The 56690-nt window shown below is 63.8% G+C and carries 54 protein-coding genes and 3 tRNA genes (2 of these 57 running past the window's edge); 47 read left to right on the top strand and 10 right to left on the bottom strand.

The window, feature by feature from the left end; genetic code table 11:
- The 3 genes from EUU22_RS05740 to EUU22_RS05730 all read right to left on the bottom strand — a co-directional run.
- On the bottom strand, positions 1-189 hold the 5' portion of the coding sequence (locus EUU22_RS05740) for a hypothetical protein (RefSeq protein ID WP_129331092.1). It extends 258 nt beyond the left edge of the window; only the first 189 of its 447 coding nucleotides appear in the window; its start codon is at positions 187-189; the stop codon falls past the left edge of the window.
- A gap of 107 nt (positions 190-296) precedes the next feature.
- Positions 297-370, bottom strand: a tRNA-Cys gene (locus tag EUU22_RS05735).
- A gap of 128 nt (positions 371-498) precedes the next feature.
- Positions 499-777, bottom strand: coding sequence for a PGPGW domain-containing protein (locus EUU22_RS05730; RefSeq protein WP_129331091.1), 279 nt, complete (start codon positions 775-777; stop codon positions 499-501).
- A gap of 161 nt (positions 778-938) precedes the next feature.
- On the opposite strand from EUU22_RS05730, the gene EUU22_RS05725 reads away from it, so the two are divergent.
- The 7 genes from EUU22_RS05725 (at position 939) to exoR (ending at position 10341) form a co-directional block, all read left to right on the top strand.
- A tRNA-Asn gene (locus tag EUU22_RS05725) sits at positions 939-1013 on the top strand.
- A gap of 219 nt (positions 1014-1232) precedes the next feature.
- On the top strand, positions 1233-1904 hold the full coding sequence (locus EUU22_RS05720; RefSeq protein WP_439329126.1) for a protein-L-isoaspartate O-methyltransferase family protein: 672 nt from the start codon (positions 1233-1235) through the stop codon (positions 1902-1904).
- A gap of 307 nt (positions 1905-2211) precedes the next feature.
- Positions 2212-3540: a TolC family outer membrane protein gene (locus EUU22_RS05715; RefSeq protein WP_129331481.1), complete on the top strand. Its 1329-nt coding sequence runs from the start codon at positions 2212-2214 to the stop codon at positions 3538-3540.
- 148 nt (positions 3541-3688) lie between these two features.
- Positions 3689-4453, top strand: a complete 765-nt coding sequence (locus EUU22_RS05710; protein ID WP_129331090.1) for a PopZ family protein — start codon at positions 3689-3691, stop codon at positions 4451-4453.
- A 151-nt stretch (positions 4454-4604) separates the two neighbouring features.
- Positions 4605-7448 carry a valine--tRNA ligase gene (locus EUU22_RS05705; RefSeq protein WP_129331089.1) on the top strand — a complete coding sequence of 948 codons (2844 nt, stop codon included), beginning with the start codon at positions 4605-4607 and terminating at the stop codon, positions 7446-7448.
- A 399-nt stretch (positions 7449-7847) separates the two neighbouring features.
- On the top strand, positions 7848-9005 hold the full coding sequence (locus tag EUU22_RS05700; RefSeq protein WP_129331088.1) for an OmpP1/FadL family transporter: 1158 nt from the start codon (positions 7848-7850) through the stop codon (positions 9003-9005).
- 538 nt (positions 9006-9543) lie between these two features.
- Positions 9544-10341 carry an exopolysaccharide production regulator ExoR gene (gene exoR, locus EUU22_RS05690; protein ID WP_129331086.1) on the top strand — a complete coding sequence of 266 codons (798 nt, stop codon included), beginning with the start codon at positions 9544-9546 and terminating at the stop codon, positions 10339-10341.
- 9 nt (positions 10342-10350) lie between these two features.
- Here exoR and xth read toward each other — a convergent pair whose 3' ends face one another.
- Together xth and erpA are read right to left on the bottom strand one after the other, a co-directional pair.
- Positions 10351-11145, bottom strand: a complete 795-nt coding sequence (xth, locus tag EUU22_RS05685; protein ID WP_129331085.1) for an exodeoxyribonuclease III — start codon at positions 11143-11145, stop codon at positions 10351-10353.
- 96 nt (positions 11146-11241) lie between these two features.
- The gene (gene erpA / locus EUU22_RS05680) at positions 11242-11574 is read right to left on the bottom strand and encodes an iron-sulfur cluster insertion protein ErpA (RefSeq protein ID WP_129331084.1); all 333 of its coding nucleotides are present in this window, start codon (positions 11572-11574) and stop codon (positions 11242-11244) included.
- A gap of 189 nt (positions 11575-11763) precedes the next feature.
- Here erpA and EUU22_RS05675 point away from each other — a divergent pair, with 189 nt between their 5' ends.
- The 14 genes from EUU22_RS05675 (at position 11764) to EUU22_RS05610 (ending at position 27820) form a co-directional block, all read left to right on the top strand.
- The gene (locus EUU22_RS05675; protein ID WP_129331083.1) at positions 11764-12981 is read left to right on the top strand and encodes a deoxyguanosinetriphosphate triphosphohydrolase; all 1218 of its coding nucleotides are present in this window, start codon (positions 11764-11766) and stop codon (positions 12979-12981) included.
- 64 nt (positions 12982-13045) lie between these two features.
- Complete coding sequence (argS, locus tag EUU22_RS05670) at positions 13046-14806, top strand: arginine--tRNA ligase (protein WP_129331082.1); 1761 nt, start codon at positions 13046-13048, stop codon at positions 14804-14806.
- 67 nt (positions 14807-14873) lie between these two features.
- On the top strand, positions 14874-17678 hold the full coding sequence (locus tag EUU22_RS05665) for an SPOR domain-containing protein (RefSeq protein ID WP_129331081.1): 2805 nt from the start codon (positions 14874-14876) through the stop codon (positions 17676-17678).
- A 118-nt stretch (positions 17679-17796) separates the two neighbouring features.
- Positions 17797-18813: a beta-N-acetylhexosaminidase gene (gene nagZ / locus EUU22_RS05660; protein ID WP_129331080.1), complete on the top strand. Its 1017-nt coding sequence runs from the start codon at positions 17797-17799 to the stop codon at positions 18811-18813.
- A gap of 71 nt (positions 18814-18884) precedes the next feature.
- Positions 18885-19682, top strand: a complete 798-nt coding sequence (locus EUU22_RS05655) for a segregation and condensation protein A (protein ID WP_245484929.1) — start codon at positions 18885-18887, stop codon at positions 19680-19682.
- A gap of 5 nt (positions 19683-19687) precedes the next feature.
- Positions 19688-20410, top strand: coding sequence for an SMC-Scp complex subunit ScpB (scpB, locus tag EUU22_RS05650; protein ID WP_129331078.1), 723 nt, complete (start codon positions 19688-19690; stop codon positions 20408-20410).
- Between the two features lie 94 nt (positions 20411-20504).
- A complete protein-coding gene (locus EUU22_RS05645) occupies positions 20505-21608 on the top strand; it encodes an ABC transporter ATP-binding protein (RefSeq protein WP_129331077.1) in 1104 nt (367 codons plus the stop codon).
- A gap of 41 nt (positions 21609-21649) precedes the next feature.
- Complete coding sequence (locus EUU22_RS05640) at positions 21650-21844, top strand: twin-arginine translocase TatA/TatE family subunit (RefSeq protein WP_129331076.1); 195 nt, start codon at positions 21650-21652, stop codon at positions 21842-21844.
- Between the two features lie 64 nt (positions 21845-21908).
- On the top strand, positions 21909-22526 hold the full coding sequence (gene tatB, locus EUU22_RS05635; protein WP_129331075.1) for a Sec-independent protein translocase protein TatB: 618 nt from the start codon (positions 21909-21911) through the stop codon (positions 22524-22526).
- Positions 22523-23341 carry a twin-arginine translocase subunit TatC gene (tatC, locus tag EUU22_RS05630; protein ID WP_129331074.1) on the top strand — a complete coding sequence of 273 codons (819 nt, stop codon included), beginning with the start codon at positions 22523-22525 and terminating at the stop codon, positions 23339-23341. The genes tatB and tatC overlap by 4 nt, the downstream gene beginning before the upstream one ends.
- A gap of 108 nt (positions 23342-23449) precedes the next feature.
- A complete protein-coding gene (gene serS, locus EUU22_RS05625) occupies positions 23450-24733 on the top strand; it encodes a serine--tRNA ligase (RefSeq protein WP_129331073.1) in 1284 nt (427 codons plus the stop codon).
- Positions 24734-24748: 15 nt separating this feature from the next.
- Positions 24749-25525: a 5'/3'-nucleotidase SurE gene (surE, locus tag EUU22_RS05620; RefSeq protein WP_129331072.1), complete on the top strand. Its 777-nt coding sequence runs from the start codon at positions 24749-24751 to the stop codon at positions 25523-25525.
- Positions 25526-25533: 8 nt separating this feature from the next.
- Positions 25534-26175: a protein-L-isoaspartate(D-aspartate) O-methyltransferase gene (locus tag EUU22_RS05615; RefSeq protein WP_439329125.1), complete on the top strand. Its 642-nt coding sequence runs from the start codon at positions 25534-25536 to the stop codon at positions 26173-26175.
- A gap of 130 nt (positions 26176-26305) precedes the next feature.
- Positions 26306-27820, top strand: a complete 1515-nt coding sequence (locus EUU22_RS05610) for a peptidoglycan DD-metalloendopeptidase family protein (RefSeq protein WP_129331070.1) — start codon at positions 26306-26308, stop codon at positions 27818-27820.
- A 58-nt stretch (positions 27821-27878) separates the two neighbouring features.
- On the opposite strand, the gene EUU22_RS05605 is transcribed toward EUU22_RS05610, so the two are convergent.
- Positions 27879-28751, bottom strand: a complete 873-nt coding sequence (locus EUU22_RS05605; RefSeq protein ID WP_129331069.1) for an ATP-binding protein — start codon at positions 28749-28751, stop codon at positions 27879-27881.
- 215 nt (positions 28752-28966) lie between these two features.
- Between EUU22_RS05605 and yajC the strand changes: the two genes are divergently transcribed.
- From yajC to EUU22_RS05580, 5 genes are all read left to right on the top strand, one after another.
- On the top strand, positions 28967-29317 hold the full coding sequence (yajC, locus tag EUU22_RS05600; RefSeq protein WP_129331068.1) for a preprotein translocase subunit YajC: 351 nt from the start codon (positions 28967-28969) through the stop codon (positions 29315-29317).
- 62 nt (positions 29318-29379) lie between these two features.
- Entirely contained in the window at positions 29380-31938 is a 2559-nt protein-coding gene (gene secDF, locus EUU22_RS05595; RefSeq protein ID WP_129331067.1) for a protein translocase subunit SecDF, read from the top strand.
- Positions 31939-31976: 38 nt separating this feature from the next.
- On the top strand, positions 31977-32345 hold the full coding sequence (locus tag EUU22_RS05590) for an Mth938-like domain-containing protein (RefSeq protein WP_129331066.1): 369 nt from the start codon (positions 31977-31979) through the stop codon (positions 32343-32345).
- Between the two features lie 9 nt (positions 32346-32354).
- Positions 32355-33212, top strand: a complete 858-nt coding sequence (locus tag EUU22_RS05585; RefSeq protein ID WP_439329124.1) for a phytoene/squalene synthase family protein — start codon at positions 32355-32357, stop codon at positions 33210-33212.
- Positions 33213-33330: 118 nt separating this feature from the next.
- Positions 33331-33789: a hypothetical protein gene (locus tag EUU22_RS05580; protein WP_129331064.1), complete on the top strand. Its 459-nt coding sequence runs from the start codon at positions 33331-33333 to the stop codon at positions 33787-33789.
- Positions 33790-33800: 11 nt separating this feature from the next.
- Here EUU22_RS05580 and trmFO read toward each other — a convergent pair whose 3' ends face one another.
- The 3 genes from trmFO to EUU22_RS05565 form a co-directional block, all read right to left on the bottom strand.
- Entirely contained in the window at positions 33801-35213 is a 1413-nt protein-coding gene (trmFO, locus tag EUU22_RS05575; RefSeq protein WP_129331063.1) for a methylenetetrahydrofolate--tRNA-(uracil(54)-C(5))-methyltransferase (FADH(2)-oxidizing) TrmFO, read from the bottom strand.
- A 128-nt stretch (positions 35214-35341) separates the two neighbouring features.
- Positions 35342-35485, bottom strand: a complete 144-nt coding sequence (locus EUU22_RS05570; protein WP_129331062.1) for a DUF1127 domain-containing protein — start codon at positions 35483-35485, stop codon at positions 35342-35344.
- Between the two features lie 274 nt (positions 35486-35759).
- Entirely contained in the window at positions 35760-35906 is a 147-nt protein-coding gene (locus EUU22_RS05565; protein WP_129331061.1) for a DUF1127 domain-containing protein, read from the bottom strand.
- A gap of 598 nt (positions 35907-36504) precedes the next feature.
- On the opposite strand from EUU22_RS05565, the gene EUU22_RS05560 reads away from it, so the two are divergent.
- The 4 genes from EUU22_RS05560 (at position 36505) to tig (ending at position 40063) form a co-directional block, all read left to right on the top strand.
- Positions 36505-37608: a DUF2157 domain-containing protein gene (locus tag EUU22_RS05560; RefSeq protein ID WP_129331060.1), complete on the top strand. Its 1104-nt coding sequence runs from the start codon at positions 36505-36507 to the stop codon at positions 37606-37608.
- On the top strand, positions 37605-38198 hold the full coding sequence (locus EUU22_RS05555; protein WP_129331059.1) for a GDYXXLXY domain-containing protein: 594 nt from the start codon (positions 37605-37607) through the stop codon (positions 38196-38198). The genes EUU22_RS05560 and EUU22_RS05555 overlap by 4 nt, the downstream gene beginning before the upstream one ends.
- Positions 38199-38311: 113 nt before the next feature.
- Positions 38312-38396 (top strand) — tRNA-Leu (locus tag EUU22_RS05550).
- A gap of 185 nt (positions 38397-38581) precedes the next feature.
- On the top strand, positions 38582-40063 hold the full coding sequence (tig, locus tag EUU22_RS05545) for a trigger factor (protein ID WP_129331058.1): 1482 nt from the start codon (positions 38582-38584) through the stop codon (positions 40061-40063).
- Between the two features lie 75 nt (positions 40064-40138).
- Here tig and ampC read toward each other — a convergent pair whose 3' ends face one another.
- Positions 40139-41317 carry a class C beta-lactamase gene (gene ampC, locus EUU22_RS05540; protein WP_129331057.1) on the bottom strand — a complete coding sequence of 393 codons (1179 nt, stop codon included), beginning with the start codon at positions 41315-41317 and terminating at the stop codon, positions 40139-40141.
- Positions 41318-41572: 255 nt separating this feature from the next.
- On the opposite strand from ampC, the gene EUU22_RS05535 reads away from it, so the two are divergent.
- The 17 genes from EUU22_RS05535 to hypF form a co-directional block, all read left to right on the top strand.
- Complete coding sequence (locus EUU22_RS05535; protein ID WP_129331056.1) at positions 41573-42430, top strand: LysR family transcriptional regulator; 858 nt, start codon at positions 41573-41575, stop codon at positions 42428-42430.
- A 97-nt stretch (positions 42431-42527) separates the two neighbouring features.
- Positions 42528-43523: an NADH-quinone oxidoreductase subunit B family protein gene (locus EUU22_RS05530; RefSeq protein ID WP_245484915.1), complete on the top strand. Its 996-nt coding sequence runs from the start codon at positions 42528-42530 to the stop codon at positions 43521-43523.
- A complete protein-coding gene (locus tag EUU22_RS05525) occupies positions 43520-44962 on the top strand; it encodes a nickel-dependent hydrogenase large subunit (RefSeq protein WP_129331054.1) in 1443 nt (480 codons plus the stop codon). The genes EUU22_RS05530 and EUU22_RS05525 overlap by 4 nt, the downstream gene beginning before the upstream one ends.
- A 331-nt stretch (positions 44963-45293) precedes the next feature.
- The gene (locus tag EUU22_RS05520) at positions 45294-46379 is read left to right on the top strand and encodes a hydrogenase small subunit (RefSeq protein ID WP_129331053.1); all 1086 of its coding nucleotides are present in this window, start codon (positions 45294-45296) and stop codon (positions 46377-46379) included.
- Positions 46380-46397: 18 nt separating this feature from the next.
- Complete coding sequence (locus EUU22_RS05515; RefSeq protein ID WP_129331052.1) at positions 46398-48188, top strand: nickel-dependent hydrogenase large subunit; 1791 nt, start codon at positions 46398-46400, stop codon at positions 48186-48188.
- Between the two features lie 12 nt (positions 48189-48200).
- Positions 48201-48923 carry a Ni/Fe-hydrogenase, b-type cytochrome subunit gene (cybH, locus tag EUU22_RS05510; protein WP_129331051.1) on the top strand — a complete coding sequence of 241 codons (723 nt, stop codon included), beginning with the start codon at positions 48201-48203 and terminating at the stop codon, positions 48921-48923.
- The gene (locus EUU22_RS05505) at positions 48924-49526 is read left to right on the top strand and encodes a HyaD/HybD family hydrogenase maturation endopeptidase (RefSeq protein WP_129331050.1); all 603 of its coding nucleotides are present in this window, start codon (positions 48924-48926) and stop codon (positions 49524-49526) included.
- Between the two features lie 10 nt (positions 49527-49536).
- Positions 49537-50118, top strand: a complete 582-nt coding sequence (locus tag EUU22_RS05500) for a HupE/UreJ family protein (protein ID WP_129331049.1) — start codon at positions 49537-49539, stop codon at positions 50116-50118.
- Between the two features lie 71 nt (positions 50119-50189).
- Entirely contained in the window at positions 50190-50480 is a 291-nt protein-coding gene (gene hypC, locus EUU22_RS05495; RefSeq protein ID WP_129331048.1) for a HypC/HybG/HupF family hydrogenase formation chaperone, read from the top strand.
- A gap of 190 nt (positions 50481-50670) precedes the next feature.
- Positions 50671-51120, top strand: a complete 450-nt coding sequence (locus tag EUU22_RS05490) for a thioredoxin domain-containing protein (protein ID WP_129331047.1) — start codon at positions 50671-50673, stop codon at positions 51118-51120.
- The gene (locus tag EUU22_RS05485; protein ID WP_129331046.1) at positions 51117-51965 is read left to right on the top strand and encodes a hydrogenase expression/formation protein; all 849 of its coding nucleotides are present in this window, start codon (positions 51117-51119) and stop codon (positions 51963-51965) included. The genes EUU22_RS05490 and EUU22_RS05485 overlap by 4 nt, the downstream gene beginning before the upstream one ends.
- A complete protein-coding gene (locus EUU22_RS05480; RefSeq protein ID WP_129331045.1) occupies positions 51962-52177 on the top strand; it encodes a rubredoxin in 216 nt (71 codons plus the stop codon). The genes EUU22_RS05485 and EUU22_RS05480 overlap by 4 nt, the downstream gene beginning before the upstream one ends.
- Entirely contained in the window at positions 52167-52688 is a 522-nt protein-coding gene (gene hybE, locus EUU22_RS05475; protein ID WP_129331044.1) for a [NiFe]-hydrogenase assembly chaperone HybE, read from the top strand. Before EUU22_RS05480 ends, hybE begins: the two co-directional genes overlap by 11 nt.
- A complete protein-coding gene (locus EUU22_RS05470; RefSeq protein ID WP_129331043.1) occupies positions 52685-53782 on the top strand; it encodes a nickel-dependent hydrogenase large subunit in 1098 nt (365 codons plus the stop codon). Before hybE ends, EUU22_RS05470 begins: the two co-directional genes overlap by 4 nt.
- Positions 53775-54116, top strand: a complete 342-nt coding sequence (hypA, locus tag EUU22_RS05465; RefSeq protein WP_129331042.1) for a hydrogenase maturation nickel metallochaperone HypA — start codon at positions 53775-53777, stop codon at positions 54114-54116. The genes EUU22_RS05470 and hypA overlap by 8 nt, the downstream gene beginning before the upstream one ends.
- The gene (gene hypB / locus EUU22_RS05460; protein ID WP_129331041.1) at positions 54116-55042 is read left to right on the top strand and encodes a hydrogenase nickel incorporation protein HypB; all 927 of its coding nucleotides are present in this window, start codon (positions 54116-54118) and stop codon (positions 55040-55042) included. The genes hypA and hypB overlap by 1 nt, the downstream gene beginning before the upstream one ends.
- Positions 55043-55044: 2 nt before the next feature.
- Positions 55045-56690 carry the 5' portion of a carbamoyltransferase HypF gene (hypF, locus tag EUU22_RS05455; RefSeq protein ID WP_129331040.1) on the top strand. 619 nt of this gene lie beyond the right edge of the window, so 1646 of the gene's 2265 nt are visible here — the first part of the coding sequence; the start codon lies at positions 55045-55047; the stop codon falls past the right edge of the window.

The raw sequence follows: 56690 nt of genomic DNA, 5'->3' as shown, positions 1-56690 counted from the left end.
CGGCCCGGCGATCGCGACAAACGCGCCGCCGGCCTCTTTGTTCCAGCTGGAACGGATTTTTTGATCCGCTCGGGAAACCCTAAATGGCAAACCCCGCTTCCCGGGGGAGGGAAGCGGGGAACGATGCCGTTTTTTGCCGTCGCGCCTCAGGGGGGTGCGCACGCCGGCACCGCCAAACGCATCGGGCACGGGAATGTTCCTCGGCGCGAACAGCTGGGAAGGGAAAGACGTGCAAAAAATGACGGACCTGATTTGGTCCGTTCAGGTACGGGAAAGATAAGGAGATTTGGAAGCGGTGGAGGCCTCGCCCGGAATCGAACCGGGGTGCAAGGATTTGCAGTCCTCTGCGTAACCACTCCGCCACGAGGCCGTCCGATGCTTTAAAAGCGAGTGGTGACGGGCGTTTAGAACGGATCAAAGACGAGCGCAAGGGGGAACCACCGCGCGGACATGTTTTTTTGTCGGGTGCCCTCGTCTCGGGAGAGAGCGAAGGGGACGTCAGCGCCCTGCGCGGTTGACCTGTGGATAGCGCTTGCGCCACCAGATCGCGGCCTTGCGCCTGCGCCGGCGTACGGCGGGCAGTTCCTGGGACAGGATCAGCAGCCCCAGCGGAATCATCCAGAAGCCCAGAACCGGGAGGAAACCCAGGATACCTCCGGCGACGAGGCCGGAGCCCACGGCAACGCGCCCGTTGCGCGAGCGGGGAAAGGGCAGTTCCAGCCGCCCGAGGATCAGGCGTCCTTTCTCCCTGTCGATGCGATATTTCTTTTCGGCCATTTGCTACCTATATAACCGAAAGGTGCCAAAACCTTGTCCTGCCTGGGGAAAAGATGGGTACTGAGGAGAATTGAACAAGGGGACGGCATTTTTTTGAAAAAACCGCTTGGCAAATCGAGCAAGCATTTGTATTAGCCCCCTCACGCCGCGGCGAGCGGTGATCCCTGGTAGCTCAGCGGTAGAGCATTCGACTGTTAATCGACAGGTCGCCGGTTCGAATCCGGCCCGGGGAGCCAGATTCTTCAGCAGAATTGCTGAATGCAAGGCCGGTTCGGTATCCGAACCGGCCTTTGTTTTTGCCTCCCATGCCGGCTCTCTCCTCCGCTTTGTCTGGGGTTTCGAGGTCAGTTCGTCGCGATTTCCCCTGATCCCGGAGGGGAAGCCTTGAAAGCGGGCCTTCCTGCAATTAAGACACGCCGAGAGACAGACACCCGGCCGCAAGTGGGACGACAATCATGATGGACTTCGAAGCTGCACGCACCAAGATGGTGGACAACCAGATACGCACGACCGATGTGACGTCGCATTCCGTGCTTTCGGCGTTCCTGACGGTACCGCGCGAGGCATTCGTACCGGCTGACCTGAAGCCGCTCGCCTATATCGACGAGGATCTGCAGGTCGCGCCCGCCCAGGACGGCAACCCGCCCCGCTACATCATGGAGCCGTCGCCGCTCGCCAAGCTCGTCCAGCTTGCCGCGATCACCAAGGACGACGTTGTCCTGGAAATCGGTTGTGGCGCAGGCTATGCAGCGGCGATTCTCTCGCAGGTTGGCGGCTCCGTGGTCGCCGTCGAGTGCGACGGGACGCTCGCGGCGAACGCGACTGCAACGCTTTCCGAACTCGGCTATGACAACGTGGCCGTGGTGACCGGCGAACTCGAAAAGGGCTATGCCGGCGAGGGCCCCTATGACGTCATCTTCATCAACGGCGCCGTCGAGGAAGTGCCCGAGACGCTGTTGTCCCAGCTCCACGAAGGCGGCCGACTGGTCGCTGTCGTCGGCTACGGCAACGCCGCCCGCGCGCGGCTCTATGTCCGCGCCCACGGCGTGTCCTCCTTCAGCGAGCATTTCAACACGTCGGTGAAACCGCTGCCGGGCTTCCGCAAGGCCGCAGAATTCGTCTTCTGAACCGGACCTGCGACATATTGGCCGGGGGACGGCGCAGCCGTCCCGAATTGCCTTTGATTGAACCGATGCCGCATGTTGTTTTTTGGCAACGTCGCATCGGTTTTCTTTTTGCGGCGGAGCGGTCCGGGTTGCAGCTTTGCGAGCGTCGGGTCATCTAGGTGAGGGAGTTTCCGCGACGGCTCGGAATCAAAGCCAAGGTTTTGGTCGAGGACGGCGTCGGATCGGCGGAAAAATTTGGAGTTGATGTCCCGTGTCGTTCATTCGAAAGACCGTATGTGCCGCTACTCTGGCATCCGTTCTGGCGCTGATGCCGGGAATGGCCGCCGCCGAGACGATCTTCGGCGCCATGGCAAAGGCCTATGAGAACAACCCGGATCTCAACGCCGTGCGGGCACGCCTGAGGGCGACCGACGAAAACGTCACCATCGCCAAGGCGGGCATGCGGCCCCAGGTCGCGGCAACGGCCTCGGCGACGCAATTGTCGGTCAGTCATATGAGCGGCATGCCGTCGGGCTACACCAATGACTACAATCAGACGGACGTCGGCCTCTCGATCACGCAGATGATCTTCGACGGATTTCAGACGCTGAACAATGTTCGCGCAGCGGAAGCAGGCGTCTTCGCCAGCCGCGAAAACCTGAAGGCCAACGAGATATCCATCCTGCTCGCCGCCGCACAGGCCTATGCGGACGTGGCCCGCGACCAGCAGATCGTGGTCATCCGCAAGCAGAACCTCGCCTTCCTGCAGGAGCAGCTTAACGCTGCCAACGCCCGTCTCGAAGTGGGCGAGGGTACGCGCACCGACGTCAGCCAAGCAGAGGCGCAGCTTGCCGGCGCGCAGGCGCTTCTCGCCGCGGCGATCGCCCAGTTGAAGCAGAGCGAGGCGACCTATGTGCAGGTCGTCGGCGAGAGCCCCTCCGGCATCAAGCAGCCCAATCCGGCGAGCAAGGCGCTGCCGTCGAGCCTAGATGCTGCGGCCGCCTCGGCGATCCGCGAGCATCCGTCGGTTCTCGCCGCCCTGCACGCGGTGGATGCCGCCGGTTATCAGGTGAAGTCGGCGGAGGGCATGCTGCTTCCCGGTGTCGTCATCGAGGGCAATGTCGGCCGTCATACGACGTCGAATACGAGCTCCAGCGATACGGATTATTCGAGCGCCTCGATCACCGCGCAGCTCAAGGTGCCGCTCTACCAGGGCGGTGCGGAATTCGGTCGCATCCGTCAGGCGAAGGAGACGCTGGGCGAGCAGCGCATCATGGTCGACTCGGCACGCGCGGCGGTACTCCAGCAGGTGACTTCGGCCTATGCGCAGATGCAGGCCGCGACCGCGGCGATCTCGGCCGCACGCAAGCAGTTGAGCGCCGCCAATCTCGCGCTCCAGGGCGTCATCGAGGAGCGGAATGTCGGGCAGAAGACGACGCTCGACGTCCTGAATGCCCAGGATACCGTGCTTCAGGCCAAGGAGAGCCTCGTTGGCTACCAGCGCAACGCGGTCGTCGCGAGCTATTCGGTTCTCGCCGCATCCGGCAAGCTGACGGTTCAGAGCCAGGGGCTGGAGGTCGCCGAATACCGGTCCGAGGTGCACTACGAGGCGGTCAAGGACAAGTGGATCGGCCTGCGAACCGTCGACGGCCGCTGAGACCTTTCCTCCTGAATAAACCTGTGCATCACGCCGAAGCGAGCCTGCGGCGTGATTTTTTTCACCTGAGGAGTATCCTAAGGTGAGAACGAATCAATGATCGGTCGCCGTGCCGACAATTGAATCTTCAGGGAAAACGGGGAAGAATATGGCTCAGCCAAGCGTAGCGCGTGAACCGTCGATGGAAGAGATCCTGGCATCGATCCGCCGGATCATCGAGAGCAGCGATCCGGAAAGCGCCAAGCTGGATTCCGCCTCCCTGCCGCCGGTCTACGAAGACGAGGACGGTGACGACGATCTTGCGCTGGCGATCGACGAAGCCGCACCCGTCATGTATCCCGCAAACGACCGGGGCGCCGCGTCCGTCCAGGCTGTCGAGCCGGCCGAAAAGCCGGCCCCGAAGAACATTTCCCTTGCCGATCTCGCCGCCCGCGTCCGCTCGTCCAACGAGCGCGTCGAACAGCATGTGCCCGAACCTGCAGTCGGCCGCCCCGTCGAGGCATCGCCCTCCGTCAGCCCGGTGATGACGAGCCGCATGGCCGAGCTTCGTTCGTCCGTCCCGCAGGTCGAGCCCGAGCGGGACGTTGTCGGGAATGCCGCCGGGCCGGCAGAAACGTTCGTTGCGGCAGATGTGCAGGCAGAGACCGTCGTCGAGATACAGCAGCCGGCCGGCCCGTCGGCGGAGAGCGAGAGCAAGGCGCTCGTCTCGGCGGAGACGCACGAGCAGGTCGCCCGTTCCTTCGGCGAACTCGCCGAGGCGATCGACGGCAGCCAGCGTCGCTCGCTCGACGAGATGGCGGAAGAGATGCTTCGCCCGATGCTGCAGGAATGGCTCGACGACAACCTGCCGACGCTCGTCGAACGGCTGGTGCGCGAGGAGATCGAACGGGTCGCGCGCGGCCCGCGCCGCTGATTTTCAGCAACGAAGACAGAGACAGGCCGCTTGGGGCCGCTCCGGCGTCCGGGGCGGCTTTCTTGTTGACACTGGCGGCCCCGTCCGGTTTACCGCTTAAATGACATCAATCGTGTTGATCCCTTCAACGCTTTCTGGGTTTGGTCAGGAAATGCTCGAAAAAACCTACGACGCCACGACAGTCGAACCGAAAATCGCCAAGGCCTGGGAGGACGCGGACGCATTCCGCGCCGGCGCCAATGCCCAGGCGGGCGAGGACAGCTTCACAATCGTCATACCGCCGCCGAACGTGACCGGTTCGCTGCACATGGGCCATGCGCTCAACAATACGCTGCAGGACATCATGATCCGCTTCGAGCGGATGCGCGGCAAGGACGTGCTGTGGCAGCCGGGCATGGACCATGCCGGTATCGCCACGCAGATGGTCGTCGAGCGCCAGTTGATGGAGCGTCAGCTCCCCGGCCGGCGCGAGATGGGTCGCGATGCCTTCGTCGAGAAGGTCTGGGAATGGAAGAACGAATCCGGTGGCCTGATCTTCAACCAGCTGCGTCGTCTCGGCGCCTCCTGTGACTGGTCGCGCGAACGCTTCACCATGGACGAGGGTCTGTCCGAGGCGGTCGTCGAGGTTTTCGTCAGCCTCTACAAGGAAGGGCTGATCTACAAGGACAAACGTCTCGTCAACTGGGATCCGAAGCTGCTGACGGCGATCTCCGACCTCGAGGTCGAGCAGATCGAAGTGAATGGCAATCTCTGGCACCTGCGCTATCCGCTGGAAGACGGCGTCACCTACCAGCATCCGGTCGCCTTCGATGAAGACGGCAACCCGACCGAATGGGAGACGCGTGACTATCTGGTCGTCGCGACGACCCGCCCCGAGACGATGCTCGGCGATACCGGTGTCGCCGTCCATCCGGACGATGCGCGTTACAAGGAGATCGTCGGCAAGCACGTGATCCTGCCGATCGTCGGACGTCGCATTCCGATCGTCGCCGACGAATATCCGGACCCGACCGCCGGCACCGGCGCGGTCAAGATGACGCCGGCGCATGACTTCAACGACTTCGAGGTCGGCAAGCGGGCCGGCCTGAGCATGGTCAACATCCTGAACGTCGACGCGACGGTCGGCATCGTCGGCAATGACGACTTCCTCGAAGGGCTGACGCCGACCCGCGAGCAGGAGATGGTCTGGTCCGAACTGGAAGGGCTCGACCGTTTCGCCGCCCGCAAGAAGATTGTCGAGATCCTCGAGGCTGAAGGATTGGTCGACAGGATCGAGCCGCACAAGCACATGGTGCCGCACGGTGACCGTGGCGGCGTGCCGATCGAGCCGCGGCTGACCGAACAGTGGTATGTCGACGCCAAGACGCTCGCCAAGCCGGCGATCGCCTCGGTTCGCGAAGGCCGCACGAAATTCGTCCCGAAGAACTGGGAAAAGACCTATTTCGAGTGGATGGAGAACATCCAGCCCTGGTGCGTCTCGCGCCAGCTGTGGTGGGGACATCAAATTCCCGCCTGGTATGGCCCGGATGGCCAGGTCTTCGTCGAGAAGACCGAAGAGGACGCTCTGCACGCCGCCATTCAGCACTATATCTCCCACGAGGGCCCATGGAAGGCGTGGGTCGAGGAGAAGCTCGAGAACTTTGCTCCGGGCGAGATCCTGACACGCGACGAGGACGTGCTCGACACGTGGTTCTCCTCCGCGCTCTGGCCGTTTTCGACGCTCGGCTGGCCGCAGAAGACCGAGGCGCTCGCCAAGTACTATCCGACGGACGTGCTGGTCACCGGCTTCGACATCATCTTCTTCTGGGTTTCCCGGATGATGATGATGGGAATGCACTTCATGAAGGACGAGACCGGAACGCCGGTCGAGCCATTCCATACCGTCTATGTGCATGCCCTGGTCCGCGACAAGAACGGCCAGAAGATGTCGAAGTCGAAGGGCAACGTCATTGATCCGCTGCAGCTGATCGATGAATACGGCGCCGACGCGCTGCGCTTCACGCTGGCCATCATGGCGGCGCAGGGGCGTGACGTGAAACTCGACCCCGCCCGCATCGCCGGCTATCGCAATTTCGGCACCAAGCTCTGGAACGCGACCCGCTTCGCCGAAATGAACGGCGCGGCGAACGATCCGCACTTCCTGCCGGAAACGACGACACTCGAGATCAACCGCTGGATCCTGACGGAACTGGCGCGGACTGAGCGCGACGTGACGGAGGGAATTGCCAACTACCGCTTCAACGACGCGGCGGGTGCTCTTTACCGTTTCGTCTGGAACCAGTTCTGTGACTGGTACCTCGAACTGCTGAAGCCGGTCTTCGCAGGCGAGGACGAGGTTGCCAAGAAGGAGGCGCAGGCCTGCGCGGCCTACGTGCTGGAGGAGACCTACAAGCTCCTGCATCCCTTCATGCCTTTCATCACGGAGGAGCTCTGGGCTCACACCGCGGGTGAAGGAAGGGAACGGGAAGCCCTGCTCTGCCACGCGGCCTGGCCGGCACCGGACTTTGCCGACGAAGGCGCTGCGAGCGACATCAACTGGCTGATCGATCTCGTCTCCGGCATCCGCTCGGCGCGCGCCGAGATGAACGTGCCGCCGGGAGCCGTTGCACCGCTCGTCGTCGTTGCGGCGAATGGCGTCACCCAGGAGCGCCTGCGGCGTCACGAGGCTTCGATCAAGCGGCTGGCGCGCGTTGAGAGCATCGCGCTCGCGTCCGAAGCTCCGAAGGGAGCCGCCCAGATCGTCGTCGGCGAAGCGACTGCCTGCCTGCCGCTCGGAAGCCTGATCGATATCGGCGCCGAGAGGGCCAGGCTGGAGAAGGCGATCGCCAAGGTCGACCAGGAAATGGCCAGAATCGCCTCGAAGCTGGCCAACGAGAAGTTCGTCGCCAACGCCAACCCGGACGTGGTCGCCGCCGAACGCGAACGCTATGGCGAACTGGAGATCCAGCGCGCGAGCCTCGGGACGGCCCTGAAGCGATTGGCCGAAGCTGGCTGAGTCGCGACTATCCTCCGCGGCGTCCAGATTTTGTGGGGTCTTGATGGAGCCGCATGCCGAAATGGCATGCGGCTTTCTCATTATCGATTTGATTCGGCAGGAAAATATGCCTCGAAGCGCGTCGGGGGATGTCTCAACGGATGTGGACCTCACAAATCTGTGAGTGTGCTTTATAGGCAACAGACAGTGTTCATGCTGGAAAAAAATACCCGTATGAGCCAAGTTATCTTGAAATTTTGAGAATTGTTTTCTTTGGTTTTTGATATCTTACGTGCACGTCAGGTTTTTACGTAAATTTCACGGTTTCCGGCGGCTGTGATCTCTCGAATGGCAACGTTGTGATATCGAAGCTCGTGATTACAATGCCTGCAGTCGTAATGCCTTGGAGTGGGGAGAGAGATGGCAAAGCAATTTTTTAAATCCGGCGTCGTATTCGCAGTCGGCTTCGGCGCCTTGGCGTCCGTGGCGAATGCCGGTGGCTTCAGCCGCGGCGAGGCCGACACGGACATCCTGTTCGAGGATGGCACGTACGTGGCGCGGGGCGGCGTCATTTATGTTTCTCCGCATCGCAAATTTGACACCATCGCCGGCGCTGCGGCCACCGACGACCGCTATAGCAACGACTATTGGATTCCGAGCTTCGCCGCGAAGTTCCAGATGTCTGAAAACTTGGGCTGCGCATTCACGTATACACAGCCCTTCGGTGCCGACGCGGATTATGGCCCGGAGGCTCAAACGGCAAGCCTTCTCAGCGGCGGCGCGGGCGCCAGCCACAAGGATTTCATCACCAACGAATATGGAGCGACCTGCGACGTGAGTGCGCAGGCTGGCAAGGGGCGCGTCCACTTCCTCGGCGGCGTCTTCCTGCAGGACTTTAAGTACACCGCGAACGCGTATCGCGGCGATTTGAAGCTCGAGGATAATGCAGCTTTCGGCTATCGTCTGGGCGTCGCCTACGACATTCCGGAATATGCAATGCGTGCGCAGCTGATGTATCGCTCCAAGGTCAAGCACGATGCCGACGAAGGTTCGTTCGATTGGGATCCGGCGATCGCGCCTTTCGGACTGCAGGACGCCTTCGGTAGCGGCACGCTGCCGCAGTCGCTGAAGCTCAGTCTGCAAACGGGTGTCGCGCCCGGCTGGCTGGTTTACGGCTCGGTCAAGTGGACAGACTGGAGTGTTCTGCAGACCCTCGACTACAGCGTCGGCAACCCGCTTGCGCCGGGTGGCTACACGCCCCAGCAGGACGTCTACAATTGGAAGGACGGTTGGACGCTTCAGGCCGGCGTCGCCCACAAGTTCAACGAGCAGTTCGCCGGCACGGTCAACGTCACATGGGACAGCGGCGTCGGCACCGGTGCAGACATCTACTCCGACACTTGGTCGGTCGCGGCCGGCGTCTCGGTCAAGGCCGGCCCTGGTGAGCTTCGCTTCGGTGGCGCGGTCAGCTACCTGACCGAAGGCAGCCAGTCCTTGGCGGACGGTGCGAGCTACAACGCTACGGCGGACGGAGACTGGGCCTACGCGGTCTCGGGGTCCTACCGGATCACCTTCTGAAGACACATTGCCTGATGCTGAAAAGCCCGGTTCGTCCGGGCTTTTCGTTGTGTATGGTTGTGGCGGTCTGCGGAATGTGATGAATCTGCAACATTTTCCCTATCGTTGCGGGGGTGCCTGAGATCCGGGGATTTTGTCCATTTCCCGCCACAAACTGAGCGCAGCGATGTCGTGACGAATGCTTGAGTTGGGTGTTGCGTAGTTCGTCGGTTGAGTAAGACATGAGCCTTGTAGCCGCAGAAAACCTTCTGAATCCTGCAGATGCGCCGAGAAGATCGGTATCCAGGGATTGCGCCTTGAGTTTTTTGGCGCCCGCGACCTCCACAGCCGCAGTCTTGCCCGAAATACAAACTACCTTGATGAAGGTCGCCGATGACCTCTCAGTGCCTGGCAAAGCAAAGCATGCCGGAGGAGGCGTGACGGTGAACGGTATGTTCACCAGTGTCGCGGACAATAGTTTCACGGACATGGTAAGTCGAGCCGGACGAGGCCTCGAAGGCTACCGTCGTCTGTGGTGATGTGGAAGAAATACGCAATCATGCAAACGCCAGACTGGAAATATCCGGGTAAGCTGCTGTTCTCCTCGCTGCTTTTCGTCCTGGCCGGGACGGCGGCGGGCCACGCCTTCGACATCAATGCCGGCGTGAGCAAGGAGTCTGGCCCCTTCGACCTCTTCAAATTCGGCTTCAAGGCCTACAAGAACGGCCAGAAGCAAGAGGCTGTCGAAGCCTATCGCTATGCCGCGGAGAAGGGGCATACCGGCTCGCGCTGGGCGCTGGCGAACATGTATGCGGACGGCGACGGAGTCGTCGAGGACGATTTTGAGGCGTTCAAGATCTACGCCGAGATCGCAAGCCAGGGTGTCGAGCCCGGTTCGGAGGACACCGGCTTCTTCGTCAACGCGCTGCTTGCGCTTGCGGGCTATTATCGCAAGGGCATTCCCGGCAGTCCGGTCAAGACCGATCTGACGCAGGCGCGCCAGCTTTATTTCCAGGTCGCCTCGACCTTCGGCATCCCCGAGGCACAGTTCCAGCTTGCCAGAATGATGCTTTCGGGTGAGGGCGGCAAGACCAGCACCCAGCAAGCCAAGAAGTGGCTCAATCTGGCGCGCAAGAGCGGCCATCCCGGTGCCATGGCGGTGTTCGGCAACCTGATTTTCCAGGAAGGCCAGAGTGTCCGCGGTCTCGCCTTCATGACCGCTGCGCTGGACAAGTGCAATCCGTCGGACTGTCTGTGGATGCAGGATCTGCAGGAGCAGGCCTTCTCTCTCGCCAGCGAAGACGACCGCCGTGTGGCGATCGCGCTCGCTCCGGAGATCTACCGCCAGCCGGAATAACGGCTGCCTTCAGGCTGCCTCGAAATCGAACCAGCCAGAGACCGGCACATGGTCGGAGGGTTTTTCCCACGTCCGCACGTGCTTTTCGATCTGCGCGGCGCGGAAGCGGTCGGTTGCCTCAGGCGAGAGCAGAAGATGGTCGATGCGGATGCCGTTGTTCTTCTGCCACGCACCGGCCTGATAATCCCAGAAGGAATAGAGTTTGGTCTCGTCGGTCGTCGCGCGCACCGCGTCGACGAAGCCGAGATGTTCGAGCCGGCGGAACGCCTCGCGCGTCTGCGGCAGGAAAAGTGCGTCGCCGGCCCAGACCAACGGGTCATGGCAGTCGTAAGGCTCGGGGATGACGTTGTAGTCGCCGGCGAGGATCAGCGGTTCCTCGAGTGCCAGCCGGCTTTCGGCGAACGTCTTCAGACGCTCCATCCAGGCGAGTTTGTAGGGATATTTTACCGGATCGTCGGGGGGATTGCCGTTCGGCAGGTATAGCGAGCAGACGCGCAGCGCCCCGCCCTTGACTGAGAAAACGCCTTCGATGAAGCGCGACTGTTCGTCGCCATCGCCATCGGGAAGCCCCCGATTGACCTCGTCCGGCTTCATCTTCGAGAGCAGGGCCACCCCGTTGAAGCCCTTCTGCCCGTATGTCTCGACATGGTAGCCGAGTGTTTCGATCTCCAGTCTGGGAAAGGTGGCGTCTTCGGACTTGATTTCCTGGAGACAGACGATGTCCGGCGCAGAGCTTTTCAGCCACTCGCAGAGATTTGCGATGCGCGCCTTCACCCCGTTGATGTTCCAAGTGGCGATCTTCATGGGCTGCTTCCCTTCGTCTTTACTTCTTCATAGACGACAGCGCGGAATTTGCCACCGGCTTTTCGCCGATGGCTCCATTCCGGATCACGCAGGCGTTCAGACGGAGAAGCTGGTTCCGCAGCCGCAACTGGCGACAGCGTTCGGATTCTTGATCTGGAAGGACTGGCCGAGGAGGTTGTCGACGAAGTCGATCTCCGAGCCGGTCATGTAGACGAGAGAAACGGGATCGATGACGACCGTGGCGCCGTCCTTGGTGATGACGAGATCGTCGGATTCCGGCGCGCCTTCCAGGTCGAACTTGTAGGAGAAGCCGGAGCAGCCTCCACCTTCGACGGAGACGCGCAGGGCGCGCTTGTCCTGTTCGGCGGCAACCACGGCTGCGATCCTCTTCGCCGCGGCGTCGGAAAGGGTGACGGTCGATTCGCTCATTTGTCCTCCTGACGGGTTCAAGGCCCGTGGAAAATCGGTGGTTGATCCCCGCAGTCGGCGGGAAGCTGGGTCCGTCCGCGCCATTTTGCCGGCAAATCGGCTCCCCGTGCGCTCTCATGCTTGCGGGATCATCTGCTATAGGTATGAAGGCGAGCAACGGGCGTCAATGGGGATGAGACGGAACGAACGATGACGATCGACAGGACTGCGTTGGGTTTCGGTACCGGTGAGCGGGCGGTCTATGCGGCCGACCCCTGGTCGTCCCGCGGGCGGCTGTTTGCCGAAGTGAGCAGCCCGACGCGCTCCGACTTTCAGCGCGACCGCGACCGCATCGTCCACACGACGGCCTTTCGACGGTTGAAGCACAAGACTCAGGTCTTCATCGGCACGGACAGCGATCACTACAGGACCAGATTGACCCATACGATCGAGGTCGCCCAGATCGCCCGTGCGCTGGCGAGAGCCCTCAAGCTGGACGAAGACCTCGCCGAGGGCGTGGCGCTGGTACACGACTTCGGCCATACGCCTTTCGGACACACGGGCGAGGACGCGCTTCACGACGTGCTGAAGCCCTATGGCGGCTTCGACCACAACGCGCAGTCTCTGAGGATCGTGACGAAACTCGAGCGCCGCTACGCCGAATTCGACGGGCTGAACCTCACCTGGGAGACGCTGGAGGGCCTGGTCAAACACAACGGGCCGCTCCTGACGCCGCAGGGCGAGGGGACGCGTGGGCCTGTCCCGAAGCCGATCCGCGACTATTGCGAGCTCCACGATCTCGAAATCGACACCTTCGCCAGCCTCGAGGCGCAAGTGGCGGCGATTGCCGACGATATCGCCTACAACACGCACGACATCGACGACGGATTGCGCTCCGGCTACCTGACCTTCGAAATGTTGGAGGACGTGCCTTTCCTCGCAGGATTGATGGCGGAGGTGCATGGTCTCTATCCGCGGCTGGAGGCGAGCCGTTTCACCCACGAGATCACACGCCGACAGATCACCCGGATGGTGGAGGACGTGATCTCTGTCGCGCAGGAACGTCTGCGGGAGATCAAGCCGGGCTGTGCTGCGGATGTTCGCCACGCCGACCGCGTGATCGCGACCTTCTCAGCGGGAATGGCCGAGACCGACCGGCAGATCAAGCGCCTGCTGTTCAGCCGCATCTACCGTCATCCCGACATCATGCGCATCCGCGCCGGCGCTGCCCAGATCGTCACCGATCTCTTCCACGCCTACATGCGAGATCCGTCGCTGATGAGCAGCCACTACTGGGTCGACCACATCGCCGGACTCGACCAGCCCGCCAAGGCCCGTCACGTGGGCGACTATCTGGCGGGGATGACCGACACCTATGCGGTCAACGCCCACCGCCGTCTGTTTGACCGGACTCCCGATTTACGCTAGGCAGCGGCCAGCAAATTCCCCTGTACATAACCGGAGCTTGAGAGTTCCGGCGTGGAAAACGAAGATGAATCTTTTCGCCGACTTCGAAACAAGAATTAAGAACGCGCTCGAAACCTTGGAAATCGTGAAGGAAAAGCGTTCCGCGCTTGATTTCGGACGAATTATCGTCGAGCCGCCCCGCGATGCAAGCCACGGCGACGCAGCGACCAATGCCGCGATGGTGCTTTCCAAGCCGCTGGCGGTGAATCCCCGCGCTCTTGCCGAGATCATCTGCGACAAGCTGAAGGAAGACGAAGACATTTCCGAGGTCTCCGTCGCAGGTCCCGGCTTCATCAATATCCGCCTGTCGACGACGTACTGGCAGCGACTGCTCTCGGCGGTGATCGCCGAGGGGACCGACTTCGGTCGCTCCGTTCTCGGCTCCGGTCGCAAGGTGAACGTCGAATACGTCTCGGCAAATCCGACAGGCCCGATGCATGTCGGCCACTGCCGTGGTGCGGTCGTGGGTGACGCGCTCGCCAATCTCCTGCAGTTCGCCGGCTACGAAGTCGCCAAGGAATACTATATCAACGACGCCGGCGCGCAGATCGACGTTCTGGCCCGCTCCGTATTCCTGCGCTATCGCGAGGCGCTCGGCGAGGACATCGGCGAGATCCCGGCCGGCCTCTATCCGGGGGATTACCTTGTTCCTGTCGGCAAGGCACTGGCGGAGGAATATGGCGTCCGGCTCCACAACATGCCGGAAGAGCAGTGGCTGCTGATCGTCAAGGACAAGGCGATCGACGCCATGATGGCGATGATCCGGGAGGATCTCGCCGAACTCAACGTCCACCATGACATCTTCTTCTCGGAGCGCACGCTGCACGCCAACGGCGCGGCAGCGATCCGCACGGCGATCAACGATCTCACCTTCAAGGGCCATGTCTACCGCGGAACCCTGCCGCCGCCGAAGGGGCAGTTGCCGGAGGACTGGGAGGACCGCGAGCAGACGCTCTTCCGCTCCACCGAAGTCGGTGACGACATCGACCGGCCGCTGATGAAGTCGGATGGCAGCTATACTTACTTCGCCGCCGACGTCGCCTACTTCAAGGACAAGTTCGATCGCGGTTACGACGAGATGATCTATGTGCTCGGCGCCGACCACGGCGGTTACGTCAAGCGCCTGGAAGCGGTGGCGCGGGCGGTTTCGGGCGGCAAGACCAAACTAACCGTTCTTCTTTGCCAACTGGTCAAGCTCTACCGCGACGGCGAGCCGGTGAAGATGTCCAAGCGGTCCGGGGACTTCGTGACGCTGCGCGACGTCGTCGAGGAAGTCGGCCGCGATTCCGTCCGCTTCATGATGCTTTACCGCAAGAACAGCGAGCCGCTGGACTTCGACTTTGCCAAGGTGACGGAACAGTCGAAGGACAATCCGGTCTTCTACGTGCAGTATGCTCACGCGCGCTGCATGTCGGTGTTCCGCCAGGCGAAGGAAGCATTCCCCGACCTCGACTTCGACGGGCTCGACCTGTCGGCCGCGGTGAAGGGGATGATCGAGGATCCGGCCGAACTGCAGCTGGTTGCGAAGCTTGCCGAATATCCGCGCGTGATCGAAGGTGCTGCACAGTCGCAGGAGCCTCATCGCGTCGCGTTTTACCTCTATGATCTCGCCAGTTCTTTCCATGCGCACTGGAATAAAGGCAAGGATCAGCCGGAATTACGATTTGTTAACGATAAAAACCGAGAATTGAGCATCGCCAGGCTTGGGCTGGTGCGTGCTGTCGCCTCTGTTCTGAAGTCCGGACTGACCATTACGGGCACTGATGCTCCGGTTGAAATGCGATAGTATTGTCACCATTTCCCCACAAAGCACTGGCATGGCGTGTAGTCGCGTTAGTGAGTGGAACTAGGTAATGGTACAGAAACAAGCCGCATTCAACAGTCGACTGGGCGGTGAAGACTTCGCTGACGATGATCCGTTGGCGGAGCTGGCCCGGATTGTCGGCTTCGAGCCGCCCGCCGCTCGCGACGTGCCGCGTGAACCGCAGATCGTCGAAGGCCCTGCCGTGCCGGTGTCACCGGTCGACCCGCCGTTCAGTCTGGAAGACGAGCTGCTGCGCGAGTTCGAAAACTACGAACGTGGTCAGCCGGCCGCTCCGCAGGTCGATACGCCGATGGCGCGGGTCGACGTCGCTCCGGATATCGGGGAGGCCGTCCCGGTTCTCGATGCGATCGAGGAGGGCGAGGAGCTCGAACTGAACACGGCCGGAGCAAACGAGGCCGTGTTGGCGGAGGCCGAAGAAAGCTTCCGGAACGCCGAGCAGGCCTTTGTCCCCGAAACGGCGGAGACGATGTCCTCCGACCTCGCCGATGAACTTGAGATGGCGGTGTCCGCCAGCCCCGTGGAGCCGGTCTGGCCGAGAGGCGAAACGGAGCCGCGCCTGAGGCTGCCGCTTGCCAACTTCCATGTCCCGCAGCCGTCAGCCCCGCGTGTGGAGCCCTCGTTCGCGGTCGAGCGAGAAGAGCCTGTCTCCGCTGCGGTGGGCGAGGCGCCGCGCCTGAGCCCGGTCGAAACATCGAACTGGATGTCCGGCACCGGGCTGCAGACGATCGAACGCGCTGCATCCGACGGTCACGCGACCGAGCAGCCGTCGCCTGTATCCGACTTCGACGTGTTTTCTGCCGGTACGTCGGGCTACGATGCGCCTGCCGTTGCAGTGCCTGAGCGCCCGCCGGTGTCCACGACACCTGCTGTGCGGGCGGAACCTGACTTCTCCTTCTCCTTTGCAGACGAGCTTGCCGCCGACGAGGACCAGTCCCGGCCCGTTCCGCAGGCCGCTACCGAACCGGCTGCGACGGCTGCCGCACCCGCGGCGACCATCGACGAAGATGTGTTCGATCCCTTCGCGGATGGCGCGTTCGAACTCGATCTCGATGACATCGAACTCGATTTCTCAGACCTCGAGATAGAGCCGGAAGCAGAGAAGCCTGTCGAGGTCGAGAGCCTTCGTGGCGAGTCTGCAACCGCCGTGGCGCCGCCCGCACCGGTTGAAGCCACAAGACCTGAGGTCGCTCCGGCAACGGTTGCGGCCGCCAACCCGGTCCCGGCCTTCGTTGCTGCACCTGCCAGCGTCATGCCGGCGATGCCGGAGGACGAGGAACTGCCCTTCGACCTTTCGGAAATCGCCGAGCAGGATGAGAATCCCGAAACGATCGCGGTTCTGGACGTGCCGGAGCTTCCGGTTCACGAACACAAGGAGCCTGTCGCCGCCCGCCACGATTACGAGCTCGACATCGATACGGAGCTGGCGTCGCTTCTGAGCGAGGCGGTCGTTCCCGCCGCCGCAGCGGCACCTGCTTCCGTGCTGCCGGCTGCGGCCCCGGCGGCTGCTGCTGCGCCGGCGATCGCTGACGATTTCGAGGCGTTCGAAAAGGCACTCGAACAGGACCTCAAACGCTCCTATGAGGGCGAGAAGGGTTTTGCCGGCGCCGTCAACCGCATTCCGCTTCAATCGGCCGCCGAAGAGGTCGATTACGACGAACCGCGGCCTTCCCGCGCCCGGCTCCTGGCTGCCTCCGCCGCCGGCGTGCTGGTGCTCCTGGCCGGCGGTGGTCTCTATGCCTGGATGACGGGATCGGAATCGTCCGTCCTCGGCTCGGGTGAGCCGGTCGTGATCGCCGCTGACAAGGAACCGGTCAAGGTGGTTCCGGAGGACAAGGGCGGCAAGACGGTGCCGAACCAGGACAAGGCTGTCTACGACAGGGTCGCCGGCGCCGCCGTCGACGATCCCAAGCAGCCGAGCCTGATCTCGTCGAGCGAGGAGCCGGTCGATGTCGTGCAGAAGACGCTGATTCCGGAGACTCTGCCGCTTGAGGGTGAAAACGAACCCGATGCCATGCCGACACCGGTCGGCGAAACGGAAGACCCGCGGCTGTTGCCGAGCGATCAGTCTGCGGACCAGCAGGCCGCAGGCAGCACCAGCGACCCCGTGACGATCGCGCCGCGCAAGGTGCGCACGATGATCGTCCGGCCGGATGGAACGCTGGTGGCGCAGGAAGTCGAGCAGCCGACGACGGAGGCGGCGACTCCGCAGGCCGCCGTTGCTCCGCAGACGCCGGCTGCTCCGGCGCTTGCTCCGCCGACGACGGAGCCCGTCGGGCAGGTTCCGGCTACGCCCGCCGCACCCTCGGATACGGCTGACCAGCCGCAGACTGTCGCCGAACTTGCGGCGTCGACCACCGCGCAGCCGGCCACCGGCGCCGCGACCCCTGCGGCGGAAACGGCCGCGGCACCCGCGGAACCTGCACCCGCGGAGACGACCGCCGCTCCGGCGGTCTCCGCTCCGGTCCCGACGGCACGCCCGGCAGAACAGCCGGTCAACGTGGTGAGCACGGTCACCGAACGCGGCAATGTGAAGCCGGTCGAAACCGCGGCGGCTTCTCCCGACGCTGCGGCCGCCCCGGCGGTGCCTGCCGGCGGTTACGTCATCCAGATCGCCTCGTTGCCTTCGCAAGCGGATGCCGAGAAGTCCTACAAGAACCTCTCGGCGAAGTTCGGGAGCGTGATCGGCGGTCGTGCCTACGAGATCAAGAAGGCGGAGATTGCCGGCAAGGGGACCTATTATCGGGTTCGTATCGCAGGCGGGAGCAAGGATGACGCCGTCGCCCTTTGCGAGCGTTACAGGGCGGCCGGGGGCACCTGCCTGGTGGCGAAGTAAGGTCAGAACCCGAAAAATCCATGATGAGATGGCGGAAACCCCGTGTTTCCGCCATTTTTCTTGTGCATGACCTTGCGTGGCGCTTCGGCTTTTCACCTGCGCCTCTTATGATTCGGGCATGAGCACCAACAAAGCGATGATCCTGGGCTGCAGCGGCCTGAAGCTGACCGCCGACGAAAAGGCCTTCTACCGGGACGAACAGCCCTGGGGCTTCATCGTCTTCGCCCGCAATCTGTCCGAGCCTTCGCAGATCGGGGATCTGGTTGCGGAGATGCGCGAAACGGTCGGCGGCCGTAACGCGCCGGTGCTGATCGACCAGGAAGGCGGCCGCGTCCAGCGCATCCGCGAGCCGATCGCCCCGCGTTATCCTTCCGCCGCCGTGCTCGGCGACATCTACCGTCGCGACCGTGGCCAGGGGCTGCGCGCCGCCTGGCTGATGTCGCGGCTTCATGCCTTCGATCTTCTCAGACTCGGCCTCAACGTGGATTGCCTGCCGGTGCTCGATGTACCGGTGGAGGGGGCGAGCAACGTCATCGGCGATCGCGCCTACGGAACCGATCCGGTGACCGTCGGGGAGATGGGCGAGGCGGCCGCGGCGGGGCTCAAGTCCGGCGGCGTACTGCCGGTCATGAAGCATATTCCCGGCCACGGCCGCGGCATGGCGGACTCCCACCATGAACTGCCGGTGGTGACGACGCCCCTTTCCGAGCTGGAAGCCCATGATTTCGCGCCGTTCAGGCGGCTCCGCAACGAGCTCATGGCGATGAGCGCCCACGTGGTCTACACGGCGGTCGATGCGGACCATCCGGCCTCGACCTCCCGCAAGGTGATCGACGAGGTCATCCGTGGCCGCATCGGCTTCGACGGCCTGCTGATCTCCGACGACTCCTCGATGAACGCGCTCAAAGGCACGCTCGGCGAACGCGCGGCGGCGATCGTCGCCGGCGGCGGCGACATTGTCCTTCACTGCAACGGTGTGATGGAGGAAATGCGCGCGGTCGCCGCGCAGGTTCCGCCGCTTGCCGGCAGGTCCCGTGAACGGGCCGCCGCTGTCGAAGCGGCTTTGGCGTCGGTGGGTGAGGCGGACGAGGTCGCACTGCGTGAAGAGTTCGAGAGTCTGAGGGCGTCGGCATGAACGGCCGCCCCGGACAGGACCCGGCCGACCGCCCGCGAACCGGAGGGCAGGGAGCGTCCGCCGCCACGCCGATGGACAAGCTCTGGCAGGAGGCCGACTCGGAACGCCTGTCCGGTGAACCGGCGCTGGTCATCGACGTGCAGGGCTTCGAAGGCCCACTCGACCTGCTGCTCTATCTCGCCCGCAACCAGAAGGTCGACCTCTCGCGGATTTCCGTTCTGGCGCTCGCCGAGCAGTATCTCGAATTCATCGAGACCGCCCGCCGCATCCGTATCGAGCTGGCCGCCGACTATCTGGTGATGGCGGCCTGGCTCGCCTATCTCAAATCCCGCCTCCTGATCCCGCAGCAGGCGAAGGACGACGGTCCCTCCGGCGAGGAGATGGCGGCAACGCTCGCCTTCCGGCTCAAGCGACTGGAGGCGATGCGCGAAGCGGCGACGCGCCTCATCAACCGCAACCGTCTCGGCCGCGACGTCTATGCGCGCGGTGCGCCTGAACATGTGCCGACGCGCGTCGAATCCGCCTACGAGGCGACACTCTACGACTTGTTGACCGCCTATGCGGCGTTGCGCCAGCGCCAGTCGATAACCCAGGTGACGATTGAACGGCGGCGCGTCTGGTCGCTTGCCGACGCCCGCGCCATATTGACGCGAATGATCGGCGAGATCGGCGACTGGACGACGCTCGACCAGTATCTCTTGCGCTATACGACGACGCCCGAGGAACGGGTGACGGCGATCGCGAGCGCCTTTGCGGCCTCGCTCGAGCTTGTCCGCGAGGGCCGGCTCGAAATCCGTCAGGAGGGCGCCTTTACGCCGATCTACATGCGTGGCGGCCCACGGGCCGCCGAACTCGCATCGTCGGAGTAAGCGCGATGGTGGAGGCCTTGCAGGAGGAGCGGTTGGATCTCGGCGACGACGAGGAATTCACGCCCGAACGCGACCGCGCCGAGCGGGAGGCCTTCAGGATCGCGGAAGCATTGGTGTTCGCGTCCGCCGAACCCGTCTCGGAGAAGTTTCTGGCGGATCGCCTGCCGCGTGGCACGAACGTGACGGCACTGATGCAGACGCTGAAGGTCGAATATGCCGGCCGCGGCGTGAACCTCGTGCAGATCGGCGACCACTGGGCTTTCCGCACCGCGGCCGATATCTCCTTTGTTATCCGCAAGGAGGAAAGCGAGGCGAAGAAGCTTTCCCGCGCCGCGCTCGAAGTCCTGGCGATCATTGCCTATCACCAGCCGGTGACGCGCGCCGAGATCGAGGAGATCCGCGGCGTCCAGACGTCGAAGGGAACGCTCGACGTGCTGATGGAGGCGGGTTGGGTCCGTTTCCGCGGACGGCGGCGTTCGCCGGGGCGGCCGGTAACGCTCGGCACCACGCGTGATTTTCTCGATCACTTCGGGCTCGAGGAGCTTCGCGATCTGCCCGGCCTCGAGGAGCTGAAGGGAGCGGGCCTGCTCTCCGGCCGCATACCCGCCAACTTCAACATCGCCATTCCTGCGATCGGCGACGACCTGACCGAGGACGAGGATCCGATCACGCAGCTTGATCTGGAGGAACTCGGCCTCTTGACTCCGGGTGGTGAACCGGACGAATAGGTTCATGTTTTGAACTACAACGGGTTGCGCCCGGATTTGCGGGCGGCCGTAAGGTCGCCGTAACGGCAAAGAGCGCAACCGCTCGGACGGTGGAATGAATTCGAACACGGCAATCGCACCGCGAGGCAGCGCCAGGCGCACGGCCGGTGTGACCTTCGCGGCCCGCCTGAGCTTCGAGGACATCCGTCACAGCTATCACGGCAAGGAAACCATTCGCGGCGTGACGCTCGCCGCCGAAGCGGGTGAGGTGCTCTGCCTGCTCGGTCCTTCCGGATCGGGCAAGACGACCCTGCTGCGCATTGCCGCAGGCATCGAGGTCCAGACCTCCGGCCGGCTGCTCCTCAACGAGCGCGAGGTGGCGGGGCCCTCGGGTTTCGTGCCGCCCGAGCAGCGCGGCATCGGCTTGATGTTTCAGGACTTCGCGCTGTTTCCCCATATGAGCGTGATCGATAACGTCCGTTTCGGCCTCACCGCGCTTCCGGCCGGCGAGGCGAGGGCCGAGGCGATGCTGGCACTCGAGCGCGTCGGTCTCGCCCACTATGCGGACAAGTACCCGCATGTCCTCTCCGGCGGCGAGCAGCAGCGTGTGGCGCTGGCCCGGGCGCTCGCACCGCGGCCGGGCGTGCTCTTGATGGACGAGCCGTTTTCCGGGCTCGATTCTCGCCTCAAGGACACGATACGTGCCGACACGCTGGCGATCCTGCGGGAGACGAGGGCGACCGCCGTCGTCGTCACCCACGACGCCGAGGAAGCCATGCGCATGGCCGATCGGATTGCCCTTCTGCGCGACGGAAAGCTGGTCCAGGTCGGTACCTCGGATGATCTTTACCGGCGGCCGAAGGACCTCTTCGCGGCGGCCTTCTTTTCGGAGATCAACGAGTTCTCCGGTGTCGTGAGGAACGGGGTGGTGGACACACCGCTCGGTGTCGCTTCTGCAGGCGCGATTCCGGAGGGACGCGATGTTTCCGTCGCGGTGCGCCTGTCGGGCGTGCATGTGCTGCCGGAAGGCGGCCCGATCCCGGCCCGCATCATGTCGCGGCGGTTTCTCGGCGTGGTCGAGATGCTGACGCTTGCAGTTCCCGGACGGGAGCAGCCGGTTCGCGCACGAATCCGCGCCGATCTCTTGCCGCAGGGCCTCAAGGACGTGACCGTGAGGGTCGATCCGCGAGACATTTTGGCATTTGAAAAAGATGCGTAAACATCCTACATCGATGGAACGTAAAACCGAGGGAGTTTGTAATGGGTTCTTTTAGCATGTGGCACTGGCTGATCGTTCTGGCGATCGTGCTGCTCTTGTTTGGCCGCGGCAAGATTCCGGAACTGATGGGCGATGTCGCCAAGGGCATAAAGAGCTTCAAGAAGGGCATGTCCGACGACGATACCCCGGAAACGCCGAGCAAGACCGTAGAGCACAAGGCTGACGAAACGAAATAAGGCCGGTTCCCGGCCTGGGTGCATGCGGTCCTTCCAAGGGTCGGTGGCTTCAGGAGCCTGATTTATGCTGGATATTGGCTGGACCGAACTGCTGGTCATCGCCGTTATCCTGATCGTCGTGGTGGGGCCGAAGGACTTGCCGCCGATGATCAGGGCGTTCGGAAAGATGACCGCGCGGTTGCGCAAGACTGCGGGCGAGTTTCGCGCGCAGTTCGATGAGGCCTTGCGGGAGGCTGAGCTCGACGAGTTGCGTCAGACGGTCAACGATGTCCGGAGCCTCAACCCGGCGAATGCGCTCCGCGATGCCGTCAACCCGCTGCGGCAGGCCGGCAACGAGATAAAGAGCGAATTGCAGAAGGCGACCACACCGGATGTGAAACCGGCGGAAGCGTCGCCGGAGACTGTCGCAAGCGAAAGCACCGTCACGCCCGTGGCTCCGCCAATGGCCGCGCCGGTGACGGGGGTCCCGCCGGAGCTTTCCGCGCCCGCGGTCTCCGCTGTGCAAGAGAAGGCAAAGCCGGCCGCGAAGAGGTTAGCCAAGCCCAAGGGCGAGCAAGCCGCCGCCGCACCGCCTGCAAAGGCGGCGCCGAAGCGCACCGTAGCGGCTTCGAAGAAAGTAGAGACGGCGGCGAAGCCGGCCGCTCGCAAGCCGCGTACCGCCAAGAAAGAGGATAGCCAATGAGCGGCGATCTCGAAGACAAGCCGCAGCCGCTCGTCGAACACCTCATTGAACTGCGCACGCGGTTGATCTGGTCGCTCGTAGCCTTCTTCGTCGCCTTCATCGGATGCTTCGCCTTCGCCAAGGACCTCTTCAATCTTCTGGTGGTTCCTTACAAATGGGCGGTGATCTGGGCCGGCCTCGACGTCTCCAAGGCGGAGCTCATCTATACGGCACCTCAGGAGTTCTTTTTCACCCAGGTGAAGGTCTCCATGTTCGGGGCGCTGGTGATCGCGTTTCCGGTGATCGCCGCGCAGATCTACAAGTTCGTTGCTCCCGGCCTCTACAAGAACGAGCGTCAGGCCTTTCTGCCGTTCCTGATTGCCTCGCCGATCCTCTTCCTGATCGGTGCCGCGCTCGTCTACTTCTTCTTCACGCCGATGGTGATGTGGTTCTTCCTCGCCATGCAGCAGGCGCCGGAGCAGAACGGCATCGCGATCTCCCTGATGCCGAAGGTGTCGGAGTATCTGAGCCTCATCATGACGCTCGTCTTCTCCTTCGGACTCGTCTTCCAGTTGCCGGTGGTGACGACGTTGCTTGCTCGCGTCGGCCTGCTCGAAAGTTCCTGGCTGGCGGCGAAGCGCAAGTATTTCGTGGTCGTCGCCTTCGTCATCGCCGCCGTTCTCACGCCGCCCGATCCGCTTTCCCAGATCGGCCTTGCGCTGCCCACGATCCTTCTCTACGAGGTAGCGATCTATGCTGCGCGACTCGTGGAGCGCAAGCGCGCCGCTACGGCTTTGGTCGAGGCGGGCGAGTCCGCGGACGCCGGCAAGGTTTGAGCTGCGCCGGCAGCGGCCCTTCCGTCGCCGGCTTCGGACATGCGGCGGCTGGTGCCGCCGCCGAACCGTTCTCGCCCGACGACCAAGACAACACGATCTGGAACGACAATGCTTGATATCAAATGGATCCGTGAAAACGCCGAGGCTCTCGACGCGGCGCTGGCAAAGCGCAGTGCGGAACCGCAGGCGGCACATCTGATTGCGCTTGACGAGAAACGCCGCTCCGTCGTCCAGAGCCTGCAGGACATGCAGTCGCGCCGCAATGCCGCCTCCAAGGAGATCGGTGCCGCGATGGCGCAGAAGAACATGGAACTTGCCGAGAAGCTGAAGGCTGAGGTGGCGCATCTGAAGGATGCGATGCCGGCTGCCGAAGATGCGGAGCGGCAGGTCTCGGCGGAACTCGCCGACGCGCTGTCGCGTATCCCGAACATTCCGCTCGACGACGTGCCGGTCGGCAAGGACGAGCATGACAACGTGGTGAAGCGCGTCGTCGGCGAAAAGCCCGGCTGGAACCATGCCGCGAAAGAGCACTACGAGATCGGCGAAGCACTGGGCTACATGGACTTCGAGCGCGCCGCCAAGCTTTCGGGTGCGCGCTTCACGGTTCTGACCGGCCAGCTTGCGAAACTCGAGCGGGCGCTTGGCCAGTTCATGCTCGATCTCCACACCACCGAGCACGGCTATACCGAGGTCTCCTCGCCGCTGATGGTGCGTGACGAGGCGATGTACGGCACAGGCCAGCTTCCGAAGTTCGCCGAAGACCTGTTCAAGACCACGGACGGGCGCTGGCTGATTCCGACCGCCGAAGTCACGCTCACCAATCTGGTCTCGGGCGAGATCCTCGAGCAGGAGAAGCTGCCGCTGCGCTTCACTGCGCTCACCCCGTCCTTCCGTTCGGAAGCGGGTTCCGCCGGACGTGACACCCGCGGGATGCTGCGCCAGCACCAGTTCTGGAAATGCGAACTCGTCTCGATAACCGATGCCGAGAGCTCGATTGCCGAGCACGAGCGCATGACGGCCTGCGCCGAGGAGGTGTTGAAGCGCCTCGGGCTGCACTTCCGAACCATGACCCTCTGCTCCGGCGACATGGGCTTCGGCGCGCGCAAGACCTACGACATAGAGGTCTGGCTGCCGGGGCAGAACACCTATCGCGAAATCTCCTCCTGCTCGGTCTGCGGCGACTTCCAGGCGCGCCGGATGAACGCCCGCTACCGTGGCAAGGACGACAAGGGAACGACCTTTGTCCACACGCTGAACGGTTCGGGCGTTGCCGTCGGGCGTTGCCTGATCGCGGTCATGGAAAACTACCTGAACGAAGACGGCTCGATCACGATCCCCGACGCATTGCTGCCTTACATGGGCGGGCTGAAGCGGATCGAGAAGGCCGCGTGACGGAACGAGGTTCGGATGCGCATTCTGCTCACCAATGACGATGGCATCCATGCCGAAGGACTTGCGGTTCTGGAGCGTATCGCCCATGCGCTGTCCGACGACGTCTGGATCGTCGCGCCGGAGACGGACCAGAGCGGCCTTGCGCATTCGTTGACGCTCTCCGAACCGCTGCGTCTGCGGAAGATCGCGGAGAAGCGGTATGCGCTGCGCGGCACGCCGACCGACTGCGTGATCATGGGCATCCGCGAGGTGATGGACGGCAAACCGGACCTCGTACTCTCGGGCGTCAATGCAGGGTCGAACCTTGCCGACGACGTAACCTATTCCGGCACCGTTGCCGGCGCCATCGAAGGCGCGCTTCAGGGCGTGCGCTCGATCGCGCTCAGCCAGAGCTACACCTATACGCCCGAGGAGCCGCGCTACATTCCGTGGGAAACGGCGGAAACGCTCGCGCCTGATCTCATCCGCAGGCTGATGACGGTCGAGATGACGCCGGACACACTGCTCAACGTCAATTTCCCGAACTGCGCGCCGAAAGACGTGCAGGGGATTTCGGTCACATCGCAGGGCAAGCTCGATTTCGGACTGACTGTCGAGCAGCGTTCGGACGGTCGCGGTTTTCCATATTACTGGCTGCGCTTCGGCGAGCGCCAGGGGCATTTCCGTGACGGCACGGATATCCACGCCGTCAAGAACCACAAGATTTCGGTCACGCCGCTCAAGCTCGACCTGACTGATTACGGCGCCCAGGACCGCGTCGCGCAGGCGCTTGGATACGGGGTGAGCGATTGAAGTCGGCCATGGTCGAAAAGGAAGGCTTTGCCGCGCTGGTTCTGCGCCTTCGCGCCGAGGGGATTTCCGATCTCGATCTCCTGACCGCCGTCGAACAGACCCCGCGCTCCGCATTCGTGCCGCCGCAGTTTGCCGACCAGGCCTATTCCAGCCGCACCATTCCGATCGAGTGCGGCGCGTTCATGGAGGGTGCCGATCTCGCACTGCGCCTGCTCGACCGGCTGAACGTCAAGCCGGGACAGCGGGTGCTGGACATCGGCACGGGCAGCGGCTTCATGGCGGCAGTGCTGGGCAGGCTCACCGAGCGCGTCGTCTCGATCGACCGTTACAAGACTTTGATCGGCAGCGCGCAACGCCGGCTCGAAAAGCTCGGCATTCGCAATGTTGTCCTGCGCCAGTCCGATGGCAGCAACGGCTTGCCCGGCGAAGGGACGTTCGATCGCATCCTTTCGACTGCGGCATTCCAGGCGATGCCGCGCTTCTATGCCGAGCAACTGGTTTCGGGCGGGGTCTTTCTGGCGCCGCTGATGGTGTCGGAGGAGGCCTGCGTGATGGTACGGCTGACGAAGACCGGCAGTCGTTTCGAGCGCGAGGACCTCTTCGAAGTGCCGTACCTGCCGCTCGTACCTAAGGTCGCCTCCTATCTCTGAGGGGCGTGAGCGCTGCTGAAACGGGCGCCGCTTCCAAATAGTTCACTGCGATTCCCGCCAGTTAACCGGGCGGTAACACTAACGCGCTTTAATCATCCCACATCCAGTTGAGTATTTTGTGGGTCGAGTTATGCGTGAGAATTCGTCGCTGAAAACCGAACTGCCTATCGTCCGGATCGCAGGTGCGATGCTGTTGGCGAGTGTCGCTGCCGGATGCAGTTCCGACGCGACCCGCTTCAGTTCCATCTTCTCCCAGGACACGATGACCACCGCCTCGATCCCGCAGCGGGGCGACGGTGGGGTCGGTATTGACGGGCATCCGACGCCGAGTGCCGACGTTACCGGAGCGCAGCCGTCCTACTCGCAGGACTACAATACCCGCCAGCAGGCGCTGAGCCAGCCCTATCCGGCGCAGCCTGCCGCCTCCGGCTCGGTCGCCCGCATGGCGAGTTCTCCGGCCGCCGTGCAACGTTCGGAACTTGCCGCCCCGACGGCTGATGCCGGACGGCAGCAGGCGATGGCGCAGCCTTTCCCGGCCGCACAGAAGACCGACGATCTCGCCACCGGCAGTAATCCGCCGGCCGGCAACTGGGCGACCGCAAACGAATCCCGCGTCACTCTCCGGCCCGGTGAGACGGTCGCCACGCTCTCCAAGCGCTTCGGTGTGCCGGAAGCTGCGATCCTGAAAGCGAACGGCCTCAGCCAGGCATCCGACGCCGCCCCCGGGCAGTTGATGATCATCCCGCGCCTCGGTGGAAATGCGGCACGTGCCTCCGCTGACGTTGCCTCGCTGCCCGTGAAGGGTAATACGCCGGCGCAACTGCCTCAGCAGGAGCAGAAGGTTGCTGTTCTGCCGAATGCGCCCGGCGGTCGGGAGAAGTCTCAGGTTCAGCAGGCAGGGGCCACCGGCAAGAACGTTGCGGGAGCCGGGCAGGGCGGCAGCTACGTCGTCAAGCCGGGCGATACGCTCACCAAGATCGCCAAGGCGACCGGCACGCCGATCGACGTCCTCAAGGCCGCGAACGGCCTCTCGTCGGCCAATATCCGCATCGGTCAGGCGCTGACGATCCCGGCTGCAGGAGCTACGCCGGTCGCGGCGACGAAGGTCGCCGCCGTCAAGCCGTCCGATGCGTCTCTGAAGACGGCTTCTATCCCGTCCGCTGGCGAGAAGAAGGCGACACCGGCCGCCTATCAACCGCCCGCCGCCACCCAGTCCGTCGGTGAGGTTGCCTCCGCAACGACCAAGGACGAGGCGCCGGAGACCACCGGAATTGGCAAATACCGCTGGCCGGTCACGGGAGCGGTCGTCGCCGGCTACGGCGCGAACGTCGACGGCAAGCGCAACGACGGGATCGATATCTCGGTCCCGGCCGGCACACCGGTCAAGGCCGCGGAAAACGGCGTGGTCATCTATGCCGGCAACGGTCTCAAGGAACTGGGCAACACGGTTCTCGTCCGCCATGACGACGGCACCGTCACGGTCTACGGCCACGCTGACGCGCTGAAGGTCCAGCGCGGGCAGAAGGTCCAGCGCGGCCAGCAGCTCGCCACGTCCGGCATGAGCGGCAGCGCCAAGCGCCCGTCACTGCACTTCGAGGTCCGCAAGGATGCGACCCCGGTCAACCCGATGACTTTCCTGGAATAGGTATTGCGCACCAGGAGAGCGTAGAAAAGGTCCGGTCCTCCGGACCTTTTTTCGTTTGTCAGCCGCGGTCCATGGTGATCCGCAGGCGGCCGGCGAGGTCCTGGATGTACTGCCAGGCCACCCGGCCGGAGCGGCCGCCCCGGGTGGTTGCCCATTCAAGGGCCTCGGCATGCAGCGTCTCGCGGTCGAGCGGCAGGCGGAAATGCTCCGCATATCCATCGATCATTGTCAGATAGTCGTCCTGGCTGCATTTGTGGAAACCGAGCCAGAGGCCGAAGCGGTCGGAAAGCGAGACCTTTTCTTCGACCGCCTCGGAGGGATTGATGGCGGTAGACTGCTCGTTCTCCATCATATGGCGCGGCAGCAGGTGGCGACGGTTGGACGTCGCGTAGAAGAGCACGTTGTCGGGCCGGCCTTCGATGCCGCCGTCGAGGGCAGCCTTCAGCGACTTGTAGGCGGTGTCGTCGTGATCGAAGGAGAGGTCATCGCAGAAGACGATCACCCGGTGGGGCGCCGTCTTGAGGATGTCGAGGAGGACGGGCAGCGAGGAAATGTCCTCGCGGTGCACCTCGACGAGCTTCAGCGAGACTCCGGTCGCGGCCTTCACGTCGGCGTGCACGGCCTTGACCAGCGACGACTTGCCCATGCCGCGGGCGCCCCAAAGCAGGACGTTGTTGGCGGGAAAGCCATCCGCGAAGCGTAGCGTGTTTTCATGCAGGATGTCGCGGACGTGATCGACGCCGCGGATGAGCGACAGCGCCACGCGATTGGGGCGCGGGACCGGTTGCAGATGGCCGCGTGGTGGCACCCAGACGAAACAGTCGGCGACTTCCCAGTCGTTCTCGGCAGGAGCGGGGCCGGCCAGCCGCTCCACGGCGACGGTCAGCCGGCGCAGTTCGTCCAGGATCAGGAGGTTGAGTTCCTCGGCCATGACTGTTTCCTCGCGAAGGTGAAGACGCCTGCGGCTTTGTCCGCTTTTTCCGGGCGGTAGCATGGCCTTTTGCAGCACGAAAGGGTAAGACGCCTTGAATCGGTACGCACGGCCGCTGTTTCTGTTGCAATCGCTTGGCTCGCCACTATATTCCGGCGACCTGAAGCGGCAGCAGCGGCTGCCGGCAAGCCTTGTTGTCTAGGGAGTTCTTTTCCATGTTCATTACGCAGGCATTCGCGCAGGACGCAGCAGCCCAGGGCGCAACCGGCTTCGGCTCCGGTCTCGAAATGCTCTTCCTTTTCGCGCCGCTGATGGTCGTCTGGTACTTCTTTCTGATCCGGCCGCAGCGCCAGCAGATGAAGAAGCGGGAGGAAACGCTTTCCTCGATCCGTCGCGGTGACCAGGTCGTGCTCGGCGGCGGCATCGTCGGCAAGGTCGCCAAGGTCATTGACGACAAGGAACTGGATGTCGAGATCGGCGATGGTGTGAAGGTCCGCGTCCTGCGCGCCTACGTCGCGGAAGTCCGCGTGAAGGGCGAGCCCGTCAAGGCCGACGCCGCTTCCTGATCGTTTGCGGGCGGCGCCTCGCGCCGAACCGTCGGCTGTCATAACCTGATTTCGAGAGTTTCATGCTGTATATCCCCCGCTGGAAGACGATCCTGATCTGGCTCACCATCGCTGTGAGTGTGGTGATCGCCACGCCCAATTTCTTCAGCGACGAGCAACTCGCGTCGTTTCCGTCGTGGGCCCCTTCGAAGAAGGTGACGCTCGGTCTCGATCTTCAGGGTGGCTCCCACATCATGCTGAAGATCGAGAAGGCCGACATCATCAAGGAACGGCTGGAGACGACCGTCGGCGATATCCGCAACAATCTTCGTGAGGCGGGCATCCGCTACACCGGCCTTTCCGGGGTCGGACAGCAGATTCAGGTACGCATCACCGACGCCGACAAGATCGAGGCTGCCAAGGAGGCGCTCGCGCCGTTGACCCAGGCGGTCAGCGTCGGCGGGCTGACCGGCGGCTCCGTGCAGGAGGTGACGATGACGGAAGGCGAGGGTGGCCTTTTGCGCTTGAACCTCACCGACGCCGGCATCACCTATCGCGCTTCTTCGGCGCTCACCCAGTCGATCGAGGTGGTTCGCCGCCGCGTCGATGAACTCGGCACCACCGAGCCGCTGATCCAGCGCCAGGGTGACGATCGCATCATCGTTCAGGTTCCGGGCCTCACCGACCCGCAGCGCCTGAAATCGCTGCTCAACCAGACCGCCAAGCTCACCTTCCACATGGTCGATACGAGCATGCCGGTCGAAGAGGCGATCAACGGCCGTCCGCCGGCTTCTTCCGAGGTCCTCTATTCGATGGATGATCCGGCCGTGCCCTATCTCGTCGAGAAGCGGGCGCTGGTCTCCGGTGAAAACCTCGTCGATGCCCAGGCCACCTTCAACCAGCAGACCAACGAACCGGTCGTTTCCTTCCGCTTCGACAGCAAGGGCGCGCAGCGCTTTGCGCAGGCGACGCAACAGAATGTCGGTCGTCCCTTCGCGATCGTTCTCGACGATCAGGTGATTTCCGCCCCCGTCATCCGCGAACCGATCGTCGGCGGCTCCGGCCAGATCTCCGGCGGCTTCTCGGTCGAAGGGGCAAACGACCTCGCCGTGCTGCTGCGCGCCGGCGCGCTGCCGGCGACCCTGACGGTCGTCGAAGAGCGTACCGTCGGCCCGGGCCTCGGCGCGGACTCGATCAGCGCCGGCCTGGTCGCCTCGGTGATCGGTGCGATTGCGGTCGTCCTGTTCATGCTTGCCTTCTACGGCACCTTCGGCGTGATGGCGAACATCGCGCTCGCCGCCAATATCACGATGATCTTCGCCGCCCTGACGACGCTCGGTTCGACGCTGACCCTGCCGGGTATCGCCGGTATCGTTCTGACGATGGGTATGGCGGTCGATTCGAACGTGCTCGTCTACGAGCGCATCCGCGAAGAGGTGAAAAGCGGCCGTTCGCTGGTGCAGGCGATCGACGTGGGCTTCAACAAGGCCTTCGCAACCATCGTCGACGCAAACCTGACGACTCTCATCGCCGCCGTCGTCCTGTTCTTCCTCGGTTCCGGCCCGGTTCGCGGCTTCGCGGTCACGCTTGCCGTCGGTATCGTCACCACGGTCTTCACCGCTTTTACGATGACGCAGTGGCTGATGGCCATGTGGTTCCGCTGGCGTCGACCGAAGCACCTGCCGAAGGGCGTGCGTACCGGCATGTTCGACACCCAGAACATCCGCTTCATGGCGGTCCGGAAGTTCACCTTCGTCGGCGCGGGCGCATTGATCGCTCTCTCCCTCGCTGGCTTCATCTTCATCGGCCTCAACCTCGGCATCGACTTCAAGGGTGGATCAGTGATCGAGCTCAAGGCGCGGCAGGGGACTGCCGACATCGCCGACATCCGCGAACGGTTGAGCGAACTGAACCTCGGCGAAATCCAGGCGCAAGGGTTCGGTGATCCGTCGAGCGTGCTCGTTCGCCTGCAGTCCCAGGAAGGCGGCGAAAACGCTGAACAGTCGGCGATCTCGCTCGTGCGTCAGGAGCTCCAGGACCAATACGAGTTCCGTCGCGTGGAAGTGGTCGGGCCGGCCGTCTCGAGCGACCTGACGGCGAATGCCACGATCGGCGTCGGCGTGTCTCTCCTGCTCATCCTGATCTATATTTGGTTCCGCTTCGAGTGGCAGTTTGCGGCTGGCGCCATCATCGCGACCCTGCATGACGTGATCTTTACCCTCGGCCTCTTCGTCCTCACCGGCATCGAGTTCAATCTGACGAGTATCGCGGCGATCCTGACGATCATCGGCTATTCGTTGAACGATACGGTAGTGGTCTATGACCGCATGCGCGAAAACCTGAGGCGTTACAAGAAGATGCCGCTCGACGTGCTGATCGACGCCTCGATCAACCAGACACTCTCGCGAACGGTGCTGACGGGGTCGACAACACTGATCGCGTTGCTGGCGCTCTATCTGTTCGGCGGCGAGGTCATTGCCTCCTTCACGCTCGCCATGCTGTTCGGCGTGCTGATCGGCACATTCTCCTCGGTCTATATTGCCGCGCCGGTGCTGATCGCCTTCAAGCTTCGTCCGGAAAGCTTCCAGGAAGAGGAAGGCAAGGCGCCTGAAGGCCTGCCGGCCGGCAAGGCGGGGGCCTGATCGCCGTGGCGGAGGCGCCGGGCAACCGGGGAATCGTGATGCGCGAGGCTCATTTCCCCGGCCGCGCGCCGATTGACGCCTACGGTAACGGCGGCTTCCGCTTCGCCGACATGTCGCATCGCGGCTCCCTGCTGTTGTTGCCTTCGGGCATATATGGCTGGGAGATGGCGGAGGGTGATCCGCTTGCCGTCGACGCTTTCCGGCGTGTGCTGGATGAGGCGGCTGGCATCGAGGTGCTGCTGGTCGGAACCGGGAAGGACCTGCGTCCGATCCCCGCTGACCTCAAGGCGGCGCTCCGGGAGCGCGGCATCGCAAGCGACCCGATGGGGACGGGCGCGGCAGTTCGCACCTACAATATCATGCTTGCCGAGCAACGGGCAGTGGCCGCCGCGCTAATTGCGGTCTGAGACGAGTTCTTGCGGGAAAAGGCGATGCCGGACAACGAAGCCATCTGCCTTGCCGGGCTGCGCGATACGGATCGGGACCGCTACCTCGCGGCGTTGCTCTCTCCGGCCGACAAGCGCGCCGGGTTGGTCGCTCTCTATGGCTTCAACGCCGAGATCGCCCGGATCCGCGATGTCGTGCGCGAACCTTTGCCGGGCGAGGTTCGGCTGCAATACTGGCGTGATCTCGTTTCAGGGGTTGAACATGGCGAGACGGCGGCCAATCCGCTCGGAGCCCTTCTCCTTGCGACCATCCGGCGCCATGACCTGCCGGTCGAGGCCCTGCTGCGGATGCTCGACGCCCGCGTCTTCGATCTCTACGACGATCCGATGGAGAGCCGCGGCATGTTCGAGGGCTACGCGGGTGACACGGCCTCCGCCCTCATACAGCTCGCAAGCCTGATACTCGCGCCCGACGAAGCGGCGAACTGCGCCGAACGCGCCGGTCACGCCGGTGTCGCGCAGGCGGTCGCAGGGGCGATCCTGCTCCTGCCGCGGACGAGCGCGCGGGGCCAGGTCTACATTCCCCTGGAAATATTGAAGGCTGTCGGTCTTGATCGCGAAGGCTTTCTAGCCGGCGAGGATCGTGCGCGGATATCTGCCGCCGTCGAGGCCTTTGCCGGACTCGGGCGCGAGCATCTTGCGAAAGTGCGCAGCGCCGGCCCATTGCCCGCCGCAGTTATGGCGGCTTATCTGCCGGTGGCGCTCGTCGGCAGCGTTCTCGATCGGGTCGCAGCAAGGCCCGCGCGCGTCTTTGCGGAAGAGGTGAGAGCGCCGCAATGGCGACGGCAACTGCTTCTCATGTGGGCGACGGTCCGGCGCCGCGTCTGAGGCCGGCCAAATTCGCGCAAGCCTCGGCTGCTACGACGCTTCCGGCCGTGCCGTCACGGCGGTGCCTGAACCGTTCGCATCATCGAAGGGTGGACGGGATGAGAAGAGGGAGGCGGATGTGACGCTTGTCACGTGGATGGTGATCTTTGGACTGCTGGCTCTTTTCGCCATCGGTGCCACGCGCATGGCGCGGCAGGCGACCAGCGATGAGTCCCATGACACCGGCTTGGCGATCCTGCAGTTCGGTCGCGCCTTTCCCAACGAAGCGATCCGCAACCTGCGTTCGACGGCAGACGGCAAGGCCGTCTTCGTTCGCCTGCACGACAACAAGACCGGCTTCATGCGCAACATGCGCAGCCACTTTGCATGTCACCTGATCGAGCCGGGGACCGTGAGGGTGCGTGATCTCCCGAATGGTCGGGGACTGTCGATCGAGTTTCTGGATGCGCCGTTCCACAACGGTGACTTCGTTTTCGCCTCCGCTGCCGAGGCGGCCGAGGTATCGCTCTGGCTGCTCGGCAATTACGTCAGCGCAAGCGACCGGCGGGACGCCGACGAGCCGCGCGCCAAAGGCTGACGCCAGCTAGCTCACTCGCTCTCGAGCCAGCGCCTGCAATCGGCGAGTGCCCGCGCGGCAATCAGCTGACGCTTCATGATCGTCTTGTCCTTGCCGCGGAAGCGCTTCACGCCTTCAGGCTTGGTGATGGAACCGGGCTCCAGCTCCGGGAACAGTCCAAAATTGATGTTCATCGGCTGGAAGGACCGCTTGCCGGGTTCCTCGTCGGTGACGATGTGGCCCCCGGTGATGTGGTTGAGGAGCGACCCCATGGCCGTCGTGGCGGGCGGCAGGCGGACCGGCTCGCCCTTTCGCTCGGCGGCAGCAAAGCGGCCGGCAAGCAGACCGATGGATGCACTCTCGACATAGCCCTCACAGCCGGTGATCTGGCCGGCGAAACGCAGGCCGCGGCGGCTCTTCAGCTGCAGGGTTTCGTCGAGCAGGACCGGTGAATTGATGTAGGTATTGCGATGCAGGCCGCCGAGGCGGGCGAACTCGGCGTTCTCGAGGCCCGGAATCATCCGGAAGATCTCGGCCTGAGCGCCGTAACGCAGTTTCGTCTGGAAGCCCACCATGTTGTAGAGCGTGCCAAGCGCATTGTCCTGGCGCAGCTGGACGACCGCGTAGGGCTTGACGGTCGGATTGTGGGCGTTGGTGAGGCCCATCGGCTTCATCGGCCCGTGCCGCAGCGTCTCGCGGCCGCGTTCCGCCATGACCTCGATCGGCAGGCAGCCGTCGAAATAGGGCGTGCCCTCCCATTCCTTGAAGCCGACGGTATCTCCAGCGATCAGGGCATCGACGAAAGCGTTGTACTGCGCCTCGTCGAGCGGGCAGTTGATGTAATCCTTGCCGGTTCCGCCGGGCCCGACCTTGTCGTAGCGCGACTGATACCAGCAGACGTTCATGTCAATCGAGTCGCGGTGGACGATCGGCGCGATGGCATCGAAGAAGGCGAGCGCGTCGGCGCCGGTCTCGAGGCGGATGGCTTCGGCGAGTGCCGGCGAGGTGAGCGGGCCGGTCGCGACGACCGTCGAGCCCCATTCCTCGGGCGGGAGGCCGGTGACTTCCTCGCGGACCACCGTGATCAGCGGATGGTTTTCGACAGCGGCGCTGACGGCGGCGGAAAAGCCTTCGCGGTCGACGGCGAGCGCTCCGCCAGCCGGTACCTGGTTCCGGTCGGCCGCCGCCATGATCAGCGATCCGGCGAGACGCATCTCGGCATGGATCACACCGACCGCATTGGAGGTTGCGTCGTCGGACCGGAAGGAATTCGAGCAGACGAGCTCTGCAAGTCCGTCGGTCTTGTGGGCATCGGTGCCGCGAACGCCGCGCATCTCGTGCAGAATGACCGGTACGCCGGCCTGCGCCGCCTGCCAGGCCGCTTCCGAACCGGCGAGGCCGCCGCCGACGATGTGGATGGGGGAGAGGGTCTCTGTCTTCGTCATGCGCGCTGCTTATCACGCTGCGCCGGCGGTTCCAATCGCCGCGAATCAAAAACGGCACCATGTGGTGCCGTTCGGCGTCTTCTTCATTTCGTGGCGCCCCGCGGCTGCGGAGCGGCCGGCATCAGTGCTCAGCGAAAGGAGCGAGCCGCGATGTTGCGGATGTCGTAGCGGGTGATGCCGATGTCGGAGAGCGCCTGGTTGGACAGGTTGCCGAGCTCGGAAATCGTGCGGCGGTAGCTCATCCAGCTCTTGGCATAACGGATCGGGTTCATGGTCGTTTCCTCGAAAGATCTTGTTTCCGCTGGCCTTGCGGTTTCTCCGCATCAGCGATTGAGCCTTTTATACGCTCGTAAAACAATATTGTGCAGTGCAAATAACGAGCGACTGCTATGCAAATGTGCAAAGCATGGTGAGAATTTAGGCGGAGCTCAGAAAACTGGCACCAAGCGCGGACGAAAATGGTCGTTCCGCCGCCCGCCGAACACAAAAAAAAGCCTCCCACGAGGGGAGGCTTTTCAGGTCTTCCGAATTGGAAGCGGCTGCAAATCAGCCGGCGATGGCGTCGCGAGCAACGCGACGGATGTCTTCGCGGCCAATGCCGAGGTCGCGCAGTTCACGGTCCGACATGCGGCCGAGTTCGTTGATGGTCTGACGGTACTTGCGCCAGTTGGTAAGCGAGCGAGCGAAGTTCATGATGGTCTCCTTGGACTTGGTGCGGCGGCCGTCTCGGCGCCGCTCTGATTTCATGAACTCAATATATGTTGCGCCGCAAAATCATGTAGAGCCAAGTTTGTATGTCACCTATGCATCAAATGCATGATGACGCCGTTTACTGATCGTTAACTGGTCATTTTTGCATCACGCAGAAGAGTGCGCGAAGGACGTAGCTCGGTCAGGGAACGGCATAAACAAATAACGCTCACCGGGGGAGGAGGTCCGGTGAGCGTCATTTTGGGTGACTGGCAACTGGGAGGAGGAGTGCTGCCAGTCTTATCGGCGCAACACTGGGAGGAGGAGTGTGTGGCACCGAATTTCATTGAGATCCCTTGGTCGCAACGGGGCGCCTCAAGCGCGATCTCTATGGTCTGAATATAGTACGCTGACTTCGCTTTGTGCAGTGCAATATTATCATGGAAGGCATGCAGTCTGCGCATGGCCGACGAAAGTGTCGCGGAATGCCCTCGAAAGGGCATTGTCATTTCCACTCTCGCAAATCAGAGTGCCACAGAATGCGACGCGGCGATATGCGGCAAGGCACCGCAGGTTGCCGGGCAAATCTCAGGGGGAGACGATGTATCGCGGAAGGCTGAAACGCGACTTCGATCTGTGGGTCGAAAAGGGGTTGCTGGCGCGTCCCTCCGCCGATGCGATGCTTGCCGAATACGACCAGCGCCGATCGGCCTTCAGCGTCGGCGGCGTGCTGACCATGCTGGCGGCGCTGCTGATCTCCGCCTCCATCCTGTTGCTGATCGCGGCGAACTGGGAGGAAATCCCCCGCGGCGCCAAGGTGATCTCCGTCGTCGCGCTCGTCTGGGTCTTCCATCTCTCCGCAGGCGTCGCCTTTGGCCGCGGTGCAGATCGTCTTGGCGGCGCAGCCCTGGTGCTCGGCGTGATGAGCTTCGGCGGCGCCATCGCGCTGATCGGGCAGCTCTACCATCTGTCGGGCGATACGGTGGACGCCATGCTGCTCTGGTTTTCGGGCGCGGTGGTCTCAGCTTTCCTCTTCCGCTCCGCAGCGGTGACCGTCGCGGCCGGCTTTCTCGCCTTCGCCGTCTCCTTCGCCATGGTCGACCAGTTCGACTGGGAATGGGACTGGCTCTACGGCTGGTCGCCGATCGTCTGCGCCGTCATCGTGCTGGCGCTGGTCTACCGAACCGGTGCGGATCGCGCCCGCCACCTTGCCTACCTCGTCGGTCTTTCCTGGCTCGGCTGGCTCTATGGCCTAAGCGAGGAGGTCTGGCCGGCCGTAGTCTATGCACTGCTGGGCACGCTGGCTTTCGTGGCGTTGACGGTGAAGGGTTCTCCTCTTGAGGCGATAGCCCGTCGGGCGGGAGCGGCGCCGGCCTTCTATGCCTGCGCCCTGGCAGTGCTCGGCCTTCTCGCGCTTCATTTCGAATATGATGCCGGAGGCCGGCTTGCCGTGCTCGCGGCGGCGACCATCGCCTTCGTGCTGCTCGCCCTCGCGCTCGACGGGCGTGACAACGGCGCGGTACGCTATCTTGCCTATACGGTCTTTGCCGGCGAGGTGCTCTATCTCTCCTTCGTGACGATCGATTCCATGCTCGGAACATCCGGCTTCTTCCTGCTTTCCGGCCTCGTGGTCGCTGTGCTCGCCTTCGTCGTCGTCCGCATGGAAAAACTCTTTGCCCGCAGAGCCGAGGAGGCCGGCCGATGAACACTGCAACCGGAACCGCAGGCGGCCGCTACTATCTTCTCGTTGCTGCAGGCGTGTCGGCCCTTTTTACCGCCGTTCTGCTGTACATGGTCGAGCATCGGGCGGCGATCCTGCGCTCCGGCACTGAGGTGGTCCTGAAGACTGTGCCGGTCGATCCGCGCGATCTTCTGCGCGGAGACTATGTCATCCTTTCCTACGAGGTTTCACGGATTCCCGCCTCCCTCGTCACCGGCGACTGGCCGTCGCCCGGAAGCTGGACGCGGATGAACGTTCGTCTGAAACCGGGGGCGGACGGCTACTGGACGGTCGCCGAGGCCGCCTTCGGCGATCTGCCGCCGGCGGAAGGGTCGGTGGTGCTGCGCACGCAGCGCTTCCGGCTCTATGCGCCTCCGGACGACAAGGAAGGCGAAATCAGCGTCGACTACGGCATCGAGCGTTATTATGTCCCGGAGGGCGAGGGCAGGCCGATCGAGGACGCGCGCAACGACGACGAGGTGTCGGTGGCGGCCCGTGTCGGCGCCGGCGGGCAGGCGCAGATTCGGGAACTCAGGGTGCGCGGCATCCCCGCCTACGAGGAGCCGCTCTACTGACGACGACCCCGGGGCCGGCCGTCATTTTTCCTTTGCGCGAACGGAAACGGGTGATATAGAGACGCGCGCTCCGGAGGGGCCATGCGCGAAGGCAGCATGCGGTTCTTTTGGGCGCGGGTATGGTGAAATTGGTAGACACGCCAGATTTAGGTTCTGGTGCCGCAAGGCGTGGGAGTTCAAGTCTCTCTACCCGCACCAGGATTACCGCGCGGGTTGCCGGGAGGGGCGAAACAGCCGTTCCTGTCACCCTTTGCGCCATTTTGCCTGGCAAAATGCTTGAAGATTGCGTACCAGCCACGCCCGGGAAAGAAGAATTCCGGCGTCGTGCTCAATGAAAACCACCGGCTGTCCGAGCACGGCCGCCACGACATGAAGGTAAAAACATGCAGGTTATCGAAACGCTCGCTGAAGGGCTGAAGCGCGAAATCAAGGTCGTCGTTCCGGCCAAGGACATGGAACAGCGGATGAACGAGCGCCTCGCCGAGGCCAAGGACAAGGTCCGTATCAACGGTTTCCGTCCGGGCAAGGTGCCGATGTCGCACCTGAAGAAGGTCTACGGCAAGTCGGTCATGGCCGAGCTCGTCAACGAGATCATCCGCGAGAAGCCGAGCGCGATCCTTTCCGAGCGCGGCGAGAAGTCTGCGACCCAGCCGGAAGTCACGATGACCGAGGACGAGGCCGAAGCCGACAAGATCCTAAACGCAGAAGCTGATTTCGAATTCACGCTCTCCTACGAAGTCATCCCGCCGATCGAGCTGAAGCCGGTTTCCGGCATCAAGGTCGTGCGTGAAGTCGTCGACATCGAAGAAGGCGAAGTCGAAGACCAGATTCGCAAGATCGGCGAAAGCGCCCGCAGCTACGAAACCAAGAAGGGCAAGGCCGCCGAAGGTGACCGCGTCACTATGGATTACGTCGGCAAGGTCGATGGCGTCGCCTTCGATGGCGGCACCGACACCGATGCCGAACTCGTTCTCGGCTCGAACCGCTTCATCCCCGGCTTCGAAGACCAGCTCGTCGGCGTCAAGGCCGGCGACGAGAAGGTCATCACCGTCACTTTCCCGGAAGACTATCCGGCCAAGAACCTCGCCGGCAAGGAAGCGACCTTCGATATCACCGTCAAGGAAGTCGCCGCTCCGGGTGAGATCACCCTCGACGACGAGCTCGCCAAGAAGCTCGGCATCGAATCGCTCGATCGCCTGAGGGAGATCGTCCGTGGCCAGATCGAAAGCCAGTTCGGCTCGGTCACGCGCCAGAAGGTCAAGCGCCAGATCCTCGACCAGCTCGACGAGATGTACAAGTTCGAAACCCCGACACGCCTCGTCGAAGCTGAATTCGACAACATCTGGCGCCAGATCAACACCGATCTCGCCCAGTCCGGCAAGACCTTCGAGGATGAAGACACCACCGAAGAGAAGGCACGCGACGAATATCGCACGCTCGCCGAGCGCCGCGTCCGCCTCGGCCTCGTCCTCTCCGAAATCGGCGAAAAGGCCGGCGTCGGAGTGACCGAGGAAGAAATGCAGCGCGCTCTCTACGCACAGCTGCAGCAGTTCCCCGGTCAGGAAAAGCAGATCCTCGACTTCTTCCGCAAGACGCCGGGCGCTTCCGCCTCGCTGCGCGCGCCGATTTTCGAAGAAAAGGTGGTTGACCACCTGCTCGGCGAGATCGACGTCACCGACAAGAAGGTGACGAAGGAAGAGCTGCTCGCCGACGACGAAGCCGAAGGCGCTGAAAAGCCGGCGAAGAAGGCAGCTCCGAAGAAGAAGGCTGCTGCCAAGGCTGACGATGCCGCCGAAGGCGAGGAAGCCGCTCCGAAGAAGAAGGCAGCACCGAAGAAGAAGGCTGCCGAAGGCGACGCCGAATAATCGGTTCCTGTATCAGGATCAGGAAGGGGCTGCCCATCGGGCGGCCCCTTTTTGCATGGGCGGGCGTCTCCGCCTTCAGTCGCTTGGTCCGTCGATCGCAGCCATGATGCGATAGGCGACGCGCACGCGATCCGGGATGGGATAGGCCTTGTTCGCGAGGATAACGACGCCCATCCGCCGCTCCGGAACGAAGGCGGCGTAGGCCCCGAAACCGCCGGTGGAGCCGGTCTTGTTGATCCAGGTGTCCTCGCGTGGCTTGGCCGGAGGGTCCAGCGCTTCAACTGCGTTGCTCTTATAGGAGATCTCCGGGGAGTTTCCTGCGAGCAGTCCGTCGAGTTCGACAGGATAGTCATACATCTCCCATCCGAGGCCTTGCACCATCCCTCCGACCCGGTAGTAGCCGGTATGCGTGGCGGTGATGGCGCGCCGCAGGGTCGCGTCGTCGAGGCCCCGACCGTCCATGTTCGCTTCGACGAAGCTGATCAGGTCGGAGGCGGATGTCTTCACACCGTAGGCTTCGGAATCCATCGCGCCGGGGGAGACGCGGACCGGCTTGCCGGCCTTCGAATAGCCGTGGGCATAATCGGGCATCCGCTTCTCCGGCACATGGATGTAGGTGTTGAAAAGTTTGAGCATGGGAAAGAGCTTGCGCTCCATGAGATCGTCGAAGGGCGCACCCATGCTCGCCGCAGCCGCATAGCCGAAAAGGCCGATGCTCGGATTGGAGTAGCGCCGGTGGGTTCCGGGCGCGTGATTCGGATGCCAGTCGCGGTAATAGGCGATCGCGTTCTTCTGCGTGACGTCGTCGGGAAACTGCAAGGGCAGGCCGCCCGCCGTGTAGGTTGCGAGATTGAGAAGGCTGACCTTGTCGAAGGCACTGCCGGCAAGGTCCGGCACATACTTGCCGGGGCTGTCGGAAAAGGAGAGCGCTCCTGTTTCGCGCGCATAGGAGGCCAGGGTCGCGGTAAAGGTCTTGCTGATAGACCCGATCTCGAAGAGCGTGGCGTCGTCGACCTTTTTCCCGCTCTCGACGGAGGCGACGCCGTAGTTGAAGACGTACCGGCGGCCCTGGACGGTCACTGCCACGGCCATTCCCGGCACCTTGTAGGTCTCCATGATCGGTACGATCGCCTCGTCGGCCGCGCGCCGGAGCCGACTTTCGATGTCATCCGCGGTGGCGACAGCGCACGTGCCGAGAATCGATACGGCAACGGTGGCGGGAGCGATCGATCTGGCGGCAAGAGAATTCCTCATGGCAACACATCTCCTTATATTCTGGATATTCTGGCTGTGGCCTCGCCGCGTATCGCAGCGGCCGGCCATGTCATGGGGATCTGCATCAAGGCTCTGCGTTCAACCTCCTGCGAGGCGTAGTTTTCCGCTCGTCGACGACGGAAGGTGAAGGAGCGTCCTCGGTATATGCGGATTGCACTGTGCGCCCAAACGACGTTAACTTGCGGGAGTCATTAGAAAAAGTATTGGCATCCAAAGGTCCGTCCGCATCTTCCCTTGAACGCGCTACGTGCCTTCGAGGCTTCTGCGCGGCACCTGAGCTTCACCAGGGCGGCAATCGAACTCTGCGTGACCCAGGCGGCCGTCAGCCATCAGGTGAAGAGCCTGGAGACGCAGCTGAAGGTCACGCTTTTCAAGCGGCTTCCCCGTGGACTGATGCTGACACAGGAGGGCGAGACGTTGCTACCGTCGCTGCGTGACGCCTTCGACCGGATCGCCGGAACACTCGAGGGGCTCGAGGGCGGCCACCGTCGCGAGGTACTCACCGTCGGAGCGGTCGGGACCTTCGCCGTCGGCTGGCTGTTGCCGCGGCTGGCCGGCTTCCGTGCCGAAAACCCGTTCATCGACCTGCGGCTTTCGACCAACAACAACCGCGTGGACATCGCGGCGGAGGGTCTCGACTACGCGATCCGCTTCGGGGAGGGTGCCTGGCACGGGGTGGACGCGATCCCCCTGCTGGAGGCACCGCTTTCGCCGCTCTGCATCCCGGATATCGCCGTACAGATGGAGACCCCCGCCGATCTCTTTAAGCACACGCTGCTGCGCTCCTACAGGGCGGACGAATGGACGCGCTGGTTCGAGGCAGCCGGATTGCGCCAGACCATGCCCGTCGCCGGGAGCATCGTCTTCGATTCCTCCCTTGCGATGATGGATGCGGCGCTGCAGGGGGCCGGCATCGCGCTCGCTCCGCCGTCGATGTTTTCCCGCCTGCTGCAATCGGAAACGATCCGGCGGCCCTTCGATGCCGGCGTGACGATCGGCAGCTACTGGCTCACGCGGCTGCAGTCGCGAACGGAGACGCCGGCGATGATGCGCTTCCGGGACTGGATCCTCGGCGCATCAGAGCAGCCCTGACACGACGACGTCGGCGCAGAGACCGTCGTCCCGTTGACCGGCCGCGGACGAGGTGTCAAACATGAAGGATCGCGAGAGAGCAGGGCGGCGCATCCGAATGACCAATCTCCTGTGGCTGCAGGCCGGAAGCTGCGGTGGCTGCACCATGTCGGTGCTCGACCACGGCGCACGCGGCTGGGTGCGGGAGCTGCAGAATTTCGGCATCGACCTCCTCTGGCATCCCTCACTCAGCGAAGAGAGCGGGGAGGAGGCGATCGCCATCCTCGGCGACGTTGCGGCCGGACGCACCCCGCTCGACTTCCTCTGCATTGAAGGCTCGATCCTGCGCGGGCCGAATGGCACCGGTCTCTACAACCGGCTTGCCGGTACCGGCCGCACGATGCTCTCCTGGGTCCGCGAGCTGGCGCCGCTGGCCGACTACTGCATCGCCGTCGGCACCTGCGCCGCCTATGGTGGTGTCCACGCCGCGCAGCCAGATCCTGCGGAAGCATCCGGCCTCCAGTACGAGGGTTCGATCTCGGGTGGCGTGCTCGGGCCGGATTTTCGCGCCCGCTCCGGCCTGCCGGTGATCAACGTCGCCGGTTGCGCACCCCATCCGGGCTGGATCATGGAGACGCTGGCGGCGCTGCAGATGGGTGATTTCGACGAGAGCGATCTCGACCGCCTCGGCCGACCGAAGTTCTTTGCCAAGACGCTTGCCCATCACGGCTGCGAACGCAACGAATATTACGAGTTCAAGGCGAGCGCCGAAAAGCTCTCCGACCTCGGCTGCCTGATGGAGCATCTCGGCTGCAAGGCGACGCAGGCGGTCGGCGACTGCAACCAGCGCAGCTGGAACGGCGGCGGTTCGTGTACGCATGGCGGGTTCTCGTGTGTCGCCTGCACGTCGCCCGGTTTCGAGCAGACGGAGGATTTCCTGAAGACGCCGAAGGTGGGCGGCATTCCCGTCGGCCTGCCGCTCGACATGCCGAAAGCGTGGTTCGTGGCACTCGCCGCGCTCTCCAAGTCGGCAACGCCGGAACGTGTCCGGCAGAATGCGACCTCGGACCGGGTGGTCCGTGATCCGCGACGGGCAGGCGGCCACGACGAATGACGCGGGTGATCGCCGGGCCTTTCAATCGTGTCGAGGGCGACCTCGAAGTGTCACTCGAGCTTGAGGACGGCGTCATCGCACGGGCCGAGGTGACGGCGACGCTCTATCGCGGCTTTGAGCAATTGCTTTCCGGTCGCCCGGGCCTTGATGCTCTGGTGATCGCACCGCGCATCTGCGGCATCTGTTCGGTGTCACAGTCGATCGCCGCGGCGACGGCCCTGCGCAATCTCGCGGGCGGACTTGCCGCACCGAACGGCTATATCGCCGCCAATATCGCGCACGCGGCGGAGAACATCGCCGACCACCTGACGCATTTCTATCTCTTCTTCATGCCGGATTTCGCCCGCGCCGAGTATGCCGGACGGCCGTGGTTCGAGAACGCTGCCGGTCGCTTCAAGGCAGCGAGCGGCAGCGGTTCCGCCGCCTTTCTGCCGCGGCGCCGGCGTCTTCTCGAGGTGATGGGGATCATCGCCGGCAAGTGGCCGCATTCGCTCGCCTTCCAGCCCGGCGGGACGACGCGGGCGATCGACGTCGGCGAAAGGGTACAGCTCGCCGCCATTCTGGGCGAGCTCCAGGTCTTCCTGGAGGAGACCGTGTTCGGCGTCCCGCTCGACGAAATACTTGCGATGGAGACTCCGGCGGAGCTTTCGAACTATGCAGAGCGGACGCGGGGCGATTTCCCGTTCTTCCTGACGATTGCCGCCGATCTCGGCCTCGGGAACATGGGGAGGGGCCCGGGACCGCTGTTGTCTTTCGGCGCCTACCATGCGGCGCATGATTCGTACTTCAAGTCCGGGATCATGTCCGCGGACGGCGTGGTCGCGCCGCTCGACGTCGCGGCGATCTCCGAGGATGCGACCTGCGCATGGTTTGCGCCGACGAGCACCGATCCGGCGCATGCCGAGACGCTGCCGTCGGCGGAAAAGGAAAACGCCTACTCCTGGGCCAAGGCGCCGCGGCTTTCCGGTCGTCCGGCCGAGGTCGGCGCCGCCGCGCGCCTCGCCGTTTCCGGCCATCCGTTGATCTCCACGCTGATTGCCGAAGGCGGCGGGACATCGGTCCGGACACGGATTGTCGCGCGACTCCTCGAGGCGGCGATCCTCGTGCACGCGAGCCAGGGCTGGTGCCGGCAGTTGCGGCTGAAGGAAGAATTCTGCGCCCATTTCGCGCTGCCGGACGATGCGGCGGCGGCCGGGCTGGTCGAGGCGGCCCGCGGCGCGCTCGGCCATTGGGTCGGCCTCAGGGAAGGCCGCATCAGCCACTACCAGATCATCGCGCCCACCACCTGGAACTTCTCTCCGCGCGATGCCGCCGGTATATCGGGGCCGCTCGAAAGCGCACTGGTAGGGCTCGACACTGGCGGGCTCGGGGCGAAGTCGGCAGCCCTCCAGCACGTCATCCGCTCCTTCGACCCCTGCATGGTCTGCACCGCCCATTGATATTCGTCAGGGCCGGTCAGTGGCTTTCCACTGTTGACAAGCCGGTGAGCACCTGTCGACGAGGGCGGACGCAAGGAGCATGTTGCTCTCGTCGGGCAAAGTAAAGAATCCCCAATAATTTCAGTTTGATGGATCAGGCTCTCTGGAAGGGCTTCGATCTGGTCTGCTTCTTGCTGTCCTCAGAGTCCGTAGCCCGCCCTTGTTCTGCAGCGGGCATGTGCTGGCAAGTGGGCTCCCAAGGCTCCGGGCCCGGCGCAGCTTCACGAAAAGGATGCGGTGCGGGTCGCAGTCCCGCGACGGGCCGCTCGGGTAGGAAGGCTGGAGGAGATCAATGGCCGCAACGGAAACCTTCTATGATGTCATACGCCGCCAGGGCATCACGCGCAGGAGCTTCACCAAGTTCTGTTCGCTGACGGCGGCAAGCCTCGGATTCGGTCCGTCGGGCGCCAGGGCCATGGAGGAGGCGCTGGAGACCAAGGAACGTGTCCCGGTCATCTGGATGCACGGTCTGGAATGCACCTGCTGCTCGGAGAGCTTCATCCGCTCGGCCCATCCGCTGGTGAAGGACGTTGTGCTGTCGATGATCTCGCTCGACTACGACGACACGATCATGGCGGCCGCCGGCCACCAGGCCGAAGCGATCCTCGAAGAGACCAAGGAGAAGTACAAGGGCAAGTACATTCTCGCCGTCGAGGGCAATCCGCCGCTCAACGAGGACGGGATGTTCTGCATTGACGGCGGCAAGCCCTTCGTTGAGAAACTGAAGTGGATGGCCGAGGATGCGATGGCCGTCATCGCCTGGGGCGCCTGCGCCTCCTGGGGCTGCGTGCAGGCCGCCAAGCCCAACCCGACGCAGGCGACCCCGATCGACAAGGTCATCCGTGACAAGCCGATCATCAAGGTGCCTGGCTGTCCGCCGATCGCCGAAGTCATGACCGGCGTCGTCACCTTCATCACCACCTTCGGCAAGCTTCCGGAACTTGACCGGCAGGGCCGCCCGAAGATGTTTTACTCGCAGCGCATTCACGACAAGTGCTACCGCCGGCCGCATTTCGACGCCGGCCAGTTCGTCGAAGAGTGGGACGATGAAGGCGCGCGCAAGGGCTACTGTCTCTACAAGATGGGCTGCAAGGGTCCGACGACCTATAACGCCTGCTCGACGGTGCGCTGGAACAACGGCGTCTCCTTCCCGATCCAGTCCGGCCACGGCTGCATCGGCTGTTCGGAAGAAGGCTTCTGGGACAAGGGCAGCTTCTACGACCGCCTGACCACGATCAACCAGTTCGGCGTCGAAGCCAATGCCGACCAGATCGGAAAGACGGCGGCCGGCGTCGTCGGTGCGGCGATCGCCGCCCATGCCGGCATCACCGCGGTCAAGCGGGTCACCGCCAAGAACCGCGAAAAGACCGACGCATAACGGGGAGGGGTACCATCCATGACAATCCAGACGCCAAACGGCTTCACGCTCGACAATTCCGGAAAGCGCATCGTCGTCGACCCGGTCACCCGCATCGAAGGTCACATGCGTGTCGAGGTGAACGTCGACGAAAACAACGTCATCCGCAACGCCGTCTCGACCGGCACCATGTGGCGCGGCATCGAGGTGATCCTGAGGAACCGCGATCCGCGCGACGCCTGGGCCTTCACCGAACGGATCTGCGGCGTGTGCACCGGCACCCATGCGCTCACCTCGGTGCGCGCGGTGGAGAATGCGCTCGGCATCAGCATTCCCGAGAATGCCAATTCGATCCGCAATCTCATGCAGCTGGCGCTGCAGGTGCATGACCACATCGTGCACTTCTACCACCTGCACGCACTCGACTGGGTGGACGTCGTTTCGGCGCTCTCGGCCGACCCGAAGGCGACATCCGCACTTGCGCAGTCCGTCTCCGACTGGGCGCTTTCTTCGCCCGGCTATTTCAAGGACATCCAGGGGCGGCTCAAGAAGTTCGTCGAATCCGGTCAGCTCGGCCCGTTCAAGAACGGTTACTGGGGGAATGCCTCCTACAAGTTGCCGCCGGAAGCGAACCTGATGGCGGTCGCCCATTATCTGGAAGCGCTCGATTTCCAGAAGGAGATCGTCAAGATCCACACGATCTTCGGCGGCAAGAACCCGCATCCGAACTGGCTGGTCGGCGGCGTGCCGTGCCCGATCAACGTCGACGGCACCGGTGCCGTGGGCGCGATCAACATGGAGCGGCTGAACTACGTCACCTCGATCATCGACCAGCTCATCGAGTTCAACGACAAGGTCTATATCCCGGACATCATGGCGATCGGCTCCTTCTACAAGGACTGGCTCTATGGCGGCGGGCTTTCGGGCAAGAACGTGCTCGCCTATGGCGACGTGCCGGAACATGCCAACGATTACAGCGAGGCAAGCCTGAAACTGCCGCGCGGCGCGATCATCAACGGCAATCTTGCGGAAGTCTTCCCGGTCGACCTCGCCGATCCGGAGCAGATCCAGGAATTCGTTGCCCACTCCTGGTACAAGTATCCGGACGAGAGCAAGGGGCTTCACCCCTGGGATGGGGTCACCGAGCCGCATTACGACCTCGGCCCGAATGCCAAGGGCACCAAGACCAACATCGAGGAGCTCGACGAGGCCGGCAAATACTCCTGGATCAAGGCGCCGCGCTGGCGCGGCAATGCCATGGAAGTCGGCCCGCTCGCCCGATGGATCGTCGGCTACGCCCAGAACAAGGCGGAGTTCAAGGATCCGGTCGACAAGGTGCTGAAGGATCTCGGCCTGCCGACCTCGGCGCTCTTCTCGACGCTCGGCCGGACAGCGGCGCGCGCGCTGGAATCGCAATGGGCGGGCTACCAGATGCGGCATTTCCAGAACAAGCTGATCGCCAACATCAAGGCCGGCGACAGCGCGACTGCCTTCGTCGACAAGTGGAAGCCGGAAACCTGGCCTTCGGAAGTGAAGGGCGTCGGTTTCACCGAGGCGCCGCGCGGGGCGCTCGCCCACTGGATCAAGATCAAGGACGGCAAGATCGAGAACTACCAGTGCGTCGTGCCGACCACCTGGAACGGCAGTCCGCGCGACCCGCAGGGCAATATCGGTGCGTTCGAAGCCTCGCTGATGGATACGCCGATGTCCGATCCCGCTCAGCCGCTCGAAATCCTGAGGACCATCCATTCCTTCGATCCGTGCCTTGCATGCTCCACGCATGTGATGAGCCCGGACGGTCAGGAAATGGCGAAGGTTCAGGTGCGTTGAGGGGGATCGGTGATGACCGTGCACGAATCCCTCACCGCCTCGGACTCCCACGGCGAGGCCGCCGTGGAACGCCAGAGCGTCTATGTCTATGAAGCGCCGGTGCGCATCTGGCACTGGGTCAACGCCTTCGCGATCTTCACGCTGGCGCTGACGGGCTACTTCATCGGTTCACCTCTCCCGGCGGTGCCGGGGGAGGCGAGTGCGAACTTCCTGATGGGCTATATCCGCTTCGTCCATTTCGCCGCTGGACAGGTGCTTGCCGTCTTCCTGCTCCTCAGGATCTATTGGGCCTTCGTCGGCAACGTGCATGCTCGCCAGATCTTCTATGTGCCCTTCTGGAAGGGGCAGTACTGGAAGGAATGGTGGCACGAGGTGAAGTGGTACACGTTCCTCACCTCCAAACCGAAGAAGTATGTCGGCCATAATCCGCTGGCGCAGTTCACGATGTTCCTCGTCTTCACCCTGCCGCTCGTCTTCATGGTGGTGACCGGCTTCGCCCTCTACAGCGAAGGGGCCGGGCGTGACAGCTGGGAATACGCACTCTTCGGCTGGGTATTCTCGATCTTTCCGAACAGCCAGGACCTGCACACCTACCACCATCTCGGCATGTGGGTGATCCTGCTCTTCGTGATGGTCCATATCTACGTGGCCGTGCGCGAGGACATCATGAGCCGCCAGAGCATCATCTCCTCCATGATTTCCGGCGAGCGCATGTTCAAGGACAGGGAGGACTGAATGGCGGAGGCGGTCGCGACAGCCGCGCCGAGGGTCCTCGTCCTCGGGATCGGCAACATCCTGTGGGCCGACGAGGGCTTCGGCGTCCGGGCGGTGGAGGCATTCCACCGGGCCTTCGAGGTACCGGAGAACGTCACCGTGCTCGATGGTGGCACGCAGGGACTCTATCTCGTTCAGTTCGTCAACGAGCACGACAGGCTGATCGTCTTCGATGCGATCGACTACGGGCTGGAGCCTGCGACGCTGAAGCTGGTGGAGGATCACGAGGTGCCGAAATTCACCGGCGCCAAGAAGATGAGCCTGCACCAGACCGGCTTTCAGGAGGTGCTGAGTGCCGCCGATCTGATGGGGCGGTATCCCGAGCGGCTCGCCCTGATCGGCTGCCAGCCCGTCGACCTCGAAGACTGGGGCGGTCCGCTCACCGGCCCGGTCGCCGCGGTGATACCCGCGGCCGTCGAACTGGCGGCGGATATTCTCGGACGCTGGGGAGTCGCGGTCACGCGGCGCCCCGAGGGAGCGACGGTGCCGCCGCTCTTGGAAAACGACATCGATTTCGAAAGCTACGAGCGGCGCACCGCGCTCGCTGCGGGCGCCAACCTCTAGGGGAACGACAATGAAGAGACTTCGTACACTCGCGCTGTTCGTGCTGGCGGCGCTTCCCGCGACCGCCGAGGCGCATACCGGCGTCGGCCTCCATAGCCACGGCTTCGAAGCCGGGTTCTCGCATCCCTTCACCGGGCTCGACCACATGCTTGCGATGATCGGTGTCGGCCTCTGGGCCGCGAGCCTCGGCGGGCGGGCGCGATACCTCGTTCCGCTCTCCTTCATGGGCGTGATGGTCGGTGGCGGACTTCTCGGCATTGCCGGCATCGCCCTGCCGATGGTGGAAACGCTGATTGCCGCCTCGGTCGCTGCGATCGGTCTTGTCATCCTCCTGAATGTCCGGGTGCCGACGCCGCTTGCCTCGGCCTTCGTCGGCGCCTGTGCGCTGTTCCACGGCCACGCCCACGGGGCGGAACTGCCTGCCATGGCAAACCAGTGGGGCTATGTCGCGGGATTCGTGCTCGCGACCGGTCTTCTCCATGCCGCGGGCCTCGGTCTCGGCATGGCGCGCTTCGGTAACGCCGAGGGACTTTTGCGCCGGGCGGCCGGCGGCCTCGTCGCCGTCGCGGGGCTTGCGTTGTTCGCCGGCTGATCGGTCCGCCATAAAGTCGATCCGGGGGCTGGGGGGGTCCGGGTCGAAAAAGAGGAAGCAGGAGAAGGCAGATGTGCATCGGAATACCCATGCGGGTCGTTGAGGCGGGCGAGTTCGAGGCGATCTGCGAACGCCACGGCGAACGGCATCGCGTCTCGCTGATGCTTGTCGGGGCCCAGGAGCCCGGCACCCATCTGCTGACCCATCTCGGTTCGGCAATCCGGGTGCTCGGAGACGAGGAGGCGAGTGCGATCGACAACGCGCTCACCGGGCTCTCTGAAGCGGTCGACGGGCGTCCTTTCGAGGCGCTCTTCGAAGACCTGATTTCACGCGAACCGGAACTGCCCGAACATCTGCGATGACGCTTCGTCGGGAAAATGGAAAGTAAAGTGACAAGGGCGGAAACATAGTTTCCGCCCTTGTTCGTTCTGGCGTATGCCAAAGTGGAAAAATCGCTTTCAATTCAATGGAAGGCGGCTTTTCGGTCAACTGGCACATGCTTTGCTGAGTGTTATGGGAGACCTTCGGTCGCGCTGTTCATGGGAGGAGTGAATGCCGTCATTTCTGGTCCGCGCCTTGAGCGAGCGGATGAAACTGCCCGTCGTCGAGGAGACGTCGATCGATGCCTTCCTTGCGCAGGAGGCGTCGGAGCCGGAGCATAGCCTGTTGTTTTTCACCGGCGATCCGGCGCAACGCAGCGAGAGCAACGATGTCGCGGTGGTAATGCCGGAGATCCTGCAGAGCTTCCAGGGCCGGCTCAAGGGCGCGGTGGTCGCCCGGGATGCCGAGGAGAAGCTGAAGGCGCGCTTCCACGTCGTAATGATGCCGAGCCTGGTGGTCACGCGACGTGACGAGGTGCTTGGCGTGTTGCCGCGTATCCGCGACTGGTCGGAGTACATGGAGGAAATCGGCCGCTGGCTGCAGCCCGGCACACCGGTCATGCCGCCTTCCGCGGGGCCGAAGGTGGAAATCAACTATTCAGGCAAGGGAGCAAGCGCATGAAGGCCGGGTTTTGGGTCGCCCCCGAAGGCGAGGATGCGGCGATGACCGTCATGCCGATCGACGCGGAGCCGCCAACGGCCACTCGCAGGCTGAACTATCTCGCGACCGCGAGTGCGGAGGAGATGATCCGCCGTTGCCGCAGGACCGCGGAGCTGCTGCCGAAGATCGCCGATGCGCTGGCGGTGAAGAAGGCCGACGAACCCGGAACGCTCTTCGACATCACCGATTTCCCCGAAGACGACCGCGAGCTCGTCTCGCAGACGCTCGGCGAGGGCGAGGTCGCGGGCGTCGTCGCGCTGCAGAACGGCGTTCTCGCGCAGATCCAGGAAGCCGTGATGGCGGGCGTCTGGCGCATCCGTTTCACGAGCACTGACGGAGTTCTCCTCGCCGACTATATCGAGGTCGCCGCAATTCCGGCGGCGGTCCGCGAGGCGACATCCGCTCTGCCGGCGGCCTTTGCGGTCGGCGAACCGCCGGCCGGCGCTATGAACGTCATGCCCGTACTGCATGAGATCGGCGAGCGCGTCGCGGGTTACAGCGACGGCGATGCCGCCCATACGATCACCTTCTCGCTGCTGCCGATGAGCCCGGACGACATGGGCTTCCTGCAGGCGACGCTCGGTCCCGGTCCGGTGCAACTCACCTCCCGTGGCTACGGCACCTGCCGGATTCTTGCGACCGGTGTCCGCCATGTGTGGTCGGTGCAGTTCTACAACGCCATGGACACGATCATCCTCGATACGCTGGAGATCGGCGGAACGCCGTCCGTCGCGATCGCTGCGGAGGAGGATTTCCGGGATTCCGAAACCCGCCTGCGAGAGATCGAGGAGGCCTACTTCAGATGAGCGGCTTCGAGAATTTCGGCAAACGCGAGACCGTGGACGCCGCCGACCGCATGGAATGCGGAATCTGCTGGCATGTCTACGATCCGGCCGAGGGCGATCCGGTCTGGCAGATCGACATCGGCACGGCCTTCTCCGACCTGCCACAGGACTGGCGCTGTCCGAATTGCGATGCCCCGCAGGAGAAGTTCATGAGGCTCGGCGATGGACGCTGAAGCGGACCGGCAGATCACAGACGTGCAGGCGGCCGAGATCGCGAGCCGGCTCGAGGCACGCTATCGTGCGATCGCCGAGACGGCGATGGCCGACGTGCCGATCTGCAATGCAGCACTCGGCGTCGCAAGCTGCGGCTTCCGGCCCTGGGGCGGCCGCGCCTTCGGTGTCGTCGTGACGCCCTGGTTCATGAACCTGCTCGCCGTCGATCTGCCCGGAACGGAAAGCCCGCCGGCCGCAAACGGCACGACGGTGCGCGCCTTCCTTCCCGCGGGCGAAGTCGAGCTGATCGCCGGCGAGCTGGAGGGCATCGGCCGGGTGGACGCCTGTTCGCTCTTCTCGCCGGTTCTTGAATTTTTGTCGATGGAAGCGGCAATCGAGGTTGCGGCCGAGGCGGCCAACGCCTTCTTCGACCCCGAGGCTCTCGTCGAGCCACCGCCACCGGCGCCGGCCGTCAATCGTCGCGACCTCTTGCGCGGACGTTTCGGGTCTCGCGAGGAGGCGCAGCCATGACGTTTGCGCTCGGTGCCGGCTCGATCAGGATCGACGTGACTGTCTCGCGCGGGCAGGTCTGCGCGGTCGCGGTTTCCGCCGATCGTCCGCAGGGACTGGCGCAGATGTTCGTCGGCCGCAGGCCGCAGGAAGCGCCGCAGCTCGCGGGCCGGCTCTTCTCGCTCTGCGGGTTTGGCCAGTCAACGGCGTCGACGCTCGCCGTCGCCGCGGCAAAGGACGAACCGGTACCGGAGGACAAGAGGCGGGGTCTCGCCGCGGGCGTACTCGCCGAGCGGGTGTTCGAGACGCTGCGCGCACTTGTCATGCAATGGCCGACGAATGTTGGCGCCCGCTTTGCCGCGCATGCCGCACCCGCGCTGCGCAAGGCGCTTGCCGCCTCGCAGTCGATCATCGCCGCTGCGGCAAGGGGCGTCGAGACGACCGAAGCCGTGACCGCGCTCGAAGGCGCCGCCTCTGTGCTGGGCGCGGTACGGGCAGACGCTTCTTCCGCCGACACGCTGTGCGGCGCAATCCTCGCCGAACTGCGAGGCACCGACAGTTTCCCGCACCGGGCTGCGGACGCTCTCTCGGCGGACGAGGACCCTGCGGTGGTGGACCTGATGCGCCGTGAGGCGGGCTTCTGCACGCGGCCGCATCTCGCCGGACGGGTGGTCGAGACCGGCGCCTATGCCCGCCTCGGCGGCATCCTGCCAGTGCACAGTCCGCATCTCGCTGCCCGGTTCTCTGCCCGTCTCGAGGATGTCCGCGAGAGCCTGGACGCATTGCGGGCGCTCGCGGAAGGAAAGGCAGAGGATGCTGCGGGCTTGATGTGCCAGGGGGAGTTGTCCCACAATATCGGCTTCGGCGCCGTGGAATGCGCGCGGGGGAGGCTTTATCACGAGGCGGAGATCGGCGCGGACGGCAGGCTTTCGGCCTATCGCATGCTCGCTCCGACGGAGTGGAATTTTCATCCCGCCGGACCCTTTGTCGAGACGTTACTGTCGAGCCGTATCGGCGAGGGCGAGACAGCGCGCACGAGAGTGTCGCAGCTGGCAGCACTTTTCGATCCGTGCGTGGCGTTCGAAATCAGGCTGAAGGACGCAGTGCATGCATGAGATGTCGCTGATGGAAAGCGTGGTGGAGATCGCCTGCGAGACGGCGCAAAAAGCCGGCGCCACCAGGGTGAAGGTGATCCGCCTCGATGTTGGCGTGCTGAGCCACGTCGATCCCGACGCGCTTCTCTTCTGCTACGAGGCGGTCCGCAGGGGCGGCCTCGCCGAAGAGGCGGAGCTTCGCATCAACCGGGTGGCGGGCGAAGGTTGGTGCCTCGACTGCGGCAAGACGGTGCCGCTTGCGGAACGCTTCGCGGCCTGTCCGGAATGCGGGCAGTATCACGTGCAGATGACGGCTGGCGACGAATTGAAGATCAGGGATTTGGAGGTGATCTGATGTGCACGGTATGCGGTTGCGGGACGGAGCCCGTTGTCGAAAAAGGTCACGCCCATGCTCACGGGCACGGGCACGGAGATCATCACGACGATCATCATCATGACCATGATGACCATCACGCGCACGCGCATCCGCATGGCGATGGGCATTCCCACGATCATGAGCACCAGCATGAGCACGGCGACGAAGGTGTCATCCATTATGGCCAGGGTATTGCCGGCGTCCATGTCCCGGGCATGAGCCAGGAGCGGATCATCCAGGTAGAGCGGGACATCCTGTCGAAGAACGACGGCTTCGCCGCGGAAAACCGGGCCTATTTCGCTGCCAATGGCATCTTCGCCCTGAACTTCGTGTCGAGCCCCGGCTCCGGCAAGACGAGTCTCCTGGTGCGCACGATCAGCGACCTCAGGGAACGGTTGGCGATCGGCGTCGTCGAGGGCGACCAGCAGACCTCCAATGATGCCGCCCGCATCCGCGAAACCGGTGCGCCGGCGATCCAGGTCAATACCGGCAAGGGCTGTCACCTCGACGCGCACATGGTCGGCCATGCCGTTGAGGAACTGGCGCCGGCGAAGAACAGCGTGCTCTTCATCGAGAATGTCGGGAATCTCGTCTGTCCCGCCGCCTTCGATCTCGGCGAGGCGCACAAGGTGGTGCTGCTCTCGGTGACGGAAGGCGAGGACAAGCCGCTCAAATATCCCGACATGTTCGCTGCCGCCGACCTGATGATCCTGAACAAGGCGGACCTGCTGCCGCACCTCTATTTCGATGTCGGTGCCTGCATCGCGAATGCGCTCCGGGTCAATCCGCGGCTGCAGACGCTGGTCGTCTCGGCAAGGACCGGCGAGGGCATGCCGGCCTTCTATTCTTGGCTCGAGGCGAACGCCGCCATGGCCGTTACCCGCGCGCTGGCGAAGGCAGGCTGAGCATGCTGCAGCGGAACCCGGCCCCCTCCCGCTCGATGTCGCCCCGCAGGCTCCGCCTGCGGGTGCGCGGCGTCGTGCAGGGCGTCGGCTTCCGCCCCTTCGCCTTCGGGCTCGCCCGCCGTTACGGGCTGTCTGGCTTCGTGCTGAACGACAGCGAGGGCGTCCTGATCGAAATCGAGGGCGGTGCGGTCGAGGAGTTCCGCGTGGCTCTGCGGGCCGAGGCACCGGTACTCGCCCGCATCGATGCGGTGGAGGTCGAGGAGCGGCCGCTTGGTCACGACGCGGATTTCGTGATCGCGGAAAGCCGCGGCGGCAAGGCGGCGACCCGGATCGGCGCCGATGCGGCGACCTGTCCTGAGTGCCTGCGGGAGTTACGCGATCCCAAAAGCCGCTTCTTCGGCTACGCCTTCGTCAACTGCACCCATTGCGGCCCGCGCTACACCATCACCCGCGCGCTGCCCTATGACCGGGCCCAGACATCGATGGCGGGTTTTGCCATGTGCTCGGCCTGCGCTGCCGACTACCGCAATCCGGAAAACCGGCGCTTCCACGCCGAGCCTGTCGCCTGTCCGGCTTGCGGGCCGCGCCTCAGCCACCAGATCGAAGACATCGCCGCAGCGCTCCTCGACGGCAAGATCGTCGCGCTGAAGGGGATCGGCGGCTTCCACCTGATGTGCGACGCGCAAAACGCCGACGCGATCGCCGAACTGCGGCGGCGGAAAGCCCGTGACGAGAAGCCATTTGCGGTGATGGTCGCGGATATCGAAGCGGCGCGCCGCTTCGCCGATCCGAGCGCGGCGGAGGAGGATCTGCTGTCGAGCGCTGCCCGCCCCGTCGTGCTCGTTGATGAGCGGGGAAAGCTCCCGGCGGGGCTTGCGCCCGGACTTTCCCGCGTCGGTATCATGCTCGCCTATGCGCCGGTCCATCACCTGCTGTTCGATGAACTGGTGCGGCGATCGCCGGCAACCCCGGTCGCGCTGGTCGCGACGAGCGCCAATCCGGGCGGCGAGCCGCTCGCAGCCACCAACGAGGACGCGGAGCGCCGGCTCGCCACGATCGCCGACCTCATCGTCACCCACGATCGCGACATCCTGGTCAGGGCGGACGATTCGGTGATGCAGGTCGTCGCCGGTGCCCCGGCCTTCCTGCGGCGCGCCCGCGGCTTCGTGCCGGAACCGGTCGACCTCGGATCCGACGGGCCATCGGTGATCGCGCTCGGTGCGGACCTCAAGAACACCGTCTGCCTGACCCGCGGCCGTGAGGCCTTCGTCTCCCAGCATGTGGGTGGACTCGACAATGCCGAGACGCTGCGTTTTGAGCGCGAGACGGTCGACCATCTCTGCCGCATCCTGGCGATCCGCCCGGACTATGCCGCCTGCGATCTGCACCCCGATTTCCGGTCGGTCCGGCTCGCCGAAGATCTCGGCCTGCCGCTTGTGCGCGTGCAGCACCATGTCGCCCATGTCGCGGCGGTCGCGGCCGAGCACAGGCTGGAGGGCGCCTTGCTCGGGCTCGCCCTCGACGGTCACGGCTACGGCGCCGACGGTGGCGTCTGGGGCGGCGAACTGCTGACGCTCGACGGCTGCCGCTGGCGGCGCCCCGGTCATCTGGCGACGCTGCCGCTTGCCGGTGGCGACCGCGCTGCGCG

It is taken from the genome of Ciceribacter ferrooxidans (assembly GCF_004137355.1).
GTDB lineage: Bacteria > Pseudomonadota > Alphaproteobacteria > Rhizobiales > Rhizobiaceae > Allorhizobium > Allorhizobium ferrooxidans.
Note: the sequence above shows the minus strand (reverse complement) of the source record. Positions and strands in the feature narration are given on the sequence as shown.

Bases quoted from the DNA above. Each gene is read 5' to 3' on its own strand.
- EUU22_RS05730 (WP_129331091.1), bottom strand. From the start codon at position 777: ATGGCCGAAAAGAAATATCGCATCGACAGGGAGAAAGGACGCCTGATC.
- EUU22_RS05720 (WP_439329126.1), top strand. From the start codon at position 1,233: ATGATGGACTTCGAAGCTGCACGCACCAAGATGGTGGACAACCAGATA.
- EUU22_RS05715 (WP_129331481.1), top strand. From the start codon at position 2,212: ATGCCGGGAATGGCCGCCGCCGAGACGATCTTCGGCGCCATGGCAAAG.
- EUU22_RS05710 (WP_129331090.1), top strand. From the start codon at position 3,689: ATGGCTCAGCCAAGCGTAGCGCGTGAACCGTCGATGGAAGAGATCCTG.
- EUU22_RS05705 (WP_129331089.1), top strand. From the start codon at position 4,605: ATGCTCGAAAAAACCTACGACGCCACGACAGTCGAACCGAAAATCGCC.
- EUU22_RS05700 (WP_129331088.1), top strand. From the start codon at position 7,848: ATGGCAAAGCAATTTTTTAAATCCGGCGTCGTATTCGCAGTCGGCTTC.
- exoR (WP_129331086.1), top strand. From the start codon at position 9,544: ATGCAAACGCCAGACTGGAAATATCCGGGTAAGCTGCTGTTCTCCTCG.
- xth (WP_129331085.1), bottom strand. From the start codon at position 11,145: ATGAAGATCGCCACTTGGAACATCAACGGGGTGAAGGCGCGCATCGCA.
- erpA (WP_129331084.1), bottom strand. From the start codon at position 11,574: ATGAGCGAATCGACCGTCACCCTTTCCGACGCCGCGGCGAAGAGGATC.
- EUU22_RS05675 (WP_129331083.1), top strand. From the start codon at position 11,764: ATGACGATCGACAGGACTGCGTTGGGTTTCGGTACCGGTGAGCGGGCG.
- argS (WP_129331082.1), top strand. From the start codon at position 13,046: ATGAATCTTTTCGCCGACTTCGAAACAAGAATTAAGAACGCGCTCGAA.
- EUU22_RS05665 (WP_129331081.1), top strand. From the start codon at position 14,874: ATGGTACAGAAACAAGCCGCATTCAACAGTCGACTGGGCGGTGAAGAC.
- nagZ (WP_129331080.1), top strand. From the start codon at position 17,797: ATGAGCACCAACAAAGCGATGATCCTGGGCTGCAGCGGCCTGAAGCTG.
- EUU22_RS05655 (WP_245484929.1), top strand. From the start codon at position 18,885: ATGGACAAGCTCTGGCAGGAGGCCGACTCGGAACGCCTGTCCGGTGAA.
- scpB (WP_129331078.1), top strand. From the start codon at position 19,688: ATGGTGGAGGCCTTGCAGGAGGAGCGGTTGGATCTCGGCGACGACGAG.
- EUU22_RS05645 (WP_129331077.1), top strand. From the start codon at position 20,505: ATGAATTCGAACACGGCAATCGCACCGCGAGGCAGCGCCAGGCGCACG.
- EUU22_RS05640 (WP_129331076.1), top strand. From the start codon at position 21,650: ATGGGTTCTTTTAGCATGTGGCACTGGCTGATCGTTCTGGCGATCGTG.
- tatB (WP_129331075.1), top strand. From the start codon at position 21,909: ATGCTGGATATTGGCTGGACCGAACTGCTGGTCATCGCCGTTATCCTG.
- tatC (WP_129331074.1), top strand. From the start codon at position 22,523: ATGAGCGGCGATCTCGAAGACAAGCCGCAGCCGCTCGTCGAACACCTC.
- serS (WP_129331073.1), top strand. From the start codon at position 23,450: ATGCTTGATATCAAATGGATCCGTGAAAACGCCGAGGCTCTCGACGCG.
- surE (WP_129331072.1), top strand. From the start codon at position 24,749: ATGCGCATTCTGCTCACCAATGACGATGGCATCCATGCCGAAGGACTT.
- EUU22_RS05615 (WP_439329125.1), top strand. From the start codon at position 25,534: ATGGTCGAAAAGGAAGGCTTTGCCGCGCTGGTTCTGCGCCTTCGCGCC.
- EUU22_RS05610 (WP_129331070.1), top strand. From the start codon at position 26,306: ATGCGTGAGAATTCGTCGCTGAAAACCGAACTGCCTATCGTCCGGATC.
- EUU22_RS05605 (WP_129331069.1), bottom strand. From the start codon at position 28,751: ATGGCCGAGGAACTCAACCTCCTGATCCTGGACGAACTGCGCCGGCTG.
- yajC (WP_129331068.1), top strand. From the start codon at position 28,967: ATGTTCATTACGCAGGCATTCGCGCAGGACGCAGCAGCCCAGGGCGCA.
- secDF (WP_129331067.1), top strand. From the start codon at position 29,380: ATGCTGTATATCCCCCGCTGGAAGACGATCCTGATCTGGCTCACCATC.
- EUU22_RS05590 (WP_129331066.1), top strand. From the start codon at position 31,977: ATGCGCGAGGCTCATTTCCCCGGCCGCGCGCCGATTGACGCCTACGGT.
- trmFO (WP_129331063.1), bottom strand. From the start codon at position 35,213: ATGACGAAGACAGAGACCCTCTCCCCCATCCACATCGTCGGCGGCGGC.
- EUU22_RS05570 (WP_129331062.1), bottom strand. From the start codon at position 35,485: ATGAACCCGATCCGTTATGCCAAGAGCTGGATGAGCTACCGCCGCACG.
- EUU22_RS05565 (WP_129331061.1), bottom strand. From the start codon at position 35,906: ATGAACTTCGCTCGCTCGCTTACCAACTGGCGCAAGTACCGTCAGACC.
- EUU22_RS05560 (WP_129331060.1), top strand. From the start codon at position 36,505: ATGTATCGCGGAAGGCTGAAACGCGACTTCGATCTGTGGGTCGAAAAG.
- EUU22_RS05555 (WP_129331059.1), top strand. From the start codon at position 37,605: ATGAACACTGCAACCGGAACCGCAGGCGGCCGCTACTATCTTCTCGTT.
- tig (WP_129331058.1), top strand. From the start codon at position 38,582: ATGCAGGTTATCGAAACGCTCGCTGAAGGGCTGAAGCGCGAAATCAAG.
- ampC (WP_129331057.1), bottom strand. From the start codon at position 41,317: ATGAGGAATTCTCTTGCCGCCAGATCGATCGCTCCCGCCACCGTTGCC.
- EUU22_RS05530 (WP_245484915.1), top strand. From the start codon at position 42,528: ATGACCAATCTCCTGTGGCTGCAGGCCGGAAGCTGCGGTGGCTGCACC.
- EUU22_RS05525 (WP_129331054.1), top strand. From the start codon at position 43,520: ATGACGCGGGTGATCGCCGGGCCTTTCAATCGTGTCGAGGGCGACCTC.
- EUU22_RS05520 (WP_129331053.1), top strand. From the start codon at position 45,294: ATGGCCGCAACGGAAACCTTCTATGATGTCATACGCCGCCAGGGCATC.
- EUU22_RS05515 (WP_129331052.1), top strand. From the start codon at position 46,398: ATGACAATCCAGACGCCAAACGGCTTCACGCTCGACAATTCCGGAAAG.
- cybH (WP_129331051.1), top strand. From the start codon at position 48,201: ATGACCGTGCACGAATCCCTCACCGCCTCGGACTCCCACGGCGAGGCC.
- EUU22_RS05505 (WP_129331050.1), top strand. From the start codon at position 48,924: ATGGCGGAGGCGGTCGCGACAGCCGCGCCGAGGGTCCTCGTCCTCGGG.
- EUU22_RS05500 (WP_129331049.1), top strand. From the start codon at position 49,537: ATGAAGAGACTTCGTACACTCGCGCTGTTCGTGCTGGCGGCGCTTCCC.
- hypC (WP_129331048.1), top strand. From the start codon at position 50,190: ATGTGCATCGGAATACCCATGCGGGTCGTTGAGGCGGGCGAGTTCGAG.
- EUU22_RS05490 (WP_129331047.1), top strand. From the start codon at position 50,671: ATGCCGTCATTTCTGGTCCGCGCCTTGAGCGAGCGGATGAAACTGCCC.
- EUU22_RS05485 (WP_129331046.1), top strand. From the start codon at position 51,117: ATGAAGGCCGGGTTTTGGGTCGCCCCCGAAGGCGAGGATGCGGCGATG.
- EUU22_RS05480 (WP_129331045.1), top strand. From the start codon at position 51,962: ATGAGCGGCTTCGAGAATTTCGGCAAACGCGAGACCGTGGACGCCGCC.
- hybE (WP_129331044.1), top strand. From the start codon at position 52,167: ATGGACGCTGAAGCGGACCGGCAGATCACAGACGTGCAGGCGGCCGAG.
- EUU22_RS05470 (WP_129331043.1), top strand. From the start codon at position 52,685: ATGACGTTTGCGCTCGGTGCCGGCTCGATCAGGATCGACGTGACTGTC.
- hypA (WP_129331042.1), top strand. From the start codon at position 53,775: ATGCATGAGATGTCGCTGATGGAAAGCGTGGTGGAGATCGCCTGCGAG.
- hypB (WP_129331041.1), top strand. From the start codon at position 54,116: ATGTGCACGGTATGCGGTTGCGGGACGGAGCCCGTTGTCGAAAAAGGT.